General features: G+C 33.9%; 57 protein-coding genes and 5 tRNA genes (2 of these 62 running past the window's edge). 46 read left to right on the top strand and 16 right to left on the bottom strand.

Annotated elements, in window-relative coordinates:
* Both MODO_RS09050 and MODO_RS09055 read right to left on the bottom strand, forming a co-directional pair.
* Positions 1–549: the beginning of an aromatic amino acid transport family protein gene (locus MODO_RS09050; RefSeq protein WP_006260254.1), read on the bottom strand. 651 nt of this gene lie to the left of the window's left edge; the window shows 549 of its 1,200 coding nt (coding positions 1–549); its start codon is at positions 547–549; its stop codon lies off the left edge, out of view.
* A 49-nt stretch (positions 550–598) separates the two neighbouring features.
* A complete protein-coding gene (locus tag MODO_RS09055; protein WP_006260253.1) occupies positions 599–1,804 on the bottom strand; it encodes an aromatic amino acid transport family protein in 1,206 nt (401 codons plus the stop codon).
* Between the two features lie 205 nt (positions 1,805–2,009).
* On the opposite strand from MODO_RS09055, the gene MODO_RS09060 reads away from it, so the two are divergent.
* Positions 2,010–2,426 (top strand): Fur family transcriptional regulator, encoded by a 417-nt coding sequence (locus MODO_RS09060; RefSeq protein WP_006260252.1) that lies wholly within the window; start codon positions 2,010–2,012, stop codon positions 2,424–2,426.
* On the opposite strand, the gene MODO_RS09065 is transcribed toward MODO_RS09060, so the two are convergent.
* From MODO_RS09065 to MODO_RS09080, 4 genes are all read right to left on the bottom strand, one after another.
* On the bottom strand, positions 2,423–3,406 hold the full coding sequence (locus tag MODO_RS09065; protein WP_006260251.1) for a YpdA family putative bacillithiol disulfide reductase: 984 nt from the start codon (positions 3,404–3,406) through the stop codon (positions 2,423–2,425). The two genes, MODO_RS09060 and MODO_RS09065, sit on opposite strands and share 4 nt — an antisense overlap.
* A gap of 125 nt (positions 3,407–3,531) precedes the next feature.
* On the bottom strand, positions 3,532–4,233 hold the full coding sequence (locus MODO_RS09070; RefSeq protein ID WP_006260250.1) for a YceI family protein: 702 nt from the start codon (positions 4,231–4,233) through the stop codon (positions 3,532–3,534).
* A 270-nt stretch (positions 4,234–4,503) separates the two neighbouring features.
* On the bottom strand, positions 4,504–5,016 hold the full coding sequence (azu, locus tag MODO_RS09075) for an azurin (RefSeq protein ID WP_006260248.1): 513 nt from the start codon (positions 5,014–5,016) through the stop codon (positions 4,504–4,506).
* Between the two features lie 121 nt (positions 5,017–5,137).
* Positions 5,138–5,638, bottom strand: coding sequence for a hypothetical protein (locus MODO_RS09080; RefSeq protein ID WP_006260247.1), 501 nt, complete (start codon positions 5,636–5,638; stop codon positions 5,138–5,140).
* 148 nt (positions 5,639–5,786) lie between these two features.
* On the opposite strand from MODO_RS09080, the gene MODO_RS09085 reads away from it, so the two are divergent.
* The 24 genes from MODO_RS09085 to recN all read left to right on the top strand — a co-directional run bounded on the left by MODO_RS09085 (position 5,787) and on the right by recN (position 27,404).
* Complete coding sequence (locus MODO_RS09085; RefSeq protein WP_006260246.1) at positions 5,787–6,362, top strand: DJ-1/PfpI family protein; 576 nt, start codon at positions 5,787–5,789, stop codon at positions 6,360–6,362.
* 89 nt (positions 6,363–6,451) lie between these two features.
* Positions 6,452–7,312, top strand: coding sequence for a carboxylating nicotinate-nucleotide diphosphorylase (nadC, locus tag MODO_RS09090; RefSeq protein ID WP_006260245.1), 861 nt, complete (start codon positions 6,452–6,454; stop codon positions 7,310–7,312).
* A 12-nt stretch (positions 7,313–7,324) separates the two neighbouring features.
* Positions 7,325–8,704: a TFIIB-type zinc finger domain-containing protein gene (locus MODO_RS09095; RefSeq protein ID WP_006260244.1), complete on the top strand. Its 1,380-nt coding sequence runs from the start codon at positions 7,325–7,327 to the stop codon at positions 8,702–8,704.
* Between the two features lie 2 nt (positions 8,705–8,706).
* On the top strand, positions 8,707–9,708 hold the full coding sequence (locus MODO_RS09100; RefSeq protein WP_006260241.1) for an SPFH domain-containing protein: 1,002 nt from the start codon (positions 8,707–8,709) through the stop codon (positions 9,706–9,708).
* 3 nt (positions 9,709–9,711) lie between these two features.
* Positions 9,712–9,951: a hypothetical protein gene (locus tag MODO_RS09105; protein ID WP_006260240.1), complete on the top strand. Its 240-nt coding sequence runs from the start codon at positions 9,712–9,714 to the stop codon at positions 9,949–9,951.
* A 24-nt stretch (positions 9,952–9,975) separates the two neighbouring features.
* Positions 9,976–10,875, top strand: coding sequence for a YihY/virulence factor BrkB family protein (locus MODO_RS09110; RefSeq protein WP_006260239.1), 900 nt, complete (start codon positions 9,976–9,978; stop codon positions 10,873–10,875).
* Between the two features lie 39 nt (positions 10,876–10,914).
* The gene (locus tag MODO_RS09115; protein WP_006260238.1) at positions 10,915–11,343 is read left to right on the top strand and encodes a DUF2147 domain-containing protein; all 429 of its coding nucleotides are present in this window, start codon (positions 10,915–10,917) and stop codon (positions 11,341–11,343) included.
* Positions 11,344–12,009: 666 nt separating this feature from the next.
* The gene (gene priA, locus MODO_RS09120; protein WP_006260237.1) at positions 12,010–14,460 is read left to right on the top strand and encodes a replication restart helicase PriA; all 2,451 of its coding nucleotides are present in this window, start codon (positions 12,010–12,012) and stop codon (positions 14,458–14,460) included.
* 48 nt (positions 14,461–14,508) lie between these two features.
* Positions 14,509–15,045 carry a DMP19 family protein gene (locus MODO_RS09125; protein ID WP_006260236.1) on the top strand — a complete coding sequence of 179 codons (537 nt, stop codon included), beginning with the start codon at positions 14,509–14,511 and terminating at the stop codon, positions 15,043–15,045.
* A gap of 121 nt (positions 15,046–15,166) precedes the next feature.
* On the top strand, positions 15,167–15,715 hold the full coding sequence (locus tag MODO_RS09130) for a helix-turn-helix domain-containing protein (RefSeq protein ID WP_006260235.1): 549 nt from the start codon (positions 15,167–15,169) through the stop codon (positions 15,713–15,715).
* Positions 15,716–15,789: 74 nt separating this feature from the next.
* Positions 15,790–16,131 carry a 30S ribosomal protein S6 gene (rpsF, locus tag MODO_RS09135; RefSeq protein WP_006260234.1) on the top strand — a complete coding sequence of 114 codons (342 nt, stop codon included), beginning with the start codon at positions 15,790–15,792 and terminating at the stop codon, positions 16,129–16,131.
* A gap of 5 nt (positions 16,132–16,136) precedes the next feature.
* Positions 16,137–16,433 carry a 30S ribosomal protein S18 gene (rpsR, locus tag MODO_RS09140; protein WP_006260233.1) on the top strand — a complete coding sequence of 99 codons (297 nt, stop codon included), beginning with the start codon at positions 16,137–16,139 and terminating at the stop codon, positions 16,431–16,433.
* Positions 16,434–16,499: 66 nt separating this feature from the next.
* Positions 16,500–16,943, top strand: a complete 444-nt coding sequence (gene rplI / locus MODO_RS09145; RefSeq protein ID WP_006260232.1) for a 50S ribosomal protein L9 — start codon at positions 16,500–16,502, stop codon at positions 16,941–16,943.
* Between the two features lie 213 nt (positions 16,944–17,156).
* Positions 17,157–17,786: a hypothetical protein gene (locus MODO_RS09150; protein WP_006260231.1), complete on the top strand. Its 630-nt coding sequence runs from the start codon at positions 17,157–17,159 to the stop codon at positions 17,784–17,786.
* 61 nt (positions 17,787–17,847) lie between these two features.
* The gene (locus MODO_RS09155) at positions 17,848–18,321 is read left to right on the top strand and encodes a DUF6495 family protein (RefSeq protein ID WP_006260230.1); all 474 of its coding nucleotides are present in this window, start codon (positions 17,848–17,850) and stop codon (positions 18,319–18,321) included.
* Between the two features lie 12 nt (positions 18,322–18,333).
* Positions 18,334–20,331: an NAD-dependent DNA ligase LigA gene (gene ligA, locus MODO_RS09160; protein ID WP_006260229.1), complete on the top strand. Its 1,998-nt coding sequence runs from the start codon at positions 18,334–18,336 to the stop codon at positions 20,329–20,331.
* A gap of 65 nt (positions 20,332–20,396) precedes the next feature.
* Positions 20,397–20,906, top strand: coding sequence for a DUF6913 domain-containing protein (locus tag MODO_RS09165; protein ID WP_006260228.1), 510 nt, complete (start codon positions 20,397–20,399; stop codon positions 20,904–20,906).
* 14 nt (positions 20,907–20,920) lie between these two features.
* A complete protein-coding gene (dapA, locus tag MODO_RS09170) occupies positions 20,921–21,802 on the top strand; it encodes a 4-hydroxy-tetrahydrodipicolinate synthase (RefSeq protein WP_006260226.1) in 882 nt (293 codons plus the stop codon).
* Positions 21,803–21,814: 12 nt separating this feature from the next.
* Positions 21,815–22,330: a ferritin gene (locus MODO_RS09175; protein ID WP_006260225.1), complete on the top strand. Its 516-nt coding sequence runs from the start codon at positions 21,815–21,817 to the stop codon at positions 22,328–22,330.
* A gap of 162 nt (positions 22,331–22,492) precedes the next feature.
* Positions 22,493–23,299 carry an outer membrane protein assembly factor BamD gene (locus MODO_RS09180; protein ID WP_006260224.1) on the top strand — a complete coding sequence of 269 codons (807 nt, stop codon included), beginning with the start codon at positions 22,493–22,495 and terminating at the stop codon, positions 23,297–23,299.
* Between the two features lie 14 nt (positions 23,300–23,313).
* On the top strand, positions 23,314–23,625 hold the full coding sequence (locus MODO_RS09185; protein WP_006260223.1) for a DNA-directed RNA polymerase subunit omega: 312 nt from the start codon (positions 23,314–23,316) through the stop codon (positions 23,623–23,625).
* Between the two features lie 20 nt (positions 23,626–23,645).
* Complete coding sequence (gene coaBC, locus MODO_RS09190; protein WP_006260222.1) at positions 23,646–24,854, top strand: bifunctional phosphopantothenoylcysteine decarboxylase/phosphopantothenate--cysteine ligase CoaBC; 1,209 nt, start codon at positions 23,646–23,648, stop codon at positions 24,852–24,854.
* Complete coding sequence (gene porD / locus MODO_RS09195; protein WP_006260221.1) at positions 24,847–25,731, top strand: type IX secretion system protein PorD; 885 nt, start codon at positions 24,847–24,849, stop codon at positions 25,729–25,731. The genes coaBC and porD overlap by 8 nt, the downstream gene beginning before the upstream one ends.
* A 17-nt stretch (positions 25,732–25,748) precedes the next feature.
* Positions 25,749–27,404, top strand: a complete 1,656-nt coding sequence (gene recN / locus MODO_RS09200) for a DNA repair protein RecN (protein WP_006260220.1) — start codon at positions 25,749–25,751, stop codon at positions 27,402–27,404.
* A gap of 29 nt (positions 27,405–27,433) precedes the next feature.
* Here the strand turns inward: recN and MODO_RS09205 are convergent, their stop codons facing one another.
* On the bottom strand, positions 27,434–28,276 hold the full coding sequence (locus tag MODO_RS09205) for a DUF4249 domain-containing protein (RefSeq protein WP_006260219.1): 843 nt from the start codon (positions 28,274–28,276) through the stop codon (positions 27,434–27,436).
* A gap of 4 nt (positions 28,277–28,280) precedes the next feature.
* Complete coding sequence (locus MODO_RS09210) at positions 28,281–30,695, bottom strand: TonB-dependent receptor (RefSeq protein ID WP_006260218.1); 2,415 nt, start codon at positions 30,693–30,695, stop codon at positions 28,281–28,283.
* Between the two features lie 156 nt (positions 30,696–30,851).
* Between MODO_RS09210 and MODO_RS09215 the strand changes: the two genes are divergently transcribed.
* Entirely contained in the window at positions 30,852–31,853 is a 1,002-nt protein-coding gene (locus MODO_RS09215) for a sensor histidine kinase (RefSeq protein ID WP_006260217.1), read from the top strand.
* On the top strand, positions 31,829–32,527 hold the full coding sequence (locus MODO_RS09220; RefSeq protein ID WP_006260216.1) for a LytR/AlgR family response regulator transcription factor: 699 nt from the start codon (positions 31,829–31,831) through the stop codon (positions 32,525–32,527). Before MODO_RS09215 ends, MODO_RS09220 begins: the two co-directional genes overlap by 25 nt.
* 62 nt (positions 32,528–32,589) lie before the next feature.
* Here the strand turns inward: MODO_RS09220 and MODO_RS09225 are convergent, their stop codons facing one another.
* The 6 genes from MODO_RS09225 to MODO_RS09250 form a co-directional block, all read right to left on the bottom strand.
* The gene (locus MODO_RS09225) at positions 32,590–34,809 is read right to left on the bottom strand and encodes an NADP-dependent isocitrate dehydrogenase (protein ID WP_006260215.1); all 2,220 of its coding nucleotides are present in this window, start codon (positions 34,807–34,809) and stop codon (positions 32,590–32,592) included.
* Positions 34,810–35,047: 238 nt separating this feature from the next.
* Positions 35,048–37,447: a GumC family protein gene (locus MODO_RS09230; protein ID WP_006260214.1), complete on the bottom strand. Its 2,400-nt coding sequence runs from the start codon at positions 37,445–37,447 to the stop codon at positions 35,048–35,050.
* Positions 37,448–37,451: 4 nt separating this feature from the next.
* The gene (locus tag MODO_RS09235) at positions 37,452–38,237 is read right to left on the bottom strand and encodes a polysaccharide biosynthesis/export family protein (protein WP_006260213.1); all 786 of its coding nucleotides are present in this window, start codon (positions 38,235–38,237) and stop codon (positions 37,452–37,454) included.
* A 234-nt stretch (positions 38,238–38,471) separates the two neighbouring features.
* A complete protein-coding gene (gene lptB / locus MODO_RS09240) occupies positions 38,472–39,212 on the bottom strand; it encodes an LPS export ABC transporter ATP-binding protein (protein ID WP_006260212.1) in 741 nt (246 codons plus the stop codon).
* 17 nt (positions 39,213–39,229) lie between these two features.
* Positions 39,230–40,042 carry a twin-arginine translocase subunit TatC gene (gene tatC, locus MODO_RS09245; RefSeq protein WP_006260211.1) on the bottom strand — a complete coding sequence of 271 codons (813 nt, stop codon included), beginning with the start codon at positions 40,040–40,042 and terminating at the stop codon, positions 39,230–39,232.
* Between the two features lie 32 nt (positions 40,043–40,074).
* Positions 40,075–41,040 (bottom strand): KpsF/GutQ family sugar-phosphate isomerase, encoded by a 966-nt coding sequence (locus MODO_RS09250; protein ID WP_006260210.1) that lies wholly within the window; start codon positions 41,038–41,040, stop codon positions 40,075–40,077.
* Between the two features lie 89 nt (positions 41,041–41,129).
* On the opposite strand from MODO_RS09250, the gene MODO_RS09255 reads away from it, so the two are divergent.
* Complete coding sequence (locus MODO_RS09255) at positions 41,130–43,325, top strand: ATP-dependent DNA helicase RecQ (protein ID WP_006260209.1); 2,196 nt, start codon at positions 41,130–41,132, stop codon at positions 43,323–43,325.
* Positions 43,326–43,402: 77 nt separating this feature from the next.
* Positions 43,403–43,855: a hypothetical protein gene (locus MODO_RS09260; protein WP_006260208.1), complete on the top strand. Its 453-nt coding sequence runs from the start codon at positions 43,403–43,405 to the stop codon at positions 43,853–43,855.
* 550 nt (positions 43,856–44,405) lie between these two features.
* Here MODO_RS09260 and MODO_RS09265 read toward each other — a convergent pair.
* Entirely contained in the window at positions 44,406–44,642 is a 237-nt protein-coding gene (locus tag MODO_RS09265; RefSeq protein ID WP_006260207.1) for a hypothetical protein, read from the bottom strand.
* 262 nt (positions 44,643–44,904) lie between these two features.
* Between MODO_RS09265 and idi the strand changes: the two genes are divergently transcribed.
* The 11 genes from idi to MODO_RS09320 all read left to right on the top strand — a co-directional run bounded on the left by idi (position 44,905) and on the right by MODO_RS09320 (position 50,492).
* The gene (gene idi, locus MODO_RS09270) at positions 44,905–45,432 is read left to right on the top strand and encodes an isopentenyl-diphosphate Delta-isomerase (protein ID WP_006260206.1); all 528 of its coding nucleotides are present in this window, start codon (positions 44,905–44,907) and stop codon (positions 45,430–45,432) included.
* A 4-nt stretch (positions 45,433–45,436) separates the two neighbouring features.
* Positions 45,437–45,850, top strand: coding sequence for a 6-pyruvoyl trahydropterin synthase family protein (locus tag MODO_RS09275; RefSeq protein ID WP_006260205.1), 414 nt, complete (start codon positions 45,437–45,439; stop codon positions 45,848–45,850).
* 107 nt (positions 45,851–45,957) lie between these two features.
* On the top strand, positions 45,958–46,926 hold the full coding sequence (locus tag MODO_RS09280; protein WP_006260204.1) for a type I phosphomannose isomerase catalytic subunit: 969 nt from the start codon (positions 45,958–45,960) through the stop codon (positions 46,924–46,926).
* 65 nt (positions 46,927–46,991) lie between these two features.
* The gene (locus tag MODO_RS09285) at positions 46,992–47,255 is read left to right on the top strand and encodes a hypothetical protein (RefSeq protein ID WP_006260203.1); all 264 of its coding nucleotides are present in this window, start codon (positions 46,992–46,994) and stop codon (positions 47,253–47,255) included.
* 81 nt (positions 47,256–47,336) lie between these two features.
* A tRNA-Thr gene (locus tag MODO_RS09290) sits at positions 47,337–47,410 on the top strand.
* Between the two features lie 41 nt (positions 47,411–47,451).
* Positions 47,452–47,525 (top strand) — tRNA-Thr (locus MODO_RS09295).
* Between the two features lie 42 nt (positions 47,526–47,567).
* Positions 47,568–47,641: transfer RNA gene (locus MODO_RS09300), tRNA-Thr, on the top strand.
* 41 nt (positions 47,642–47,682) lie between these two features.
* Positions 47,683–47,756: transfer RNA gene (locus tag MODO_RS09305), tRNA-Thr, on the top strand.
* 36 nt (positions 47,757–47,792) lie between these two features.
* Positions 47,793–47,866 (top strand) — tRNA-Thr (locus tag MODO_RS09310).
* A 144-nt stretch (positions 47,867–48,010) separates the two neighbouring features.
* Entirely contained in the window at positions 48,011–49,486 is a 1,476-nt protein-coding gene (cls, locus tag MODO_RS09315; RefSeq protein WP_006260202.1) for a cardiolipin synthase, read from the top strand.
* 61 nt (positions 49,487–49,547) lie between these two features.
* The gene (locus MODO_RS09320) at positions 49,548–50,492 is read left to right on the top strand and encodes an alpha/beta hydrolase (RefSeq protein ID WP_006260201.1); all 945 of its coding nucleotides are present in this window, start codon (positions 49,548–49,550) and stop codon (positions 50,490–50,492) included.
* A gap of 94 nt (positions 50,493–50,586) precedes the next feature.
* Here the strand turns inward: MODO_RS09320 and MODO_RS09325 are convergent, their stop codons facing one another.
* Positions 50,587–52,986 (bottom strand): TonB-dependent receptor, encoded by a 2,400-nt coding sequence (locus MODO_RS09325; RefSeq protein WP_006260200.1) that lies wholly within the window; start codon positions 52,984–52,986, stop codon positions 50,587–50,589.
* Positions 52,987–53,157: 171 nt separating this feature from the next.
* Between MODO_RS09325 and MODO_RS09330 the strand changes: the two genes are divergently transcribed.
* The 6 genes from MODO_RS09330 to MODO_RS09355 all read left to right on the top strand — a co-directional run.
* Positions 53,158–53,727: an LOG family protein gene (locus MODO_RS09330; RefSeq protein WP_006260199.1), complete on the top strand. Its 570-nt coding sequence runs from the start codon at positions 53,158–53,160 to the stop codon at positions 53,725–53,727.
* A 5-nt stretch (positions 53,728–53,732) separates the two neighbouring features.
* Entirely contained in the window at positions 53,733–54,311 is a 579-nt protein-coding gene (locus MODO_RS09335; protein WP_006260198.1) for a Crp/Fnr family transcriptional regulator, read from the top strand.
* 68 nt (positions 54,312–54,379) lie between these two features.
* A complete protein-coding gene (locus tag MODO_RS09340) occupies positions 54,380–54,817 on the top strand; it encodes a MoaF-related domain-containing protein (protein ID WP_006260197.1) in 438 nt (145 codons plus the stop codon).
* Positions 54,818–54,905: 88 nt separating this feature from the next.
* Positions 54,906–55,658 carry an NYN domain-containing protein gene (locus MODO_RS09345; RefSeq protein ID WP_006260196.1) on the top strand — a complete coding sequence of 251 codons (753 nt, stop codon included), beginning with the start codon at positions 54,906–54,908 and terminating at the stop codon, positions 55,656–55,658.
* 113 nt (positions 55,659–55,771) lie between these two features.
* Positions 55,772–56,335, top strand: coding sequence for a DUF1572 family protein (locus MODO_RS09350; protein ID WP_006260195.1), 564 nt, complete (start codon positions 55,772–55,774; stop codon positions 56,333–56,335).
* 98 nt (positions 56,336–56,433) lie between these two features.
* Positions 56,434–57,671 carry the 5' portion of a dipeptidyl-peptidase 3 family protein gene (locus MODO_RS09355; RefSeq protein WP_006260194.1) on the top strand. 799 nt of this gene lie beyond the right edge of the window, so only the first 1,238 of its 2,037 coding nucleotides appear in the window; the start codon lies at positions 56,434–56,436; its stop codon lies beyond the right edge, outside the window.

Consider the following 57,671-nt stretch of genomic DNA (forward strand, 5'->3'; position numbering starts at 1 on the left):
TAATACAGGAATACTAGAAGAAGGTAAATGTTGTAAGTGGATCATTTCTACTTTAGGTAATAATAACGCCATTACAATACACAAGAAGATTAGCTTCGTTGTAAATACAATTTTATTACTAAAGTCAACAACACGTGTGCCGAATGCGATGATACTTCCAAATAATGCTGTAAATAGAAAAGCAGAAGTATGAGATGATATTTCTACTTGTAGCCACTTCTCTAAGTTAGTTCTGAATATTTCACCTCCTCCTGTGATATAAGCACTTACTAAGGCATACATTAGTATCAGCATACTTAGCGCTGTAGCAACAGCCCCAGAGTTACCTAGATATTTTACTGTTAAAGTATTTAATCCATCTGTAGGAGGGTTGTATTTATAGACATCCACCAGAAGTATAGCAGTATAATACATAGCAAACCAGATACAGAACAAGATAAAGGCCATAAAGGTAAAGCCTACACTTGCTGATATAATGGGCATTGCTAACATTCCTGCTCCGATTGTCGTTCCTGCGACAATAAGGATACTTCCGATAATTTTTTGCATTTCTATTTGTTTAAATTTATTTAATTCTTCGAATTTATTTTTTGTTTCATTAGTCTAAAATAGGGAGTACTCCCGCTGTCATTAAAACTTGTATTACTAAGATGCTTGTTCCAAAAGCAAAAATCAAGCTAAAAGCTATCTTTTGTAAAAAAGATATGGTCTCTTGTCTTTCTTTTTTGACTTTGATGTACATCAGTACAGGAATAAACAAAGAGGTTATCACTACAGAGATAGCTGCATAGCTTAGTGCTATCACAAAACCTTTAGGATAGTAAAGTGCGAATAATAATGGAGGTATAAAAGTAATTAGGTAAATAATTACACTGTTTTTTCCAAAAGCTTTCTTTTTACTTAAATCCTTTACATAGTCAAATAGGGCTAATGCCACTCCTAAGAAAGAAGTAAGGATAGCTGCAGCAAAGAAAATGTTTAAAGGAATATTCATCCACTTAGACTCAGATACACCATTTACAGCTATGATAACAGCTTCTAGACCTTGTGTTTCTTTTATGATTGTAAAGAAAGTATTAGAGTCTATACTTCCTAAGATAGATAGTTGCCAGATGATATACACAATTAGAGGTAATAGACTACCGTAGATAAACGCTTTTTTAAGTAGCTTAATATCTCCATCTAAGTACTTTACCATACTTGGTACCACAATATGAAAACCAAATGAAGTAAAAATAACAGGAATAGAGGAGAAGAATAGTTTACTCTCTATAGGCATCTGTAAGAGATTGTCTATTCTGACATAGCCAAACATCACAATGATAACAATCAATAGAAAGATTAGTTTGATAATAAATATCCATCTCGTAGCGATATCTACCACTCGAGCACCTAAACCAACTATACCTCCAAATAAAATTGTAAAGATAAAAGCAGTCACTTGTGGACTGATATCAGTCTCTAACCAATTACTTAAGTTCAGTCTTAGGATATCACTTCCTCCTGCGATATAAGCACTTACTAGAGCGTACATCAGGGTTAGCATACTTATTCCAGTGACGATAGAGCCTGCCTTACCTAAGTATTTATAAGTCATCGTGCTCAACCCATCTTCAGGATTATTATCTTTATATGTCTCTACTAATAGAATAGCGGTATAACACATCGTTAACCATATCAAGATCATTACTATCGTAATGCCTGTAAATCCTACTCCAGACGAAATAATCGGCATGGCTAACATTCCACCTCCGATTGCTGTACCCGCTATAATAAGGGAACTACCTATAAGTTTACTATTCACTTTGAGTTTGTGTTTTTAGTTTGATTGTTGTAAAAAAAATAAATATATGTTTTTATTATTTACTACAACACTCAAATATGTTTATTTATATTAAAATATTTTGATTGTTTTTAAGCTAAAGAGTTGTTAAATGGAATCTGATTACGTAAAAACGAGTTGATAAACAAACATTGTTTATCTTTGTTTATACACAAAATGAGAGACTATGAGTACCCTAAATTTAGAGCAAGAATTAAAAGCTAAAAAGATTAATCCTACTGCAATGCGTTTATTGGTTCTAAAATTCTTGAAGCAACAAAAAGGTGCAGTATCACTTGCTGATATAGAGGCAAGCTTTGAACAATCTGATCGAGTGACATTATATAGAACCGTAAAGACTTTTGAAAGCAAAGGATTACTTCATAGTATTACGACTAATAATATTACTCATTATGCGCTATGTGCTCAGGGGTGTGACGAAAAGAATCATCACGATACTCATCTACATTTCGTGTGTAATAATTGTAAAAAGACAATCTGTTTAACACAAGTGTCTATCCCTAAAATAGAAGTACCAGCTGGTTTTCAGCTAGATGATATAGACGTAGTAGCTAAAGGGGTGTGTAAGGAGTGCAAGCCCTAAAATCGACGATATCGATACTTAGAGATGATGTGGGTAAGAATGGTAACAGCGTGAATTCTAGAGTTCTCAATAAACCAAGTGTGCGTGTTTAAACCACCGCATACTACACCTGCTAAATATAAGTTCGTCACATTTGTTTCCATAGTTTCTGTATTGTAAGTAGGAGTCTGATTAGCATCATTAGATATTGTAACTCCTAATTGTTTTAAAAAGGCAAAGTTAGGACGATATCCTGTAAGTGCAAGGACAAAGTCGTTTTTTATTGCTAGTTCTTCGTTATTTGTGTTGATTATAACTGTATTATCAGTTATTTCTTTGATGTTACTGTTGAATAGGGCAGTGATACTTCCTTCTTTAATTCTATTTTCAATATCCGGTTTTACCCAATATTTTACATGAGAACTAATTTCTTTATCTCTTACAACCATAGTGACATTTGCTCCTTTGCGATAGCATTCTAATGCTGCATCTACAGAAGAATTACTTGCACCTACCACCACTACATCCATACCTGCATAATAATGAGGATCTGTGTAGTAATGAGAAACTTTAGGTAAGTGTTCTCCTGGAATGTTTAATGGATTTGGAATATCATAAAAACCAGTCGCTACGATAATGTCCTTAGCTGTATAGTTATCCTTAGAAGTCTTTATATCAAATGATCCTTCTTCATTTTTAGTCGCTTCTAAGACAGTTTCGAATAAGTTTATCGTAAGTTCATTAGTCGTTACCACTCTACGGTAGTATTCTAAAGCTTCACTACGACGAGGTTTGTTTTCTTTACTAATAAAAGGAATCTTGTCTAACTCTAATAATTCAGAAGAAGAAAAGAACTGCATATTAACAGGATAGTGATATAAGGAATTAACTAAACAACCTTTTTCTATGATTAGATAAGAAAGTCCGTTCTTCTTAGCTTCTAGTCCACAGGCTATACCTATAGGGCCACCTCCTATAATTATAATGTCAAAATGCTTCATTGTATCTATTTTCTATTCGCAAAACTCAAAGTTACGGCTTTATTCTTGTTCCTCTTTTAGAAAGCGGGTAAAAAAATAAGAGCTACTCGTTAGAGTAGCCCTTACAGGATATATTGTGAATGAAATTATTCAGTTACTTTATCAGCTACTAAATGAATTCCTATTTCCATATCTTGACTAATAGCCCAGTCAGCAGGGTTAAGAGCAGCACCTGAATCTTTATCAGTAGTACCGAATACTAATCCCCATTCTGTACGGTCAGCTACGAATGCAGCATCCATAACAGCTTTACCATTCTCTACAGTTACTTTAGCAGGGAAAGTGATGTTTACAGTTTTTCCTAAGATAGTTAAGTTTCCACTTACTACTTTATTAGCTCCTTCTATTTTACTAGTGTGTTTAGCAGCGTCGAAATCTTCTACATTAGTGATTTTGAAATCAACAGTCGAATTAGCTTCTACGTTAAAGAAGTCAGCACTTTTTAAGTGACCTTCTAATTTAGCGATATCTTCATCAGCACTTACAGAAGCACGATCAACTTTGATAGAGTTCATATCGATAGTATAAGAACCTGCGTTTAACCCATTTGCATCGATAGCGATATCACCAGCTTTTAAAGTTAAAGTACCATAACGAGGGTTAACTCCTCCTTTGTGACCTACTTTCCAAGTTACATTACTCTCAGTCAAGTTTACTGAATATTTGTCTCCTTGTTCTACAGCTACTTCTTGTTCTGTTGTAGTTGTTGCTTTATCTGCATTTTTGTTTCCACAAGATGCAAGAGTTAACGTAGCGATTACAGCTAACGATAATACAATTTTTTTCATTTTATATGCTAATTTGTTGATACAAATATACATGCTTAAATAAGAATAAACAATCAGTCAGAAAAAAATGACTACTAATTTTGAGCTAAAAAGCTTTAAAAGTGTCATATTTAACATTTTTTGTGCTTTTTATTTGGGTTTATTGATGAAATTAAATGACAATGTTTTCTTTTACAAGAGTAGAGTACAAACTACTTTAGAATAGAGTAATAAAAAATGGGATGTTTTAATTAAACACCCCATTTAAAGATTTGCATTAAAAATATATTACTATTCAGCAATTAATTTACCTTGCATTAAAGCGAAGTGAGCAGGGAATGTACATAAGAAGTCATAAGTACCTGCTTCAGTAATTGTGAATTCAATAGTATCAGATTGTCCACCTCCTAAAGTTTTAGTATGTGCTACTACATTTTCTAAACCACTTGGATGAATATAGTCAGTTTCTGTTGCTTGAGCAGCTTCAGTAGCAAAAGCAGTCATGTCTGTACCTGGTTTTAATAATACCCAGTTATGCCCCATAATTGCTTTATCCATTTTACCAGTATGTTTTAAAGTCAATGTAACTTTCTCTCCTACAGGAACACGAATTTCAGTTTGGTCAAATTTCATTTGATCATCTGCATTTAACGTGATTTGTACACCTGTTACTTCTTCTGGTGCTGCTGTTGTTTCAGCAGGCGTTTCAGTTGGAGTAGTTGTTGTATCTACTTTTTTCTCACCACATGAGAATAACATAGTACTTGTTGCTAAAACAGCTAGAGCTAAGTTTAATTTTTTCATAATTATTTTATATAATATTATTTATTTGTTAAGCGCTTTTAAGCGCTCATTTTGAGTACTATAAAGGTACGATAAATAACATTATTGCTCACTTTTTAATGTTTAAAATTTGTTAAAAAAACTACTGTTCTTTAAAAGAAGCTAAAGTGTTTAAGAAGTTGTCTTTTTGCGCTTCTTTATTCTGCCCTGTTGTCCATGTAATGTATTGATAGTTAGCTTTTTTTCCATCTAATATTACTTGTATCATATACATCATATCTTTATCTTGAGACATCAGTAGTTCATACTTCTTCCCTGGTATTCCGTTTATTCGGACATCTTCTTGTACTATTATCTCATAGTTCTCTCTTTTGTTATAGCTAGCTAGAGATTGTTTAACGTATTCTTCGAAGTTTGCCGTCTTATTTTTGTCTTGATGTACAGTGACTAAATACATCTGTTTAAACGTATTTCCATATTGAATATCAGCATCAGGGTATAATTCTTGCATCGGTGCGAATGTACCAGGTACTTCTATTGTATATAGATCTAAGACTTTGACATCTTGTGTTGGGGCTACTTTTTGGTTACAGCTGATTAGTGTAAAGAATGTAGCAGCTACTAAGGCGATTTTTGTTCTCATAGTCAAAATAAATAGGATTAATTAGATTTTTAAAGTTACTAAAAAGTATTCGGAGCAGATGTTATTTTATGGTTATTTTTTAAGATACAGTTTTTGGACTACTCATAATTGTTTACCTTAGAAGGGTATTAACTTAAATAAAAACAATATGGCAAAATCAGTTTTAATGTTAGCAGGTGACTTCGTAGAAGATTATGAAGTAATGGTTCCTTATCAAGCACTATTATCAATTGGAGTACAAGTAGATGTGGTATGTCCTGGAAAGAAGAAGAATGAAGTGATTGCAACTGCTGTACACGACTTTGTAGGGTATCAAACTTATGCAGAACTAAGAGGACATAATTTTGTAATCAATAAGTCATTTGATGAAGTGAATGTAGCAGATTATAATGGACTGTATATCTGTGGAGGGCGTTCTTCAGAATATATCCGTCTAAATAGTAAGGTAATTGACTTTGTGAAGTACTTCTTTGAAAAGAATTTACCAGTAGCGGCTATCTGTCACGGTATTCAGGTATTAACTCCAGCAGGTGTATTAAATGGAAGAACACTGACTGCTTATCCAGCAGTAGGACCAGATATCACTTTAGCGGGTGGTCATTATAAAGAAGTAGGAGTAGATAAAGCTGTGGTAGACGGTAATTTAGTTACTTCTCCTGCATGGCCTGGACACCCTGATATCCTTAGAGAATTCTATAAAATGTTAGGTGTAGTGATAGGATAAGCTTGTTATTATAACTCATAGTTTGCGATGTTCTATAATAAGATTTGCTAAAACATTTCTTATTTTAGCATCGCAAATTTTTTTTAAATATGATTTCAGAAGCACAATTTCAAGCAGAATTAGATATAATTATTAAGAACGCTATACGTGAAGATGTAGGAGATGGAGACCATAGCTCATTAGCTTGTATTCCTTCTACAGCTACAGGTAAGGCAAAATTACTAGTAAAAGAAGCAGGGTATATAGCAGGAGTAGAGTTCGCACAACAAGTATTGAACTATGTTGACCCTACTCTAGAAGTAGAAGTGTGTATTCAGGATGGAGCGAAAGTAGAAGTAGGAGATATAGTCTTATATATCTCAGGGTCTTCTCAGTCTATTCTAAAGGCTGAGCGACTAATGCTTAATGCCATGCAGCGTATGAGTGCTATCGCTACGAAGACTCGTGTATTCGTAAACTTATTAGAAGGTACGGGTACTAAGATATTAGATACACGTAAGACTACACCAGGTATACGTGCGATAGAGAAGTGGGCAGTAAAGATAGCTGGAGGAGAGAACCACCGTTTTGCTCTTTATGATATGATTATGTTGAAAGATAATCATATTGACTTCGCAGGAGGTATCAAAGAAGCGATTGAAAAGACAAACCAATATTTAAAAGACAATAATAAAGAGCTAAAGATCATCGTAGAAGCTAGAAGCATCGATGAGGTGAAGCAAATCTTAGCTTGTGATAATGTTCACCGTATCTTGTTAGACAATTTTGACTATGCGATGACACGTGAGGCTGTTGCATTGATAGGTGATCAATGTCAAACGGAGTCGTCAGGTAATATCGATGAAAGCACAGTTAGAGAGTATGCATTATGTGGAGTTAACTATGTTTCTTCAGGAGCATTAACACACTCAGTGTACAATATGGACTTAAGCCTTAAAGCAGTATTGTAGTAAAAGAGAAATATGGCAAAAACAATAAAGAAAATAGTATGTCCTCAGTGTGGGAGTAATCAGGTTGATGAGACTAAGAAAGACCACTATATCTGTAGAAGCTGTAATACACAGTTCTTTCTAGATAATGATGATATTACTATTAACCATAATTATAATACGGGTAAACTGAATAATGAACAAGGAGTGCAGATTGCTAAAAAAGCCATTATAGGCTTCTCTGCTGTTATCTTTATCTATTTCGCTTACCAGATCAGTAGATTCATATTTGCAGATTCTACACCAGCCCCTGTTACTACCACAGAGTATAACACCACCCCACCTCCTAAGCGAGATGTGAGATATGTCAATGCTAGTTATTCAGAAACAGCCTTAATGATCGACCCAAAAGGGAAGAATACCATCGTCTTTACAGGGTGGTTTAATGATATCTTTGCTGAGAAAGGTAAGGAAAATGAGGTATACACCATCTTACTAGACGCGACTACAGGAGAAGAAATCAGTAGAACACTTCTAGAAGTAGACCTATCTATAAAAGGAGCAGGTACGCATAGCAGTAAATTAGATTATTATAGAGGGGCTAATGACGAGCTATTCCTTATTGTGAATAGTTACTATTTATTCTTGTATAACCCTTCTCAGAAAGTGTTTGAGAATGTGACAGAATCTTTCTTTGTTAAGTATCCTGAGTTTGCAGGAGGAGTAGCAGCGATAGAATCTAGAACTTTTGATCAATGTCTGACAGTTACGAATAATAAAGGAAAACAATATGCCTTATTTGCAGATATAGGTGTTGTATTACCTATAGATAAAATCTCTAATATATACGATAAGAAATTAACGGATCCAGTTAAGACTACATCCTATAAATTTACGCGTATAGGTTTTGATTTTCCAGAAGAAGAAATACAGTTGATACAATACGAACATTGGACTCAAAAAGGTTTTCCACAATACAATGTAAGTTTTAACTGGAGCAAAGATTACGGTAGATCGGGTATATTCACAGAGAAGTCTCCTTATAAGAAAGTTTTAGTGATGCCGTATACTAAATCTAGAGCGAAGATAGTTTCTATTAAAGACCTTACTCCTAATCATACTTATGTAGATGGAGCACGTGTACTAGTAGGAGACGCAGAGTCTGTTATCATTGCTATCAAGATGTCTGTATTGGAGAACGAGACTATAACACTGCAGAAGATAAGTGGGGTAGATGGTAGTGTGTTATGGACTAAGAAAACGGACTGGAAAGAGATCCGTAGTATTGATGTAGAAGGAGATTATATATTAGTAAGGTTAGACAGTACTAATATTGCTATAATAAATAAGGATGGAGAGATCAAGATGACTTCAGACTTTTATGAACTAAAGACAGTAGGAAAAGAGATATAACTATGGGATTATTCAATATTTTTAAGAAACAGCTAGCTTCTGTTATAGAATGGAAGGATCAACCACAAGATGTCGTATGGTATCAATTTCCGTCGCCAACAGATGAGATCAAGAATGCATCTAAGTTAATCGTAGCACCGAGTCAAGGATGCGTATTAGTATACGATGGAAAAGTACAAGATATACTCCTAGAAGAAGGAACCTTTAGTCTGAGTACAGCTAATCATCCTTTTATTACGACATTGATTAATATTCGTCAGAATTTTGAAAGTGAGCATAAGTTAAAAGTGTTCTTCTTTAGACAATCTCAGATTATTAATCAGTCTTGGGGTACTCCTAGTGCGATTAAGTATGTAGATAAGCATTATGATATTCCGATAGAACTAGGAGTGAATGGGACATTCTCGTTTAAGATACAGGATATTAACTTTCTTTATAGAGAGGTTATTAGCAATGCGAATGTATATACAGCGATGGACTTAAAAGATATCCTTATTCAACGCATTCCTCAGGCTATCACTACTTATCTATCAGGAGCCTCATTTGGCTATACGGAGATAGATGCGCAGCTAGAAGTAATCTCTACCGAAATCAAGAATAAACTAAATGAAGAGTTTGCTGCTTTAGGACTTGCATTGACAGACTTTAAAGTACTAGGAACAGTATTCGATACCAAGACCCAACAGCGTATTGCCACTGTGTCTAATATAACTTCTGATGTAAAAGCAGCAGAAGCAGCAGGAATGACGTATGCAGAGTTAGAGAAGTTGAAAGCTCTGAGAGATGCTGCTCGTAATGAAGGTGGACTAGCAGGGGCAGGAGTGCAGATGGGAGCAGGACTAGAGTTAGGTAAGCAGCTGGGTATCGCTTCTAATCAAGTGCTGGAGCAGTCTGGAGATGATGGGCTTCAAGTTTTAAAGAAATTAAATTTATTATTACAAGAAGGAATCATTACACAAGAAGATTACGATCAAAAAAAGAAAGAAATATTATCAAAACTATAGCGTATGAAGTATATTATCGGTTTTATAGTTTGTATCTTAGTATTAATAACAGCATTATATGTTATTTTAGGTTTTTGGGGAATAGCCATGTTTGATTCAGAACATCTAGTCAATACCTATAAGACCATCGGAATAGTAATAGTAGTAGCCTTATTTTTGATTATGGCAGTGAGCTTTTTCTTTAAGCGTGATCATAAAGGTTATGATACGACTAAGGGAAATATAGCACATCCTAAAAAATAGCTTGATAAAAAGAAAAGAGATTAAATGTCGCAGGAAATAGAAGAAAGATTAGACAGAATACCTGTCATACGTACGATAGTCCGGACTTTAAAATGTATTCGTTTTAAGGTGTTAGAAGGGTATTCTCTTTATGATTTAATAGAATTATATGTCTTAGGGATTATAAAAGGAGCATTCTCCTATAGGGCAGGATCTATCGCCTTCAGTTTCTTTATGGCGTTATTTCCGTTTGCACTTTTTATACTGAACTTGATTCCCTATATCCCGATAGACAATTTTCAGGTAGACTTTATGCAGTTTATCGAGAGTTCTGTCCCTCCGAATACCTTTGGTGCGATAGAGTCTATTCTGAGCGATATTATGAATAACAGTTATCGCTCGTTACTATCATCCGGATTCTTGCTATCTATATTCTTAATGACTAATGGAGTCTTTGCGATTATAGGAGGATTTGAGTCTTCGTATCACATTATTGTTTCTCGCAATCTGATTAGACAGTATCTTGTCGCATTAGTCTTATCTGTATGTCTAGCGATACTAGTCATTTTCTCTGTTGCATTCTTTGTGACACTAGAGGTGGTGATGTATAAGTTTAACCTAGATTCTATGTTGATACAGTGGTCTAGAAGCATATTCTTATTGTTAGTAGTACTGATGACTACCTCTATCTTATACAAGTTCGGAGCCAAGCAGACCAAGCAAGTATCCTTCATCTCTATAGGGTCTGTATTTACGACTATTCTTTACATACTTACTTCTTATCTCTTTGGGGTATATGTATTGAGATTTGCTCGCTATAATGAGTTATATGGCTCTATTGGGACGTTGTTAGTAGTGATGTTCTATTTGTGGATTAACTGTATGATTCTATTGTTAGGTTTTGAATTAAATTTAGCTATAAATAAATTAAAGTCAAAAAAATAGCTATATTTGGGTTATAACCTTAAAATTAAACGCTGAACTATGAGAAATTTTTTAACGACAATTGTGTTGGTGTTAGCTGTGTCTTTATCAGCACATGCACAGAGTATAGTAGGTAAGTGGAAAACGATAGACGATAGTACAGGAAAAGAGAAGTCTATTGTTGAAATTTACGAGAAAGACGGTAAATATTACGGACAGGTAAAGAAACTTTTAAACCCATCTAAACCTAACCCAAAATGTGATAACTGTGAAGGAGATGAGAAGGGAAAACCTATCGAAGGGCTTGTTATCATTAAAGACTTACAGAAAAAAGGAAATGAATATACAGGTGGTAAAATCACTGATCCTGAAAGTGGTAAACAGTATAAATGTACTGTGAAACTAAATGGGAAGGATAAGCTAGATGTGCGTGGATATATCGGATTATCTCTGATAGGAAGAACACAGACGTGGAAAAAAGCAGATTAAAGATAAGTGAAGTATTTATAATAGTTATTTTATAATACAGAGATAGATTATCTAAAATAATTTTAAAAGATATAAAGGTCATTAGCACGCGCTAATGACCTTTTCTTTTGGGTAGAAGTCTTGTGTGGTATATAATCGGAGAGAGAAGAGGGAGTGAAGCCTGTAATTATGGCTACCTAATAGTTATCAAGCAAATCATTATTCATAGGTTCTATTTCTTCAACACCCCTACAACACTTCTTCAACATTGCTTCAAGAAACAAGCCTTCTAGTAGAGCAATCTTGGGGTATTGTTGAAGAAGTGTTGAAGGAAATGCTATAACTGCTTATATACACTGCTGTTAGGAGCTGTTGGGCAATTAGGATAGAAATGTTTGTTTTTGATTTATGTTATTGATTAGTAGTGTTTTGTGTCGTTTTTAGGGAGTGAAAAAAGTGATGCTTTTTTTATGTGGTATTTAGGTGTTATACATCACAGATTAGAAACCTTCAACAACGCGAGTAGAGGTGTATCGCGTGCATCTACTAGAAGTAATGAGATGTTATATATTACAGAATATATATAACCTTGCGATAAATAAGAGCGAATATAGTACTGATGGGATGAGATAAAAATAAAGCGATTATCTTTGTAATTATTGATTTCTAAAAAATAGTACTATTAGTATGAATTACTTTGTTGAGGTTATTGTTCCATTAGCTTTAGACCCTACGTTTACTTATGCTGTAAGTGAGGCAGAATACGAGTTTATCCAAGTAGGGATGCGCGTAGCTGTTCCTTTTGGTCGTTCTAAAGTATATACGGCTGTGGTAATCGAAAAACACAATAGAGTACCTCAGTACTATGAGGCAAAAGAAATCAATGAGATTATAGATCTGACTCCTGTTGTCACTGAGAAACAGATCAGCTTATGGAAGTGGATAGCAGACTACTATATGTGTACGATAGGGGATGTGTATAAGAGTGCTATGCCATCACAGTTACTTTTAGAAAGTGAGACACTTATACAGTATAATCCGGATAGTACTATTAAAGCAGAAGAATTAGATGATGCAGAATATTTAATATATGAGGCACTTCAAGTACAGTCTATTCTTAAAGTAGAAGAGATTATAGCAGTACTGAACCGAAAGAAGGTCTTCCCTGTGATTAACTCTCTTCTAGAAAAGAAGATGATATTCTTACAAGAAGAGATGGTGGAGAAGTATAAGCCGAAACAGATTAGATATGTCAAACTAGCGGAGCAATACTTGGCTGAGAATGGTTTGGCAGATTTGATGGAAGTAGTCTCTCGTGCTGAAAAGCAAAGAGAGATGATCTTAAAATATTTTCAATTGCAGGCTGTGCACAAAAAGCCGATTACAGTCAAACAGTTAGTAGAAGAATCAGAATCTACATCTGCAGTAGTTAAGGCACTTATTAATAAAGGCATATTTGAAGATTACTATTTAAACCAAGATCGTGTGATCTTCGGGGATGCAGTACAAGATATTATCGAGTTAAGTGATGAGCAGAGTAAAGCTCTTTGGGAGATCGGGCAGTCATTAGAAACGAAGGATGTCGTCTTACTACACGGTGTAACTGCGTCTGGTAAAACAGAAGTATATATCAAACTTATAGAGAAATACTTGGCAAATGAAGGACAGGTATTATTTCTATTGCCAGAGATAGGGCTTACAACACAATTAGTGATGAGGTTGACTAGCTATTTTGGAAACGAAGTAGCAGTGTATAACTCAAAGTATTCTCACAATGAACGATTAGAAGTCTGGGATCAGGTATTGAATAAGTCTGAAAAAGCAAAAGTGGTTATCGGTACAAGGTTATCTGTCTTCTTGCCTTTTCAGGATTTACAGTTGATAGTAGTAGATGAAGAACAAGAAGGAAACTATAAGCAACACGATCCAGCTCCTCGATATCACGGAAGGGATGCAGCTATCGTATTGGCAAAACAGCACAATGCTAAAGTAGTCTTAGGATCTGCAACACCGAGCTTAGAAACGTATTACAATGCTACACAAGGCAAGTATGGTTTAGTGGAATTAAAGAAGCGCTATACCAATGTAGTCTTGCCAGAGATTGTTTTAGTAGATGTAAAAGATAAATATAAACGAAAACAGATGACAGGGCATTTCTCAGATCAGTTGATCGATGAGATAAATATGGCGTTGTCGTTAGAAGAACAGGTTATTCTGTTTCAGAACCGAAGAGGTTTCTCTCCTGTCGTAGAGTGTATGACTTGTGGAGCTGTACCAGAATGTCCTCATTGTGATGTGAGTTTGACATATCACAAGTATAAAAATGAGTTGAGGTGTCACTATTGTGGTTTTACGCTACCGATGCCCAAACAGTGTTTTAGATGTCACAGTGTGGATCTGAATACAAAAGGATTTGGTACAGAGCAAGTAGAGGAAGAATTAAAAGAGTTGTTTCCGAATAAGCGTATTGCGCGTATGGATCAAGATACAACTAGAGGAAAGTATGGCTTTGAGAAATTAGTAGAGTCCTTTCAAGCGAGACAAATCGATATTCTAGTAGGAACGCAGATGTTGGCGAAGGGATTTGATTTTGACAATGTGAATTTGGTCGGAATAATGAATGCGGACAACAGTTTGTATCATCCTGACTTTAGAGCGCATGAGCGGGCATATCAGATGATGACACAGGTAGCAGGTAGGGCAGGGAGAAAGGATAAAAAGGGTAAAGTGATTATTCAGACATTTAATCCGTATCACAATATCATACAGCAAGTGACTCATTATGATTATATGGGAATGTATAAAGAGCAGATGTATGAGCGATATAACTTTAAGTATCCTCCTTTCTATAGATTAGTTAAGCTGACACTAAGACATAAAGAGTTCGAGAAGTTAAAAGAGGCTTCATTTTGGTTGTATAACAACCTGAAGGAGCAACTAGGTGTACCTGTTTTAGGACCAGAAGAGCCTGCGATTAATAGGATACGCAATCAATATATACGAGTGATTTTAATTAAAATTCCTCAGAATGTACCTCTGATAAAGACAAAAGAGAATGTTCGAAAAATATTGAAAAGTTTTGAAGCGATAGGACAGTATCGCTCTGTGAAAGTAGTCGCTAATGTAGATTTCTATTAGCGATTTTTTTAGAAGGTAAAAGAAGTGTTATAAAAAAGAAATAATAGTATGGAATTAAAAATTGTAGTATCACAAGATTCATTTAATAGTCAAGAGGCTTATGATATCGTTTATTCAAATATCACGTTTATTAACTTGGTAAGAGAAGAAGGAGGATTAATGGAAGAGACAGTTCACCCAGATGCAATCCTAAGTTATTATCTTGATTATTATTTAGCTCAATATAAGAATGGAAACTTCTCTCAGATTGTTTGGAATACTCAGGCTGATTATGAGTTTTTTGCTATTATAGCTGATGGGCTAGAGAAAATAGGAGCTACACAAAACTTAGCTCTTTTAAAGAAGCAACTTGAAGTTTTAAATAATATTGACGAAACTGTATTAGAGGCATTCTGTGAGTCGGATTACTTTGGTACGAATCCTACAAGAGATCTGTTGAAGAATGATGATTTCTATAATCTAGAAGAGGATATCGTAGAGTTAAATGCGAAGTGGTTGAGAAATCACCCTGATCTAGATGTATTATCTATAGAAGGAATGTATCAGAGAGCAGAGGCATTATTAGACAAGAAAATAGAAAGATAAATAAGAGGGAGTGAAAAAGCTTAGATTTACTGAAGTGTCTTAGATATGTCATAGTTATGTCATAAGGAATATTATACATCTGATGTAGTTTTGAATTGTTTAAAATATAATAAAGAAAGCTATGAATGTATTAAGTCAAAAATTGAAAGAACTAAGAGTGATAAAGGGGTTTTCTCAAGAAGAGTTAAGTGAAAGGTCAGGTATTAGTATTAGGACAATTCAACGAATCGAAAAAGGAGATAGTGAACCACGAGGAACGACTTTACAATTGTTATGTGGTGCTTTAGGGCAAGATATTAAAGATATTATTTCTGTTGAGAAGATAGAACTAATTGTAAGTAGAAAGTATTATTTGTCAATATTAGTAGGGCTTATTATTCCTTTGGGAAATGTTTTAGGTCCTTTTATAGTTTGTATTAGCAATAATAGAGAGGAGTTTAAGAAAGAAGGGAAGCATATTATTTATAATCAAATAGTTTATGCGTTGTTGTCGGCTTTTATCATTATTATCTGGACAATAGGGAAAATTAATCATGTAGCAGGAATCAACTATGTTTTAATGTTTTTTCTTTGTTTGTCATTTGCTAATTATGGGGTTAGTGTTTATGCTTTATATAAAATGAATAAAGAAACAAAGAGAATGTTTTATTATCCGTTTTTTAAAAAATAAGAAATTAGTTTTGGATAGTATGTATAAAGTTGTATTTTTGCACCCAATTTTGTAACAAATAAAATTTAGTATTTATGAATCATTATGAAACTGTTTTCATCTTGAATCCCGTTTTATCTGAAACTCAGATAAAGGAAACAGTAGTGAAATTCGAAGAATTTCTTACTTCTAGAGGAGCTGAGATGGTAGCTAAAGAGGACTGGGGCTTAAAAAAATTAGCTTATGAAATCCAACACAAGAAAAGTGGTTTTTATCACTTATTCCAATTCACAGCACCTGCTGATATCATCATCAACTTAGAGACTGAATTCAGACGTGACGAAAGAGTTATGCGTTTCTTAACTGTAGCTTTAGACAAACACGCTGTATCTTGGGCTGAGAGAAGAAGAGAGAAATTAAAATCTAAAAAAGCTTAATTGTTATGTCAAGTATAGAGCAATCTGCAAAAGGAAAAAAAGACGGAGATATCAGATATTTAACGCCTTTAAACATTGAAACAAACAAAACTAAAAAGTATTGTCGTTTCAAAAAATCAGGAATCAAATACATCGACTATAAAGATGCTGATTTCTTATTAAAATTCGTTAACGAGCAAGGTAAAATTTTACCACGTCGTTTAACAGGAACTTCTTTAAAATACCAAAGAAAAGTATCTGTAGCGATCAAAAGAGCACGTCACTTAGCTTTAATGCCATACGTAGCTGATTTATTAAAATAATAACAAATCATAAAGTTGTTGGTTTTCATTCGTGAAACCTAACTTCTTATAAAAAGGACATCAACAATGGAAATTATCTTAAAACAAGACGTTCAAAAGTTAGGATTTAAAGATGACGTAGTAACTGTTAAACCAGGATACGGACGTAACTATTTAATCCCTCAAGGGATGGCTGTATTAGCTACTCCATCTGCTAAAAAAGTATTAGCTGAGAACTTAAAACAAAGAGCGCACAAAGAAGCTAAATTAGTAGCTGATGCTAAAGTTATCGCTGAGGCGTTAAAAGCTTTAGAAATCAAGATTGCTGTTAAAGCTGGTGGTGAAAAATTATTCGGATCTGTAACTAATGCAGATATCGCTGAGGTTTTCGCTAAAAATGGTCAAGAAGTTGACAGAAAATACATCACTTCAGGAGTTATCAAACGTTTAGGTAAATATACTGCTAACGTTCGTTTACACCGTGATGTAATCGTTGAAGTTGATTACGAAGTAATCGCTGAGCAAGAATAGTCTTAAAAGATTATATATAGAAAAGGCCTTCCATTTGGAAGGCCTTTTTTTTTGCTATATAATTTAGCTAAATTATGTAAGGGAGGTTGGTTGATTACTAGTGTTTTTTTGTATCTTGGAAGTGTATAAAACTAAGCTGTGAAAAATAGCTTAATACTTCATTTATAGGAAGTAAGTAGTCGATTTAGTAGTGTTTAAAAACAAAAAGTAGTTATGAATAGATTAGTGAGAGTTTTAGGTATAGTTGTTATTGGGGTGTCTTTATTTGCTTGTAAGGATGACAAAGATACTTCTGGTGCAGAAGGAGAGGTGATAGAAACAGTGGTGACAGATGAAAGTACTAATAAAAATAAGGTAGAAGAAGAAGATACAACTACACCATGGCAGAACTTATACGAGCAAGAACCTGCTATTCTAAAGAGTACTGAAAAGATATTTAAGATCGACAATAAGAAAGCTGTTACGCTAATGGATGAGTCGAATAAGATATCTGTGAGTAAAGATGGGCTTGAGACAGTATTAGCTGCGTTAAAGACTACTGCGGCTAAAGACTATTTAGGTGAAGACTTCAATAAGGCTGTAATAGCTAATGGTGGTACGGGAGTAGTGGTGAGAGTAGATGTGTCTCCGAATGCAAAGAATGATGGTTCTAATAAAAGAGGAAATTACTATCAATTCACTATTTATGAAAATTATGAAGATAGAATAGTGACGGTGGGTACATTCATTTTTGATGTAAGAACGTTGTCATTTTATGAAATGGATATTGTGGAGGCAGATTATGTGCCATTAAAGTATGCAGTGTCTATGAAGAAGTCTTTAGCAGAGATAGTACAGAATTAATTTATCACATTATACGAATTGAAATGAAGGTATTATCTTTGTTTCAAATGCAATTTATATTATGAAATACAGTAGGCTTACGAAAGAGCAGTTTGAAGAATTACACCCAGAGTTTATTAACTTCTTAGCTGCACAGCAGATAGATAAGAATGAATGGGATAAGATAAAAGAAGAAAAGCCAGAAGTAGCAGAACAAGAGTTAGATATTTTCTCAGATTTAATTTGGGAAGGAGTACTGACGAATGCTAAATATTTAGAACATTATTCTAAGAGCCATATATTTTTGTTTGGTTTCGACGATAAAGAAATCAAGACTATCGTAATTAAGAGTAAACAATCAGATATAGATCTTTTAAGTAAAGAAGGACTGCAATGGTTATCAGATGCAGTGTTTACAGAAGATGTGGAAGTGAGACATGGAGGAAAAAGCTTTGGAGAGAATCGCAATGAAGAAATCTTTAGTTTAATCCAACAAGGAGCTATTCTGAGTGATGGTCATTTATATGGTCAATTTAAAGAAATGTTGAAACTGTAATCGTTTTAAAAAATGGATATTAAAGCACAATTAGATTTACTTCGCAAAGAATTAAATGAACATAATTATAATTATTATGTGTTGGATAATCCAACGATTTCAGATTTCGATTTTGATCAGAAATTAAAAGAATTAGAGAAGTTAGAATTAGCTCACCCAGAATATTTTGATATAAATTCTCCAACACAAAGAGTAGGAGGTACGGTGACTAAGAACTTTGATACTATAGTACACCGTTATAGAATGTATTCTTTAGATAACTCTTATTCTAAGGAAGATTTATTAGACTGGGAACAACGTGTACAGAAAGTATTAGGTGATGTGCCAGTAGAGTTTACATGTGAATTAAAGTATGATGGTGCATCTATTACGATTACGTATGAAGATGGAGTGCTGGTAAGAGCAGTGACACGAGGTGATGGAGTGCAAGGGGATGATGTGACTAATAATATTAGAACAATTAGATCAGTTCCTATTCGATTAAACGGAGATTATCCTCAGAGTTTTGATATTCGTGGAGAGATTGTATTGCCATTGGCAGGGTTTGAAAAGATGAATCAAGATTTGATAGAAATCGGAGAGACGCCTTATTCTAATCCAAGAAATACAGCTTCTGGTAGTTTGAAATTACAAGATAGTGCCGAGGTTGCAAAACGTCCTTTAGATTGTCTACTTTATAATATAGTAGGAAGTGATCTAGGGGTAACAACACAATATGAAAGTTTAGACAAAGCTAGAGCATGGGGATTTAAAGTTCCTACTATCTCTAAGTTAGCTAAGAATATTGATGAAGTATTAGAGTTTATAAATTATTGGGATATTCATAGACATGAGCTACCTTATGAGACAGATGGAGTGGTGGTTAAGGTCAATTCATTGCATTATCAAGATGAATTAGGGTATACTTCTAAAGCACCGAGATGGGCTATAGCATATAAATTTAAAGCTGAACAAGCAGAGACTGTATTAAACTCTATATCATATCAAGTAGGTAGAACAGGTGCTATAACTCCTGTAGCAAACTTGGAACCTGTACAGTTGGCAGGAACGATAGTAAAACGTGCTTCTTTACACAATGCAGATCAGATAGCGAAGTTAGATATTCGTGTAAATGACTCTGTATATGTGGAAAAAGGAGGAGAGATTATCCCGAAAATAGTAGGTGTGAATTTAGAGGCTAGACCAGCTGACTCTGAACGTACAGTATACATTAAGGAATGCCCTGAATGTGGTACTAAGTTAAAGAGAAGTGTCGGGGAGGCACAACACTATTGTTCAAATGTGTATGGATGTCCACCTCAAATAGCGGGTAGGATACAGCACTTTATCTCTCGTAAGGCGATGGATATAGAGGGGCTGGGAGAAGAAACTGTAGTACTGTTGTACAAAAATGAATTAGTAGAGAATTACGCTGACTTATACGAGTTAAAGAAAGAAGATGTTCTAGGTTTAGAACGCATGGGAGAGAAGTCTGCAGATAATCTGATAAAAGGTATAGAAGCTTCTAAACAGGTTCCTTTTGAACGTGTATTATACGCATTAGGGATCCGTTATGTAGGAGAGACTGTGGCTAAAAAGTTAGCAAATCATTATAAGACAATAGATGCTCTGGCAGAAGCTCCGTTAATGGAGTTGATAACAGTAGATGAAATTGGAGAAAGAATAGCACAAAGTGTAATAGACTTCTTTAGTAGTGATATTAATAAAGAAATAATTGCTAGACTAAAGGGATATGGTGTGCAATTTGTGTTAGAAGAAAAGGAATCTACGGTAGTGTCAGATGTTCTTCTAGGACAGACATTAGTGGTATCTGGGGTGTTTGAACAAATGTCTCGCGATGAGATTAAACAAGCTATCGAAGATCATGGAGGAAAAGTAGGAAGTTCTATTACCTCTAAGACTAATTATGTCGTGGCAGGAGATAAAATGGGACCATCTAAGCTAGAAAAAGCAAATAAACTAGGTATTAAAATATTAACAGAAGCGGAGTTTATTGCGTTAATTCAATAATTCGATGTTAAATGTAGTATTACCTAATTAGCTATTTGTTTATCTTTACAAAAACAGTAACTTATATGTGGTTTAATACTTTAAAGAAAAGATCACTTCAAAAAGTAGTAGAAAAGTCAACATTAAAAGCAGTACCGGTCGATTTTAAATATGATTTTAAAGAAATCGGTATTGTAGTAGATAAAGCAGAAGCTAAGGTTATTCCAGATTTAATTAAAAGTTTAGAAAGAAAAGGAATACCTAGTACAAAAATACATTTCTTGGTTTATGCAAAAGATAGCAAGAAGAATAATGAGGAGCACCTGTTTGGGATGAGTGAGTTCACATTAACAGGAGGTATAGAGAATAAAGAAGTCCTTGAGTTTATTGAAAAGAAATGTGATTTGTTGATTAGTTATTATACAAATCAGGCTTTGCCTTTATTATGGGTGACATCAAAGTCTAATGCTATTTTTAAAGTGGGAGTTTCCTCAGAAAATACACAATTGAATCATTTTAGTTTAGCTTTAGAGCGATTAGATGTAGAGAATTTTGTAGACAATTTATTTAAATATATTAACGTTTTTAAAAATTAATAATTAGAAGAACTATGCAATCACTTATTGGTACGGGAGTGGCATTAGTAACGCCATTTAACAGCGATTTTTCTGTAGATGTAGAAGCATTACAGAATTTGGTAGAATTTACAATAGCAGGAGGGGTAGAGTATCTAGTAGTATTAGGAACTACTGGGGAGTCAGCAACTCTTAGTAAGGAAGAAAAACAGTTAGTCAAACGTACCGTAATAAAGGCTAATAAGAAAAGATTGCCATTAGTATTAGGAGTAGGAGGAAATAATACACATGCTGTATTAGATGAATTAACACAGGAGAACTTAGAAGGGTTTGATGCTATATTATCAGTATCACCTTATTATAATAAACCTACACAAGAAGGAATTTATCAGCACTTCAAAATGATTGCTGAGAATAGTCCATTACCTATTATTTTATACAATGTACCTGGTAGAACAGGAAGTAATATGGCAGTAGGGACTGTAGTTCGTTTAGCGAATGAGTTTAAGAATATCATTGGTATAAAAGAGGCAGCGGGAAGTATGGTACAAGGGATGGAGTTAATCCGTCAAAGTACTCGCAAAGACTTTTTAGTAATATCAGGAGATGATGCGATCGCATTGCCTTTGGTGTTAGCAGGAGGAGCTGGAGTTATTTCAGTAATAGGACAAGGTGTTCCTCAAAAGTTTACAGATATGATTCGCCTAGGATTAAAAGGAGATATCAAAGAGGCATTTAAATTACAATATGAATTAATGCCTATTATCGATATGATCTTTGAACAAGGAAACCCTGCTGGAATCAAAGAGATATTAAAGTTAGAAGGAGTGATGCAAAATACGCTTCGTTTGCCATTGGTTAATGTAGATACAGACTTAGCTTCAAGAATCGAAAAAGAAATTAAAATACTGAATTAAAAAAAGAAAGTTATGTTATCAGAAAAATTAGAAAAAGCACTTAATGAGCAGATTAAAATAGAGGGGGATTCTTCTCAGATTTATTTAGAGATGGCTTCTTGGGCAGAGATTCAAGGATTCGAAGGGATTGCTACTTTTATGTTCGCACAATCAGATGAAGAACGTCAACATATGCTTAAATTAGTTAAATATGTAAACCAAAGAGGAGGACAAGCTGTTATCCCTGCTGTGACAAAGCCAGAGTTGGATCACACATCATTTAAAGCGTTGTTTAAGCAATTGTTTGATCATGAGGTGTTTGTTTCAAAAAGCATTAATGAATTAGTACATATAGCTTTAGAAGAGAGAGATTATGCAACTCATAATTTCTTACAGTGGTATGTGTCAGAACAAATAGAAGAAGAAGCTACAGCACGTACAATTCTTGATAAGATAAACCTTATTGGAGATGATAAAGGAGGTTTATATTTATTCGATAATGATATTAAAAACTTTAACCAACAAGCGAATAATAACCCAGCAGTTTAATCGTTTAAGGAATAATGATTTATATGAAAAGATGTCATTTTAGACATCTTTTCTTTTTAATATAAAAAGCTTTTTGTATAATGCAATTATTAATTTAAATTTGCATTTGCTTTTACAGGACTATCTTGGAAATGCTTTTGTCAAAAACAACGAAAAACATTTATGAAAAAATATATCGGTTTATCTATTCTTATGCTTTCAATAGCGAGCTGTGGACCAATGCAAAAGGCTTTGAAATCAGAGGATTATGAATATAAAAAAGAAGTAGCAAATCAGTTTTTTGAGAAAGGGAAATATAGAAATGCTATTCGTCTTTATGAACAATTAGAGACTGTTTATAGAGCGAATCCTAAAGCAGAAGATATGTTTTTTAACTTCGCTGAGGCGACTTATTTGACAAAAGACTATGAATTATCAGGGTTTCGTTTTAAAAACTTTGCGGCTACATATCCAAGAAGTGATAAGCGTGAAGAAGCTCTTTTAAAAGAGATTAAGTCTGGTGTCGCATTATCACCTGTGTACTCTTTAGATCAAAGAGTGACTTATGATGTAATAGATAAATTACAAAAGTTTATTGATCAATATCCTGGTTCTAATTTTGTATTTGAAGCTAATTCAATTATGCAAGAGATGAATGAGAAGATCGAGAGAAAGACTTATGAGAATGCAAAGCAGTTAAATACGATTGGAGATTGGACTAGAAATTACAATGCTGCTATCGTAGCATTAGATAACTTTATCTATGATTATCCAGGTACGAAATATAAGGAAGATGCCTTGTTCTATAAGTTTGATTCAGCTTATAAATTAGCAATGAACAGTGTGCATTATAAAATGGAAGAACGTCTGAATACAGCAAAGTCAATGTACGACGTATTAGTTCGTTTTAATGCAGAAACAAAATACAAAAAGCAAGCAGATGGTATGCTTGAAAATATACAAGAAGAATTAGCAAAATTTTCAAAATAACTTAAGCGAAAGAGATGGATTTAAAGAAAACAAATGCTCCAGTAAACACAATTACTTATAACAAAAGTAAGATTGAAGAGCCTACAGGAAATATTTATGAGGCTATTACTATAATTGCTAAGAGAGCAAACCAAATCAACACAGAAATCAAGAATGAGTTGGTTGACAAGTTGGAAGAGTTCGCTACTTACAATGATAGTTTAGATGAAGTATTTGAAAATAAAGAACAAATAGAAGTATCTAAATTTTATGAAAAATTGCCTAAAGCTCAAGCATTAGCTGTAGAAGAGTGGTTAGAAGGTAAAGTTTCATACAAAGAACAATAGAACATAAATAATACTTAGTGATGTCAAGTTTAGGCGGTAAAAAAATAATACTAGGTGTAACTGGTGGAATTGCCGCGTATAAGACGGCACACTTAGTACGTTTACTTATAAAAGCAGGTGCCGAGGTCCAAGTGATCATGACACCTGCTTCTCATCAATTTGTAACTCCTTATACTTTATCTACTTTATCAAAGAATCCAGCATATACAAATTTCTTCAATGATGCTGGTGAAGGAGGGACATGGAATAATCATGTTGATTTAGCACTCTGGGCTGACCTAATGGTTATAGCTCCTGCGACTGCCAATACATTAGCGAAGATGGCTAATGGATATTGCGATAATCTCTTAATGGCAATCTATCTATCTGCTAAGTGCCCTGTTATGGTAGCACCTGCGATGGACTTAGATATGTATGTGCACCCTACTACAGACCGTAATTTAGCCTTGTTAGAAGGTTATGGTAATCTTATCATTCCTGCTGAGGAAGGTGAATTAGCAAGTGGTTTAGTTGGGAAAGGTCGTATGGCTGAACCTGAGACAATCTTGCAGGCTGTAAAAGATGTGTTGTTAAATAATTTGCCCCTAAAAGGAAGAAAATTATTAATAACTGCGGGGCCTACATACGAACCTATAGATCCTGTGCGTTTTATAGGTAATCATTCTTCTGGAAAAATGGGGTATGATATCGCTCTAGAGGCTGCTAAGCAAGGTGCTGATGTAGTATTAGTATCAGGTCCTAGCAATCAGAAAATAGCGCATGAACGAGTAAAGGTTATCTCGGTTATGTCTGCTATGGAGATGTATGAGGCGTGTCATCAGTATTATGCTGATGTGGATGCTGTGGTTGCCGCTGCTGCAGTAGCAGATTATCGACCTAAAGAAGTAGCTACTGAAAAGATTAAAAAGAACAGTGAAGAGTTTATAATAGAAATGGATAAGAATCCTGATATATTAGCTTCACTAGGTGCTATAAAGAAAGAACAGTTTCTGATAGGTTTTGCACTAGAAACTCAAAATGAGATAGAACACGCAAAAGCTAAAATCAAGAAGAAGAATTTAGATTTAATTGTTTTAAATTCTTTAAAAGATGAAGGGGCAGGTTTTGGAAAACCAACGAATAAGGTTACCTTTATAGATAAAGATTTTAATATAGAACCTAAGGAATTAAAATCTAAAGAAGAAGTAGCTCAGGATATTATATATAAGATAATTAAACATTATGAATAAACTTATTTGGCTTTTTGGTTCGCTTTTTATAGTTCTAAACAGTTATGCTCAGGAGCTTAATGCAATAGTAACGGTTAACCATAGCCAAGTAGGAAATAGTAATCAAGCTTATTTCAAATCACTAGAGAAATCACTTAAAGATTTTATAAACAATACCAGTTGGACATCTAAGAAGTTTTCTCCAGTGGAGAGGATAGATTGTATGTTCTTTCTGAATGTAACTACTTACGGTAATAATACAGTATCTGGAACCCTTCAGGTCAAATCATCTAGACCTGTTTATGGATCTGGATATTCTACACAAGTATTATTGTTCAACGATAAGGATATTGTTTTTAATTATATTGAGTTTGAATCTCTTTATTACAATCCCAATTCATACGACTCTAATTTGACTTCTTTGATAGGATTTTATGCGAATCTAATTATAGGATTGGACGCAGAAACGTTTAGTAAAGGTGGAGGGAGTACTTATTTGCAAACAGCAAATGGTATAGCTTCTATTGCTCAGCAAGGAAATTATAGAGGATGGAAGCAAGGGGATGGTAGTAATACAAGATATTCTTTTATTAGTGATTTAGCTTCGGGAGTTGGAGAGGCTTATAAAGATGCTTTATATAAATATCACCGTTTAGGATTAGATCGTATGAGTGATAATGTAGCGGATGGAAGAGATGGTATTCTGCAAGCTTTAACAGCTTTAGAAGGTTTTAATTCTACTCGACCAAATTCTTTTCTGACACGTGTTTTCTTTGATTCTAAAACAGATGAGTTGATAGGTGTTTATGGTGGAGTGACAGATAAAAATAAGAAACGTGTAGTGGAATTATTGAATAAATTAGCTCCATTAAATGGATTAAAATGGAATAGTCTTTAGTTCTAAAATTAAGTTATATGCTTATATCATTAACAATCAAAAACTTTGCACTTATTGATACATTAGAAATAGATTTTTCTGATGGCTTTTCTATTATTACAGGTGAAACAGGAGCTGGTAAGTCTATTGTGTTAGGTGCATTAGGTTTGTTACAAGGAAAACGTGCTGATTTATCTTCTCTAAAGGATAAAGAAGTGAAGTGTGTTATAGAAGGTCATTTTAGTATTGGTAAATATGGATTGAAGGATTTATTCAATGAGTTAGAATTAGAATATGAAGATGTGACGATTATAAGAAGGGAGATTTCTCCTTCTGGTAAATCTAGAGCCTTTGTAAATGATAGCCCTGTTAATTTATCTGATTTGCAACAATTAACAGAACACTTAATAGATATACATTCCCAACATCAAACAATGGAATTGTCTGATGAAAATTACCAAATGCAAATTGTTGATGCAGTTGCAAGTAATAGCAATATTTTAGAGGAGTATAAAGGACATTTAGTATTATACAAGAAAGCCCAAACACAATTAAGAAGTTTACAACAACAACAGGCTGATTTAATCAAAGAACAAGATTATAATGCTTTTCTTTTAGAAGAGTTGATTCAAGGTAACCTTGATGGATTAGATCAACAAGAATTAGAGCAAGAGTACGAAAAACTGAATAATGTTGAGTTTGTAAGAGAAAGCTTTGGACAATCAATTAATCTTTTGGCAGACGATGAAGTAGGGGCGGTTTATAGATTGAAGGAGGTAAAGCAATTATTACAGAAAACGAGTACCATTTCTAAAGATTATGAAGAGTTATATACTCGTATTAGTAGTGTAGAAATAGAGCTGAAAGATCTGTCTGATGAGATAGAACGCCAATTAGATAATGTGTCTGCAGATTCTGAACAATTAGATTTAATTAATGATCGCTTACAATTACTATATAATCTACAGAGAAAACATCAAGTAGCTACTGTAGAAGAATTATTAGCTATTAGAAGTGAACTGGAAGAGAAAGTAGATCTAGCTAGTGGAATAGACGATAAAATAAGCTCATTAGAAAGAGAAATTGATAAGTTAAGTGTTGTTTTACACGAAGTAGGAGATAAGCTCTCAGAATCGAGAATAAAGGCTGTTCCTGTTTTAGTCAAACAACTATTAGAGATATTGTCATTAGTAGGAATACCTAATGCCAACTTCAAGTTTGACTTCACTGTATCCAAGAATTTTTTAGCTAATGGGAAAGATGAGTTACAACTGTTGTTTTCTGCTAATAAAGGAATGGATTTCGGTGTGCTAAAGAAAGTTGCTTCAGGAGGAGAATTGTCTAGAATTATGTTAGCGATAAAAGCAATATTAGCTAGGTATTCTAATTTGCCTACTATTATCTTTGATGAGATAGATACTGGGGTTTCTGGAGAAGTAGCTGATAAGATGGGAGTGATTATGAAAGATATGAGTACTCATATGCAGGTGTTTGCTATTACGCATTTACCTCAGATAGCAGCAAAAGGGAAGCAACATTATAAAGTGTACAAAACATCTGATGACGAAACGACTACTTCACAATTGACATTATTAGATTATGAGAGTAGAGTGAAAGAGATAGCACAGATGTTATCAGGGAAAGATATTAGTGATTCTGCTTTAGTTCATGCTAAAGAGTTATTATCAAAATAGAAAAAGCCATCACATGATGGCTTTTTTATTTACGGTTTAGGTTGTTCAAAAATAGTGTGATATATAGTTTGCTTCTCAGTTACTCTAAAGTATCCTAGTGCTTCTTTATCAGGTGTAGTAAGGTTTTTGACATTCCCCTTTATTTTAGAAATAGGTGTCTGAAAAGGACCTCCTCCATTGTTTAAAGCATCAGTTATAAGCCACATATAATCATAATAGTTTCTAGAGATTTGATGTAGATCTATTTGTATCTTGTCACCAGGTTCATAATCTTTGTCTGTTGATATGTCTTCTATTAGTTTACCTTTAGAGAACTCGTTAGAACGAACACTTAAGGCAGGTCTTTTATTTTCCCAAAGTAAATTAGTGTAATAATAATTTAATTTATTATCACCTTTATCTGTATCTTGAAAGTAAATTCTAATCGTATAATAGTAATCATTAAAGAACTTTTCTCTTCTTTGTTCTAACCTTTCTATTTTAGGAGTTTCAACTAACCTTTCGGTTGCTTCATAAATATCATTATCATACTCTATGTGTAATTTATATTTATTTTTCACAAAGTCTTTTTTAATAGAAGTAGAGATATATCTTCCAGTCTTATTGAGTTCTTTGAACTGATGTTTAGTTCCTTTTTCGTCTTCTACCCATACTGTTGCATTATGGACTTTAGGTGCTTGTGGATTATAAAAATCTGTAGTCAAAGATAGATTGATACTTAGGGTATCTTGTTTGTTCTCTGCATCAAAATCGAGATTACCTTCAACAACTAATCTTGGAGGTGCTGTTGGTAAGTCTATATCTATTACATGCTCACAAGAAGTAAGGTATAATAGAATAGAGAGTATACTTATATATTTGAGAATATTCATTTGATTAGAATTTAAAGTTATAGGTTACACTTGGAACCATTCCGAAAATAGACATTTTAACAGCTTCATTCTGTCCTCTGTGATCTTTGTGTTCACGGAATGATATAGAAGCGGCATTGGCTCTTCCATAAAGATTATATATGCCGAATACCCATTCACTTTGCCACTTTCTACTTGTGTTTTTTGTAGGGGTATAAGTTGCTGATACGTCTAAGTGATGATAAGCAGGTAGGCTGTAAGCACCTCTTTTCCCAAAATTAGGAACACTCTGACCTAAATAGTCATATCTTCCTTCTGGGTAAGATGTTGGTCGTCCTGATTGTAAGGTAAAGCTAGCGCTAAGATCCCACTTCTTGTTTAATTGGTACATAGCCGTAACAGAAAAGTCATGTGTTTTATCATAAGCAGTTCTATACCATTGACCATTATTTATTCCTGGCTCATCTGGTGTTCTACCAGGTGTTCTCTGCTCTGATTTTGCTAAGGTGTAGGATACCCATCCTGTAAGTCTACCTAGATTCTTACGCACCAATAGCTCTAGTCCGTATGCTCTAGATTCACCACTAAGTATTACGCGTTCTAAAGCATCATTACCTATCAGTTGTGCACCATCTATATAATCTACTCTGTTATCTCCTTTTTTATAGTAAACCTCTGTTTCTAAACTATATTTTCCTTCTTTAAAGTTTCTGAAGTATCCTAATGCAACTTGATCAACGAGTTCTGGCTTGATATATTTACTACTTGGTGTCCAGATATCTAATGGAGTTGGTGCTGCCGTATTAGACATTAAATGAAGATACTGAGCCATTCTATTATAACTAGCTTTAATAGATTGATCATCATTAATAATATAAGCAATGCCGAAGCGTGGTTCAAAATTATTGTAGTTTTGAATACTCTTACCTCTATTATAAGATTCAGTCCCTATGATATCTGCCATCTTGTATAAACCTAGTTCAGAGTCATATCTTACAGGTTGATTGTTTTGATATAGATTGATATTTTCTTTTCCTAGATTAGTAAATGTAGAAAACCTAGCCCCATAGTTTAAATTGAAATGTTGACCAATACTCTGTTCTGCTTCTAAATAAACACCTCCTTCAAAAGCGTATTTAGAATCTATCTTCTTATAGATAATAGATGAGTCTGGTTTTGTTGGCTTAATTACTCCTGGAGAAAAATCATAGTAAAGACCACTTACTCCATATTTTAATTGAAGATTACTATGGATGTCATGAGTTAGATCATATTTTAATGAGTAACTTTTAATATCAGAATCCCATTTAAAGCCAGTTATTTCCATATCTAGACCATATACATAGTCACTGTATGAAGTGGTAAGTTTACTACTTAGATTATCTGAGAATAAATGATGCCATTGAAGATTTAAAATTGAGTTTCCAAAGGTGTTCTTTAATAACTGACTAAAACTAAATACATCTCGTCCGAAATAACCAGATAAGGTTAGTTTATTGTTTTCGTTTAAATCAAAGTTTAATTTAGTGTTTAAATCATAAAAATAAGCAGAGTTCTTATTGTCTGTTAACTTTAGGAATAAATGTGCATACGAGGCTCTTCCTGCTACTAAGAAGGAAGATTTTCCTTTCTGCATAGGGCCTTCTGCCATTAATCTACTAGAGATAACTCCTATACCTCCTGTGCCATGAAACTCCTCAGTATTACCATTTTTTTGGAATACTTCTAATACAGAAGAAGCTCGTCCTCCAAATCTAGCTGGTATTCCTCCTTTGTATAGCTTGATGTCTTGAAGTGCGTCTGAATTAAACACTGAGAAGAAACCAAATAGGTGAGAAGAGCTAAAAACATTTGCATCATCTAAAAGTACTAAGTTCTGTCCTGCACTTCCGCCTCGCACATTAAATCCTGACGCTCCTTCACCCGCATTTGTTACACCAGGGAGTTGTAAGATAGACTTTAAAACATCTGTTTCGCCTAGTACAACAGGCATTTTTTTAACTTCCTCTATAGATAATTTATTGACACTCATCTCTGGTGTTCTAATGTCTGCTTTTGTAGAGTTCTTTACTATGACTACTTCGTCTAATTGTGCAGTGTCAGGTTTTAGGATGATTTTTACTGTATTATCTTTAGTTGTGTCTATATTAGCATGATGATTAGTGTAACCTAAGTATGATACTAGAATATTATACTGTCCTGATGGAATAGAGATACTAAACTCTCCTAACTCATTAGTGGTAGTAGCTAGATCTAATTCTTTTATATAGACAGTAGCTCCTATAAGGGGAGAGTTTTTATCTAGTACCTTTCCTTTTAATATTGTTTGTACTTGTTCATTTATGACATTAGCCATCGTATGCTGTACATGAAAAGGAATTGTAGATACGTAGAAACTCAGTCCCAATAAATAATTGGTAAACTTTTTGTGATTAATCATTCGTTTATCTTATTATGTTTCAATGCAAAAATAGATAAGTAATTATTGCTATTTGTTTAATTAAACGCTGATGAAGTAGCTATTATTTTAATGGCTTTCAAATAAATAGTAATGAAAGGATAATGATATTATTAATGATTCTTTACATTTGTTTGTATGAAGTCACTATGGAAATTTTATTCTAATTTTTGGTTGAGGAATGTGTCGGTTATCATTCTACTTCTTAGTGTATTTACATTCGTCGCTTCTGTAGATAAGAGTGATCGCTCATTATCTGAGATTTGGGAAGAGTTAGTGCCTTCTTTCTTTATAGTATATGGTTGTATTTTAATTAGTAATATTTTGCTGATTAAGAGATATATGATTACCAAACGATACAATATTTTTTTACCATTATTTACTATCTATTGGATTGTTGTTCTAATTGGTACTGGGTTGTTAAATATGCTTATAGATGGATTTGATTCTTGGTTAAGTGAAATTCTCAATACTATATTTTTAATGTTTTTAGGCTCTGGAACTTATTTTATTCATTTATGGGTGTTTAATGATATTACAGTTCGTGAAAAGCGTTTGGTAAATACTGTAGCTGAGTTAGACTTCCTCAAGATGCAGTTAAACCCACATTTCCTTTTAAACGCAATGAATAATTTATATGGGGAGGCTTTAACGAATCCAAGGGAAACGCCTGAGCGGATTTTGCAATTATCACATTTATTGAGATATCAATTAGAAGCAACCAAAAGAGAATTTGTTTCTTTAGATCAAGAAATAGAATTTTTAAAAGAATATTTTAATTACTATAAGTTTAGGACAAACGATTTAGTCGTAGATATAAAATATGAAGGGGATATTGAGAAGTTTCAAGTGCCTCCACTTTTGTATTTTAGTTTGGTTGAAAATGCGATAAAATTTGCTTTACAAACTGAATTTCCTTTTATAAAATTAAGAGGATATGCTAGAGATAATCATTTGCTGTTCGAATTAGAAAACAGTTGTTTGCCTGACGAAATGTTGCAAAAAGGAACAGGTGTTGGGCTTTTAAATCTAGAAAGAAGACTAGAAGTCTCCCAGTTGAGATATAAATTTACAAAGAACAAATCAAAGTATTATTATAAAACCACTTTAGAATTATGGGAATTACCTACCAGTGTTTAATAGTAGATGATGAGAAACCTGCACATCAGGTGCTTTTAAGTCATATTAAGCAATGCGATGATTTAGAATGTATAGGGCATGCTTATAGTGGAAAAGAAGCTTTAACTTTTTTACAAAGTAATGAAGTAGATATATTATTCTTAGATATTAATATGCCTTTAGTATCAGGATTAGAGTTGCTAGAAATGTTACCTATTAAGCCTACTACGATTGTGACTACAGCGTATTCAGAATTTGCATTAGAATCTTATCAGAATGATGCAGTCGACTATTTATTAAAACCAATAGCTTTTAGTAAGTTCCTTAAAGCAGTTGTAAAAGCAAAGGTATTCTGTAAGGATAGAAAAGAAAATAATCGCAAGAGCGAACTTCAAAAAGTATTAATAAAAGAAGATGGCTTTGATTATTTTATAGAAATGTCAGATATCATGTATGTTGAAAGTGCAGGTAATTATATCAAGATATTTACTAAAAGTAGGCGTAAGAGTTACTTTGTATATGGGTCGCTAGTAGGGTTTAAAACAGAATTAATAGGAGATAACTTTGTTCAGGTACATCGTTCTTTTATTATTAATAAAGAGTGTATAAAAGAGCGATTTATGAGTAAAGTCATTTTAATGAATGGCGATGAAGTGCCTATTGGGCGTAAGTATCAAATTTTATTAGATCAATAAAAGAGAGTATAAAAAAAGGTCATCAGTTAACTGATGACCTTTTTTAGTATATCGATGCTATATTAGATAGTGTCAATAATTTGGTTTAAAGTAGCACTTGGACGCATAGCTTTAGCTGTGTCAGCTACATTTGATTGGTAATAACCACCGATGTTTTGAGCTTTACCTTGAGAAGCGATTAACTCTTCGTTGATTTTAGCTTCAGCTTCAGTCATTGCTTTTGCGATAGGAGCAAATTTAGCTTGTAACTCAGCATCTTTAGATTGGTTAGCTAATGCTTCTGCCCAATACATTGCTAAGTAGAAGTGAGAACCACGATTATCGATAGATCCAACTCTACGAGCAGGTGATTTATCATTGTCTAAGAACTTAGCAGTAGCTTCGTCTAATGTCTCAGCTAATACCATCGCTTTAGGGTTGTTTTGAGTTTGGCTTAAGTGTTCGAATGAAGCACCTAGAGCTAAGAACTCTCCTAAAGAATCCCAACGTAAATATCCTTCTTCAATGAATTGTTCGATATGTTTAGGTGCAGAACCTCCTGCTCCAGTTTCGAATAATCCACCACCATTCATTAATGGAACGATAGATAACATCTTAGCTGAAGTACCTACTTCTAAGATTGGGAATAAATCTGTTAAGTAATCACGTAATACATTTCCTGTTACAGAGATTGTATCTAGACCTTGACGGATTCTTTCTACAGATACTTTAGTAGCTTCTACTGGGTTTAAGATTCTGATATCTAATCCAGTAGTATCGTGATCTTTTAAGTATGTATTTACTTTAGCGATGATTTCTCTATCATGAGCTCTATTCTCATCTAACCAGAAGATAGCAGGAGTATCAGATAAACGAGAACGGTTAACAGCTAGTTTAACCCAGTCTTGGATAGGAGCGTCTTTAGTTTGACACATTCTGAATATATCTCCAGCTTCTACATTTTGTTCGAAGAAGATATTTCCTTTATCATCAGATACGCGGATTACTCCATTTGTATCAGCTTGGAATGTTTTGTCATGAGAACCATATTCTTCCGCTTTTTGAGCCATAAGACCTACGTTAGGAACAGATCCCATAGTAGTAGGGTTATAAGCACCATTAGCTTTACAGTCTTCGATTACAGTTTGGTATACACCAGCGTAACAACGGTCTGGAATGATAGCTAAAGTATCTTGTGATTTTCCTTCAGCATTCCACATTTGTCCTGAAGTACGGATCATAGCTGGCATAGAAGCATCTACGATAACGTCAGAAGGAACGTGTAAGTTAGTGATACCTTTATCAGAGTTCACCATTGCGATAGCAGGACCATTAGCAATAGCAGCATCAATAGCAGCTTTTACTTCAGCTTCTTGAGCATGTCCAGCTAATTTAGCGTATAAATCACCTAATCCATTATTTGGGATAATACCTAATTCTGCAAATAAAGTAGCATATTTAGCATATACTTCTTTGAAGTAAACTTCTACTACAGCACCGAAGATGATAGGGTCAGAAACCTTCATCATTGTCGCTTTTAAGTGAGTAGAGAATAAGATACCTTTTGCCTTAGCTTCTTCTTTACATTCAGAAACGAACGCTTTTAATTTATTTACGTTTAGTACAGATGAGTCAATGATTTCACCTTTTAATAAAGGAGCGTAATCTTTTAATAATTTAATAGCACCATCAGTACCTACAAATTCGATTTTATATTTACAGTTATCAGCTATAGTTACTGATTTTTCACTACCATAAAAATCACCTTCAGACATAGAAGCTACTCTTGTTTTAGAATCAGCTGACCATGCTCCCATTGAGTGTGGGTGTTTTTTAGCATAGTTTTTAACTGCTTTAGGAGCTCTACGATCTGAATTTCCTTCACGTAACACAGGGTTTACAGCAGAACCTAAGATTTTAGCATATCTAGCTTTAATCTCTTTTTCTTCTTCAGTCTTAGCATCTGCAGTATAGTTAGGCACAGCATAACCATGAACTTGCAATTCTTTAATAGCAGCATTTAACTGAGGAATAGAAGCAGAGATGTTTGGAAGTTTAATGATATTAGCTTCTGGAGTCTTCGCTAATTCTCCTAATTCTGCTAATGCATCACCGATTCTTTGCTCTTCTTTTAAGAACTCAGAGAAAGTTGCAAGAATACGTCCTGCTAAAGATATATCTCTTGTTTCAACATCTATACTTGCTGTTTTAGCAAATGCTTGTACAATAGGTAAGAACGAATACGTAGCTAACATTGGAGCCTCGTCTGTAAACGTGTAAAGGATTTTAGATTTTTGTGTCATTTTTTATTTACTTTAAATGAAAACAATATTATCGTTAAATATATTTTGTTTAAAACTTGAAATTTATATAGCAAATATACTAAATATGTATGTTATTGTTTAGGCTTAATACTCTTTTTAGAGTTGAATTACGAATTTGATAATTCAGACTTTTTATATTTCTGTTTTAGTACATTTTGATATAATATTTTATCATATTAATGAAAAAGGTCACCCTATAAAAGAGTGACCTTTGTTCTTATTTTAGATTTATTAGTTTTTTCCACCAAGGGCGTTTGTCTACTTCTAGATCTTGGCCATATCCATAACCATATCCGTATCCATAACCATATCCTTTGTTTGTCTCAGTATCATTTAAGATAATTGACATATTCGGAAGTTTACCTTCTTTGTGTAAGTCATTAGGTAATTTAAGCATACGTTTGTCTAGGTAGTTTGCTCTCGCTACGTAGATGAACGTATCAGCATATTTCGCGATTAACAAGGTATCTGTAACTAAACTAACTGGGGCTGTATCTACGATGATATAGTCATATTGTTTTTTAAGAGTCTCAAACATATCTCCTATTCTATCTCCCATTAATAGTTCTGCTGGGTTAGGTGGAATAGTACCTGCTGGTAAAGCATACATATTTTCATAACCATCTATTTTTACAACATACTGGTTGATATCGTCCTCTTTTCTTAATAAGTAGTCAGATACGCCTTTAGTAGGAAGCATGATATAATCATCTAATCTAGGGTTACGAATATCTAATCCGATAAGAAGAGTTCGTTTACCTGATAATGCAATTGTAGCTGCAATATTTACAGATGTAAATGTTTTACCTTCTTTAGGGAATGTAGAAGTTAAGAATATCATCTTAGCATTACCTTCCTGTACATCACTTAGCATAAACTCAAGGTTCGTTCTAACGATACGAAGAGCTTCAGCAGTACTCGTTCTACTCGCAATATTAACGATTTTGGAATTATCGTTAGAGTGTGGTATATCACCTAAGAATGGAACTTGAGTATTTTCTTCAATGTCTAATCTAGTCTTAACCTTAGTATCTAATAAGCTACGTAAGTAGATTAAAGCAAATGGTATTAATCCTCCCATGATAAGAGCGGCTAATAAGATAATTGCTTTTTTAGGAGCTACTGGTTTATCACTACTCTTAGCTACATCGATTATTTTAGCATTTTGTTCTGTTGCTGCTAAAGCGATTGCAGTTTCCTCTCTTTTTTGGAATAAGTATAAATAGATAGCCTCTTTTACCTTTTGCTGTCTATCGATGATTCTGAACTCTCTTTCTTGTTTTGGTACAAGAGATAGTTTAGATTTTAATTCAGATTCTTTAGACGCTAACTCTCTACGTGTAATTTTTAGATTGCTCTCGGCTCTTAGAAGGCTTTCTAATACAGAAGCTTTCATAGAGTTGATTTGATCGTCTAATTTAACGATAGCCGGGTTAAGCTTAGTTGTACTAGTACTTAACTTATTTCTTTCTAATACTAATTTATTATATTGATCAATTAAGCTGTTAGAGCTAACATCTGTCGATACTATATTACCAGGAAGTAATTCGTTTGGTTTGCTGCTTTTTAAGAACTCTATTAGAGAAGAGATAACTTTTAATTCGGTTTCATTACTAATGATTTGTTTTTCATAAACATTAGCATTCTCTAAGTGAATTTTTAATTCTGTAGGAATATCAGTAATGCTATTTCTAGCTTTATATCCCTCTACGTTCTTTTCTACATCACCTAGTTCATCAGTAATCAGGACTAGACGAGAGTCGATGAACTCTGAAGTTTTCTCTGAGATAAAACGTTTATCAGCTATAGCACCATCATTGTACAAAGTAATCAATGTGTTTAAATAATCTTTTGCTTTCGCTGGCGTAGCGTTTAACAATGATAATTCAAGCACAGTAGAGAACTTATCAGTAGGAGCTATTTTTACCTCTTTTACGTAATAATCAACGACTTTTTGGATAGGTTTTACTTGTACTAGTATTTCATTTACAGTTTCTTCACCACCTTCTTTTTTAAGAGCATCTAGTGTTCCTGTTTTTTTAGGAACATTCTTAGTTACGATAAGTTTACCTAATATAGTAGAAATAGGTTCATCATATTTAAAAGTACCTAATTCTTCTTCCTCATCATTTAATAACAAGAAAGACGATTCAGTTCTATCTTTAACAATAAATGAATACTCGATATCATCAAAGTCAAAAACACGCTCTACAAAGTTGATAGAAACAGGACTATTACCATATAAATCCTTTTTTACAAATCTATCGTTATTGATTAAAGCTATATTTAATTGTAATCTTCTAACTGTTCTTTCTGCAAGACTTCTTGATTGTAGTACTTGTGTCTCGTTTTCTACATTACTTTTACCACCAGAGAACATCCCTAAGTCAGCGAATGCTGCCATTTCAGACGCTATTCCACCACCTCTTTTTTCATCTTTTACAATGATAGAAGTATTGATAGAATATATCTTCTGGCTATAACGTAAATAAACGAAAGCTAAAGCTACAGTAATAAAAACACTTAATACAAACCATCTCCAGTGAACTAAATATTTCTCTAGTTCTTCTCGTATGTTTATATTAGAGTTTTCTTGATTGTCAAATTTGTTTTCCATTTTTCTATTTTGTAGCAAGTGCTATTACAGTTACTAAAAGTGATAATGCAGATAATCCTAAACTTAAGTTAGGTCCTACTACAGAAGAGTTTACTCTTGTTTTGTTAGGCTCTACATATACAATATCGTTTTGATTTAAATAATAGTATGGAGATACCATAAAGTCCGCTTTAGTCATGTCTACACGGATAGGAACTCTTCTTCCATCTATTTCTCTTATCAGTAATATATTGTCTCTTTTTCCATATACTGTTAGGTCACCAGATAATGCTATTGCTTCAGCTAATGTAAGTCTCTCACTATTGATAGTGTGTACACCTGGCTTATTTACCTCCCCTTGTACTGTCACTTTGTAGTTCATGATTCTCATGTTGACAATAGGGTTATTGATATATTGGCTTATTTGTTTTGACAGTATTTCTACAGCTTCTTTTTTGCTTTTACCACCTACTTTAATAGTTCCTAATACAGGGAATTCTATATTCCCATCACTATCTACTAAGTATAAGTGTTGAGTCATAGTACCACTACCAGCAGGATTGTTAGGGTTTGTAGTCATTGTATTAGCTAAGTTAAACGGAGCAGCTGCTTCAGGATCTTCAGCAGATACAATGATCATTAGCAAATCATCTGCTCTTAAACGAGTCTCAAATTTATTATCATTAGACTCTTTTAGTAATACATCCTCAACGTTTTGGTAGTATACAACACTCTCTCTAGATGCACACGAACCTAGCAATAGCATAGTGCAGAAGAAAAGTGATAGTTTTAGCGCAATTATATTTTTCATTGTTATTTTTTTGCAAATATATAGTTTCTAAATAGTCAAAAAAAAGAGTTTTACTATTTAAAGTGTCAAATATAGTTTTTTCTGAGTAGAGACAAAATGTTACTTTCATAAAAAGTATAGTGTTTTTAGGATAATTCACGTTTTTTCTAATTATAAAAAACACAATAATCTCAGAAATTAAAAGAACTATAAATAATAACTGTTAAATATGTAAAAGTGGCTTTTGATTCTTATTTAGAACGTTAGTTTCTTTTTACGTAGCTCGAAGTTCTGACCTAAGTAGACTTTTCGTACCATTTCGTCTTCTGCTAGCTCTTCTGGAACACCTGCTTTTAAGATACCTCCTTCGAACATAAGATACGTTTTGTCTGTAATAGCAAGAGTCTCTTGAACGTTGTGATCTGTAATAAGGATACCAATGTTTTTGTTTTTTAAGTTCGCAACGATTTTTTGGATATCTTCTACTGCCACAGGGTCAACTCCCGCGAAGGGTTCATCTAGAAGAATAAACTTAGGATCAGTAGCTAATGCTCTAGCGATTTCTGTACGTCTTCTTTCTCCTCCAGATAGTACATCTCCTCGGTTAGTACGTACATGGTTTAAGTTGAACTCTTCTATTAGAGATTCCATTTTCGCCTCTTGTTCTTTTTTAGAGAGTTTCGTTAGTTGTAGTACACTTAGGATGTTGTCCTCTATACTTAGTTTTCTAAAGATAGAAGCCTCTTGTGCTAAGTACCCGATACCATGTTGTGCACGTTTATACATCGGGAAGTCTGTTATATCCGTATTATCTAAATATATATTTCCACTGTTAGGTTTTACTAATCCTACGATCATATAGAATGATGTAGTTTTACCAGCACCATTTGGCCCTAGTAGTCCTACGATCTCTCCTTGATTAACCTCTACTGATATACCTTTAACAACTTTGCGTTTTTTGTACATCTTAATTAAATTATCAGCTCTTAATTTCATGATTTTAAAATATGAGATTAGTCAATTTGTTTTGTTTTACTTGCTTCTATCTTCTTATTCTTTTTGTGTACGAAGAGAGAGATATAAATACTCACTTCGTATAGAATAAGTAATGGAATAGATACTATAATCTGGCTTACTACATCTGGTGGAGTTATTACAGCTGCGATGATTAATATTAATACGATAGCGTACTTTCTATAGTCTCTTAAGAACTGTGGTGTAACTAAGTCTAACACAGATAGGAAGTAAATAATAATCGGTAATTCGAATACTAAACCACATGCTATAGATGTCGTTTTTACAAGACCTATATAAGAGTTGATATCTATCTGGTTTTTAACGATATCACTTACCTGTAAATTCGCAAGGAAATTAATAGATAGTGGAGTGATAACGTAGTATCCAAATACTACTCCCATAAAGAATAATAAAGAAGATACAACGATAAATAGTTTAGCGTATTTCTTTTCTTTTGTATAAAGTGCTGGGCTGATGAATTTCCATATTTCCCAAAGAATGAAAGGAACTGCAATAATAAAACCTGCAGAAATACAAGTCCAAATTAATACAGAGAATTGTCCATCCATCGTTCTATTCTGAATCTCGAAGGGTAAGTCTTGTAAACAAAAACTTCTATCGAAATCAAAACGTTGTGCTATTTTACAAAAGAATTGATAGGTAACGAAATCACTTCTTTTTGGTGCGAAGATGATTTTGTCAAAAATAAAATCACTAAAAATAAAAGCGACTGCCCCTCCTCCTAGTATAAATGCTGAAGATCTAACTAATAACCATCTTAGTTCTTCTAAGTGGTCTAGGAAAGACATTTCCTTTTTTGATTTATCTGAGTTTGCCATATTTATACGATCCCTTCTTTTAATATATCATGTAGGTGGATTACGCCTACGTATTTGTTGTTTTGTGTCACTAGTAATTGCGTGATAGAGTTGTCCTCTAATATAGACAGTGCCTTAGATACGTGCTCAGAACTCTCTATTGATTTAGGGTTGATAGACATAATGTCTTTTGCCTTATAATCGTTTAGATTACTACTTTTTTGTAGCATACGGCGCAAGTCTCCATCTGTTATGATTCCTATGATTTGCTCATTATCTACTACTGCAGTTACTCCTAAGCGTTTCTCTGATATCTCTACGATTACTTCTTGGATAGAAGAGTCTGGAGATACCGCAGGTTTGTTTTCGCTTTTTAGTATGTTTTGCACCAAAAGTAACAATTTTTTACCTAATGCTCCACCTGGATGGTACATTGCGAAGTCTTCTGCAGTGAAGTTTCTCAATTCTATAAGACAAGCTGCTAAGGCATCTCCTAAAACTAGCTGAGCAGTGGTACTGTTCATAGGCGCTAGATTATTCTGTTCTGCCTCATGGTCTATTTTAGATAATAGGATATAGTCAGCACTTTTTGCTAAAAACGAGTTCTCATTAGCTGTGATAGCAATAAGCGTATTGTTGTGTCTTTTAAGGATAGGTGCTAATACTTTTATTTCTGGGCTATTACCACTATTAGAGATACAGATGATACAGTCTCCTGGTTGGATTAGACCTAGATCTCCATGCATTGCCTCTGCAGCATGCATATGGATAGATGGCGTTCCAGTAGAATTGAATGTTGCTACTATTTTTGCTCCAATTAGTGAACTTTTGCCTATTCCTGTCACAATTATTCGCCCCTTGCAGTTGAAAATCGCTTTAACAGTTTTTTCAAAATCGTCCGTTAGATAATCGATTAGTTTTTTAATGCTTTCACTCTCAGAAAGTAAAGTATTCTTGGCGGTGTTTAATATGTTAATTGATGTATTCAAAATGAGCGAATGTTAAATATTATGATTGAACTAAAGAAATTTTGTACCTTTAGGTACTGCAAATTTATGTAAAATACCATACAAAAATAATGAAATCAACTGAAATTGACTTGCACAAAGAGTTAAAGAGATTTTTTGGATTTTCTCAATTCAAAGGTCTTCAGGAAGATGTGGTCAAAAGTATTATTTCTGGACACAATACTTTTGTGATTATGCCGACTGGAGGAGGGAAGTCTCTTTGTTATCAATTACCTGCATTGGTGTTAGAGGGAACTGCTATTGTTGTTTCACCGTTAATTGCTTTGATGAAGAATCAAGTAGATGCTATTAGAAGTTTATCTTCAGAGCATGGTGTGGCTCATGTGCTTAATTCATCTCTTACGAAGACTGAGATAGCTCAGGTAAAGGAAGACATTAAAAGTGGGATTACAAAGTTGCTATACGTAGCACCTGAATCTTTAACTAAGGAAGAGTATGTTAGCTTTTTACAAGGGGAAAAATTATCTTTTGTAGCTATTGACGAGGCCCATTGTATTTCTGAATGGGGACATGACTTTAGACCAGAGTATAGAAATCTGCGCAACATTATTAGAAGTCTTGGTGATATACCTATTATAGGACTGACTGCAACAGCCACTCCTAAAGTACAAGAGGATATCTTAAAAAACTTAGAAATTCCAAACGCGAATACCTTCAAAGCATCGTTTAATAGACCTAACTTATTCTATGAGATACGTCCTAAAACGAAAAATGTAGAGACGGATATTATTCGCTTTATTAAACAACACCAAGGAAAGTCAGGAGTGATCTACTGTCTAAGTAGAAAGAAAGTAGAAGAAATCGCAAATGTACTTCAGGTAAATGGGATCAGTGCTGTGCCTTATCACGCAGGACTAGATGCCAAGACCCGTGCTAAACATCAAGATATGTTCTTAATGGAGGATGTAGATGTAGTAGTAGCTACTATCGCATTCGGTATGGGGATAGATAAGCCAGATGTACGCTATGTAATACACCATGATATTCCTAAATCATTAGAAAGTTATTATCAAGAGACGGGTAGAGCTGGACGTGATGGAGGTGAAGGACACTGTCTAGCCTATTACTCATATAAAGATATAGAGAAGCTTGAGAAGTTTATGGCTGGTAAGCCTGTCGCTGAGCAAGAGATAGGGTATGCATTATTACAAGAAGTAGTAGCGTATGCTGAAACATCGATGTCTAGAAGAAAATTTATCCTGCATTATTTCGGAGAAGAATTTGACGAAGTCAATGGCGAAGGGGCTGATATGGATGATAATATCCGTAATCCTAAGACTAAAGTAGAAGCTAAAGATAGTGTAGTTCAATTATTGAAAGTAATTAGAGACACGAAACAATCTTATAAGACGAAAGAAATAGTATTCACTCTACTTGGGAAAATCAATGCATTGTTAAAAGTAAATAAGACAGATACATTAGACTTTTTCGGTTGTGGTAAGGATCACGATGAGAAGTACTGGATAGCTCTTATTAGACAAGTATTAGTAGCAGACTTATTGCGCAAAGATATTGAAGCTTATGGAGTGTTAAAACTGACAGAAGCTGGGCTACAGTTTATAGATAATCCTAAGTCATTTATGATGACTGAAGATCACGAATATTCTGATGCTGAAAATGATTTGGATGTGATCGCTAGTAAAGCTAGTCTAGTGATAGACGAGGCTCTGATCGGTATCCTAAAAGATCTGCGTAAGAAAGTAGCGAAGAAATATGGTGTACCTCCATTCGTAGTATTCCAAGACCCTTCATTAGAGGAGATGGGGCTTAAGTATCCAGTTACTCTAGAGGAGATGTCTAATATTATAGGAGTAAGTGAAGGTAAGGCTAAGAAATATGGTAAGGAGTTCGTAGATGTGATTAGTAAGTATGTAGAAGATAATGATATCATCAGACCTGATGATTTAGTTGTTAAATCTACAGGTGCTAATTCCGCATTAAAACTTTATATTATTCAGAATGTAGATAGAAAGTTATCTTTATCGGATATAGCGAGTGCTAAAGGATTAGATATGGATGGTCTGCTAAAAGAGATGGAGCAGATCGTATATTCTGGTACGAAGTTGAATATATCATATTGGATAGATGATGTCTTAGACGAAGATCAGCAAGAAGAAATCTATGATTACTTTATGGAATCAGAGACAGATAATATTAAGGCTGCGATGACTGAGTTTGACGGAGATTATGATACTGAAGAGTTGCGATTAATGCGTATTCAGTTTATTAGTAAAGAAGCGAACTAGTTCATAGTAGAAATAGAACAATTAAAATCTTCAGTAGGTGACTACTGAGGGTTTTTTTATATACTCTTTTTAAAAATATGGAAAAAATATTTAAATCGTGTTTTAGACGATCTTCGTTAGTCAAGATTAGTATCGTTACTATGGTGCTTTTAATGATAAATATTTTATTTGTAATCTTAATATTAAAAGCAAAGAAAGGCGATATCGGGGTGAGTAATATCGAGAGTGCTATAGCAAGTGGAGTAGTGACGGCTTCTATATTAGTCTACTATGTAGTTAAAATATATCCTTATCTCAACAAAATAACGATTGATGGAGAAAAGATATATTATAAGAAAGTATTGGGACAGGAGAGAGTTATAGATATAGCTGCAGAAGATGTGCAGATACATATAGATACATTATATATGCGGTGGACTAACCAAGATGGCTATATAGAAGTGAATAGTGGAAAGAAAAAAATCAAGATTATAGAAAGTTATTATAAAAACTATGTAGTGCTAAAAGAAACTTTGGTCGCTTTAGCTTAACAAAAGATATATAGATAAAAGGTGTTCTTATAGAGCACCTTTTTTTGTGGATATTAGACACTTTGTTTAGGTAGGTATTTAGTAATCATACAGTTTAGATAGAAGGAGAATAGGTGATGAGTAAATGGAGGATTGTTCGACAAAGTCACCTCTAGCTCCACCAATCTCGAGTAATTGTCCATGAATTGTCGAGCGAATTGCTTATAACACCTGTATTATAAGGGGATATGCTATAGAGGGTGTTTGTGTTTATAAAGGATATTTTTTGTTTAACTTGTTGTTTGTTAGTGTTTTGTGTTGTTTTAAGGGCTAAAAAAAAGTACATCTTTTTTTTTTATAAGACAGATCTTTGCTCTTATTGAGGAGATAGAATAGAAAAAAAGACCTTTCAGAACATGAAAAAGTACTTATAAAAGTGAAATATAGATTCGAATATTAAAAAAAATAGTGTCCTTTTTCTTAATAGTTAAAAGATGTACTGAGTTGTAAAAAAGAAAGAGGTAACCTATGTAATAAGTTACCTCTTGATATATGTATTCACAGATGCGGTCTATTCGTATAGCTCTCCTCGATGTGGTTTTAGGATATCTCTTAGTTGTCTCATTTGCTCATCATTGACTACCATATACGCGATAGTATGCTCTGGTGCTAGTACTGTATAGTCTATGATAAAGATAGGTAGTTGTTCTATAGCGACATACTCTTTAAGATGTATTACGTGATGTTCGGCTGTTTTTTCTCCAGCAGGCCCTTTAAAATCCCAAATAAGTTTGATTTGTCTTTCCATTTTCTAATTGTCATTTGTACAAAAGTAGTCAAAAAATAAGTAGAAATAGTTGAAGAATCAGTAGAAGTAGCTAGAAGGAAAAGCACTGCATATGAATAGTATTGAAAGGTAAAACGAGGGAGTAGATAACAAAAGAGGCAGTGTAGTCGTTTATAAATGAATATTATAGTATAAAGACAGGTTTATAACGATGCTATCTGATAAAGAGATTAGTTTAACCGTATCTTTTTTGTATTTTTGAGGTTGATATAAATTATTAGGTATGAAAGAAGAGTTAGTGGTATTAGTAAATGAACAAGATGAACAAGTAGGAGTAATGGAAAAGATAGAAGCTCATGAAAAAGCTTTGTTACATCGTGCATTTTCTGTTTTTATTTTGAATAAAAATAATGAAGTAATGTTACAACAACGTGCTTTAGAAAAGTATCACTCGCCTTTATTGTGGACTAATACTTGTTGTAGTCATCAACGTGTAGGCGAAACAAATATAGAGGCTGGTAGACGTAGATTAATGGAAGAAATGGGGTTCGAAGTGCCCCTAAAAGATGTTTTTAGTTTTATCTATAAAGCCCCATTTGACAATGGTCTGACAGAGCATGAGTTTGATCATGTGATGATTGGATATTACGATGATGAACCAAATATCAACCTAGAAGAAGTAGAGGCATGGAAATGGATGTCTATAGAAGGGATAAAGGAAGATATGGAGGCTAATCCTAATATATATACAGCTTGGTTTAAAATCATTTTTTCTAAGTTTTATCATTTTATAGAAGCTCAAAAAAAATAATAGTATGAGGTTAACTGTTAGTAGAAAAGCTCACTTTAATGCAGCACATCGCTTGCATAGAAAAGAATGGTCAGAAGAGAAGAACCAACTTGTTTTTGGTAAATGTAATAATCCTAACTACCATGGACACAATTATGAATTAATTGTTCAGGTAACAGGAGAGCTAGATCCAGAGACAGGATTTGTGATGGATTTAAAAGAACTATCAGATTTAATAAAATCGGAGATAGAAGAGAACTTTGATCATAAAAACTTGAATTTAGATGTACCAGAGTTTTTAGAGTTGATCCCTACGGCAGAAAATATCGCAGTAGTGATATGGCAAAAATTAAGACCTTTTATTAATAATGATAAAGAGTTAGAAGTGATATTGTATGAAACTGCTAGAAACTTTGTTTCTTTTAAAGGAGATTATTAATTATAGGGTATGCTAATGGGAAAAGTTGTAACTTGCACCCTCGTTTTTTATAGCGATTGGGAAAGATAGATAAGCAATAGCTTATTTTTAATAGAAGTGATTAATATATGGGTTTTAAACAATATCCGATACTATTTCAACCGATTCTGAAAGACAGAATTTGGGGAGGAACGAAGTTAAAATCAATACTTGGTAAAGATATTGATTCAAATGAGGTAGGAGAGAGCTGGGAGATTTCTGGTGTATCTTCTGATGTAAGCGTTGTCGCAAATGGGGTATATGAAGGATTAAGTTTAAATGATTTAATTCAGAAGTTTCCTGAAGAAATCTTAGGTGATTATATTATAAACCGTTTTGATAAGAAGTTTCCTCTTTTGTTTAAGTTTCTAGACGCAAAAGAAGATTTATCTATACAGTTACATCCGAATGATGATTTAGCTCAGAAGCGCCATGGGTCTTTTGGAAAGACTGAGATGTGGTATGTGATGCAAACGGATGAAAATGCAAGAATAGTAGTAGACTTTAAAGATGGAGTGACTCAAGAGGACTATCTACATCATTTAGAGGCTAAGACATTGCCTTCTATATTAAAAGAGATACCTGTAAAGAAAGGAGATGTATTCTTCATCGAGACAGGTACTATCCATGCTATTGGGGCTGGTGTATTATTAGCTGAGATTCAGCAGACTTCAGATATTACTTATAGAGTATATGACTGGGATAGACTAGATGCTTCGGGTAATTCTAGAGAACTCCATATCGATATGGCACTAGATGCTATCAACTATGATAAGAAAGAAGTAGAGTTGACTTATACTAAAGATGCGAATGTATCTAACGAAATAGTAGCGTGTCCATTCTTCTCAGTGAATTATATACCTCTAAAAGGAAGTTATCACAAAGAGAAGGATGCTTCTAGATTCTATCTATATGTGTGTACAGAAGGAGAAGGAGAGATCACATTAGGTGACGAAGTGTATTCTATACGATGTGGACAAACTGTGCTAATACCAGCAGCAGTAACACAAATAAGTTTAAGTGGTGAGGCTACAATCTTAGAGATATTTGTTTCTTAAAAGAGTAGTATACCCCATTTTTATATTGTAGATTTGCGTAAAATTAATACTAAATAAAGGAAATTATGGCAAGCGTAAGAAACCTAAAAAAAGATATTCACTATGTATTAGGTGATATCATCCAAGCAATTTATATTCAAGAAATGACAACTGGAGGACCAACTGCAGAGACTAACGCATTACTTGAAGAAGCGTTTGTTTCTTTCGATGAATTAATCGGAGCAGTGAATGCAAAAAACGTTGAGAATAAAAAAGCACATTTTAAAGGAGTTTATAAAAAACTAGAAGATGTTGCAGGTCAATTAGTTGAAAAAATCAACGCAATGTAATCGAAAAAAAGATTTAAAAAAGATACATTTTGTGTTGCAAGATTGAAAAACCATGCTATCTTTGCACTCGCAAAATGAGTCGCCGGTGTAGCTCAGCTGGCTAGAGCAGCTGATTTGTAATCAGCAGGTCGTGGGTTCGAGTCCCTCCATCGGCTCAGATGTTTTTTGAAAAATTGATATTGTAATACTTTGAGTCGCCGGTGTAGCTCAGCTGGCTAGAGCAGCTGATTTGTAATCAGCAGGTCGTGGGTTCGAGTCCCTCCATCGGCTCAAAAGTTTTAAAAGAGATTAGTATTACAATAATATTGAGTCGCCGGTGTAGCTCAGCTGGCTAGAGCAGCTGATTTGTAATCAGCAGGTCGTGGGTTCGAGTCCCTCCATCGGCTCAATAATTTTTTGAAGATTAAATATTGCAATACATTGAGTCGCCGGTGTAGCTCAGCTGGCTAGAGCAGCTGATTTGTAATCAGCAGGTCGTGGGTTCGAGTCCCTCCATCGGCTCAAATGTTTTAATATTGTATTGCAGGCATTCATTTTGCCGGTGTAGCTCAGCTGGCTAGAGCAGCTGATTTGTAATCAGCAGGTCGTGGGTTCGAGTCCCTCCATCGGCTCAAAAGTCTCCCCTTAAAGGGAGACTTTTTTGTTTTCAAATACTTTGTGTACTAAATGCTCTTCTAACTGCTTTTTATTTTTTACTTTTAGATAACCTAAATCTAACTTATATAGAAAGGTTATTATTAAAAATACGCTGAAGTATGTTTTTGAGAGTTCAAGCAGATTGGTTTATCTATTTGGAGATAGTATATTTTATTATAGCTATTGCTGTGGCTGTACGCATTATCTATGATACAGACTCTATCTCGAAGACATTAGCTTATCTGTTGTTAGTTTTCTTTGTGCCTATCTTTGGTATTTTATTTTATTTTTCTTTTGGGATCAATTATCGACGAAGAAAGATGTATTCTAAGAAGCTTAAGGTAAATGATGAGTATAGCACTAAATTAACAAAACGTCTAAATGACATTCACCTAGATCAGAGACAACAAGGAAACCCTATTGTACAAAGGAATCGTTCTTTCATTAAGATGTTGTCTAGTGCGACTATGGGAGAAGGTCCATTATTAGTGGATAATAAAGCCGAAATATTAGAGAATGGAGAAGAGTTCTTTCCAAGACTAATAGAAGACTTAAAAGCAGCTAAAAGTACGATTCATATCGAGTATTATATTTATGAGAATAATGATATCGGTAAGGAGATAGAAAGTATCCTGATCAATAAAGTAAAGGAGGGGGTTAAGGTACGTTTTATCTATGATGACTTTGGGTGTAAAAGCATTCGAAAGAATATTGTCCGCAATCTTCGTGCGAATGGAGTCGAAGCCTATCCCTTTAATAAGATTATTCTATTAGCTTTTGCTAACCGTATGAATTATCGAAATCACCGCAAAATAGTGGTGATAGATGGAACGATAGCTTATACAGGGGGGATAAATATCTCTGATCGCTACGATAACCGTAAGAAAGATTCTAATCAGTATTTTTGGAGGGATACGCATATTAGAATAAAAGGTTCGGGAGCTTATGGGTTACAATATATCTTTTTGGCAGATTGGAATTTCTGTAGTAAGCAAGACTTAGCCTTTGATGAGAAGTATTTTCCTATTCATGATAATGATGAGATAGGAGTGCCGTTACAGGTTATTTCGTCTGGACCTGACTCAGATGTACCTTCTATTCTATATAGTGTCTTAAAAGCGATACAAACTGCTGAAAAAGAGATCTGCATCACTACGCCATATTATATACCTGACGAATCATTACAACTAGCTATCAAAATGGCTGCATTAAGTGGTAAGCGCGTTAGAATGATACTGCCTGGAATTACAGATTCTAATATCGTGAAATGGGCTTCGGAGTCCTATTTTCAAGAGTTATTAGAGTTTGGTGTAGAGATTTATTTATATAAGAAAGGATTTATCCACGCGAAGACCTTTGTTACAGATGCAGGAGTGAGTTCTATAGGTACATGTAATTTAGATCATCGTAGCTTTGACTTGAATTTCGAGGTGAATGTTGTGGTTTATGATGAAGCGTTTGCACGTAAAATGAAAAAAATGTTTGATAGAGATTGTAGAGATTCTATTAAACTAGAGTTACACAGGTGGAATAAGAGATCTTGGAAACAACGTCTTAAAAACAGTTTTATTCGTTTGTTCTCTCCTTTATTATAGCATGTGTAGACATCAAATAAAGTGAGTAATGAAGGATAAGTAAACTTTAAATAAGGATACTATGAATTTACATTTGACATTTGATAAATATATAACACATCAACATCCCTTTGAGAATGATTATGAAGGGAAAGTAATCACCACATTAATAGAATCAAGAGGAAATAAGAAAGAGCATAAGCAGACTATTCTGTATATACACGGATTTTGTGATTACTTCTTTCAGATACACTTGATGGATTATTTTAATGAGCATGGAGTAAACTTCTATGCAATAGATTTGCGTAAGTATGGTCGTTCGTTATTGCCTCATCAGCATCCGAATTATTGTAAGTCGATGCGAGAGTACTTTCCTGATATTGATTATGGAATAGAGTATATTCTAAAGGAAAATAGAGATACCCAACTATTTTTATTAGGGCATAGTACTGGGGGACTATTAGCAACGTATTATGCTATGTTTGGGTTGTTAAAAGAAAGGTTATCAGGACTAATATTAAATTCTCCTTTCTTTGATTTTAATGTACCTTTCTATGTAAAGCCTTTTATGGGGAGTGTTGCTAGGAGTAAAGTGAGTAAGGATATCTTTGCTAATGCAGAGCAGATGCCTGAGTTATATGGTAAGACATTGCATAAAGATCATGAAGGAGAATGGGAGTACAAGAAAGAGTGGAAACCAATAAATCCTTTTGCTGTATACTATAGTTGGATATTAGCAGTGCAACATACACAGGAGTTAATTCAGGAGGTAGTATTGCATGAAGACTTTCCTATTCTACTAATGTATAGCGATAAGTCTGGAAGTACTTCAAAATGGACTGCTATTTCTATGACATCAGATATCGTCTTGAATGTAAAAGATATTGAGAAGATAGGTAGTAAGATAGGACATCGTGTAGAGAAAGCTGTAATAGAGGATGGAATGCATGACTTATTTCTCTCGAAAAAAGAAGTTAGAAATAAAGCAATGTTTAGTGTATTACAGTTCTTAGAGAAGCACAGATAGATATTAAAAGTAAAAAGCTGTTACCATTTAAGGTAACAGCTTTTTTAGCAATAATTGAAAAAAGTTGTTGTTGATTGGTTGGTAGGGGAGCTTTTTAGAATAATCCTCCAGCACCTCCACTTTCTTTTGTATTCGAATCTCTGTTCTTTCTTTGTAATGCACGTCCTTTTCCTCCTCCGAACATATAGTTTACTCCGATGTAAACTGATCTACTTTCCCATGTAAATTGTCCATTAGAAGCATAAGGGTACTGAGAACTGTATTTGAACTTCATAGTATTGAAGATATCATTGAATCTTGCACTGATACTTAATTTGTTTTCAAGTAAAGAGTATCTAGCTCCAGCATCTATTTTATACATCTCTTTAGAGTCCATTGTGATACCATCTACGGGACCTCTATAGAATCCGAATAAGTTAAATCTTAAGTTTTTAGTCGCTTTGAAGTTACTGTTTAAACGAGCATTGAATGCACTAGCAGTAATATCGCGTTCGATAAAATCCATTTGATTTGTCGTACTGTTTAACTGAGATACAAAACCAGTCTGTTTAATACTAGAGAAATCAATACCAGGTTGCATATCCCACCATGGAGTTAATTTGATATTAGCAGAAAGTTCAAATCCATAAGCATCATTAGACTTATAGTTATCAAAAGTCATTAATAAAGCATTTGGGTTATCATTGTCTGGGTCATCGTAGATAACGTGGTTGATTTCTTTATTGATCTTTCTATAGTACACTCCAGCAGTCACACTACTTTTGTTATTAAACATTCTTGTGTAATTTAATTCTACAGAGTTCGTAAACTGTGGTTTTAATTCAGGATTACCTACCATTGTCATTAATGGAGTAGAGAATTGTCTAACAGGGTTAGTCTGAGAAATACTAGGTCTATCTACACGTCTACTATAACTTAAGTTGAACATATCATTATCTGTCATAGAATACCCTAAGTATACAGACGGATATAAGGTAACGTAATCATCTTTAAAAGTAGTTGTTCCTCCTAATTTAGATTCTACTTTATAGCTTTCTAATCTTGTTCCTACTTGGTAGTTAAACTTACCATAAGTTTGACCAAAAGTTACATAAGCAGAGAAGATATCTTGGTTGTATTCATTGTTAATCTTTTTATTCTTCTCAGGAATCAAAGGATTATTAGAATCAAAGTTGTTATCCGCTCTAGAGATTCTAGCTTCAGCTCCTACTTCTAGTTTAGTATGATCGTTTAAAGGATTCACATAATCAATGTTGATTGTTGTTAAATCACTTTTATCATTGTTTCTATCTTGATAAACTTGGTTAGGATTTTTACCTATAATCGTATTGTAATCTCCGTCATTCGTAGATTTGTTACGACTAAAGTTTCCTTCGATATCTAAAGTATGACCTTTTTTCTCAAATAGATGTTTATAAGCTAAGTTATACGCACTATATCTATTATCTCCATCATAAACAGTTTTTTGGAAGATATCTTCGAATAAGTTCTTAGGATATGTAGTCGCGTTATCCATATCTGTTGTTCTATCATTTGTACTTTGGTTAGTATAGAATGACAATGTATTGTTATCGTTGATATAATAATCCATACCTACTTTATAGAAGTAGTTCTTGTTCTTATTATTCATACGAATCTCTGTAGGAGACATAATATCCGTACGTAGCATATCTCCGTCATTTTTATATTTTCCATACGAGTAGCTACCATTAGCGAAGAAGTTTAACTTACCTTGTCTATAGTTAGCATTGATAGAGTTAGTATTCTTAACAGTATGAGCAAATGTAACTCCTGTGTCTACAGAACCATTAAAGCCGTCCATTGTATTTTTGTGTAACACGATATTGATAATACCTGACATTCCTTCAGGATTATACTTAGCACTTGGGTTAGTGATTAACTCAATGCTCTTAATAGAAGTAGAAGGAATTTGTTTTAATACCTGTTCAGAAGACATATTAGTAGGACGCCCATCGATAAGGATACGTACATTCTCATTTCCTCTTAGAGATATCTTACCATCTTTATCTACATTTACAGAAGGAATATTATTCATAATCTCACCAGCAGTAGCACCAGCAGTAGTTAAGTCTTTACCTACATTGATTACTTTTCTATCTATCTTTTGTTCTATTGTAGATGATTCAGCGATAATATTAACTCCTTCTAAAGTTGTCGCCTCAGGAGATAAGTTAATCGTACCGAAGTTATAAGTAGCCTCAGTTAACTCAAATTCTTTAGTATATGTTTGGTAACCGATAAACTGTACTTCTAAAGTATATTTTTTTTGAGGAACAGTTAATTCGAATTTTCCATTGTCATCAGACATAGCACCTGTTACAATAGTCTCTCCATCTTTAATAGAGACAGTTGCATAAGGAACGGATTGATTAATTGATTTGTCAAAAATCGCTCCTGTGATTTTTCCTTTTTGTTGCGCATAAATAGAGCAAACCATGGTAAGGAAAAGGATAACACTTAATTTGAATTTCATAATAGTTCTTTCGTTAAGTTTATTTCTAATAATTGATTAAGGTTTATATAATAGTCATACTTTTGAGTAAATTGTTACAACAAAAAATGTTTGATTTTATATAAAATTTTTATTTTTATTTGTAATTTATTGATATTCAGTTTTTTATTTTGCTATTTAAAATTATTATAAATGAGATATACAGTGTTTTGTGGTTCTAGTTCAGGTACTAAGGATATTTATTATGAACAAGCTTTTACATTAGGAGAACAATTAGCTAAACATCATATCGGGCTTGTATACGGAGGCGCTAAAGTGGGATTAATGGGAGCAGTAGCTGATGGTGTTCTTAAAGGAAATGGTGAAGTTATCGGTGTATTACCTAGTTTTTTGGCAGATGTAGAGTTAGGCCATAAGGGATTAACAGAGTTAATTATGGTTGAAACTATGCATGAACGCAAAGCTAAAATGGACGAATTATCTGATGGTGTAATCACAATGCCTGGTGGATATGGTACCTTAGAAGAATTCTTTGAAATGCTAACATGGGCTCAATTAGGATTACACAAAAAGCCTGTAGCCTTATTAAACATAGATGGATTCTATAATCCTCTATTAGAAATGATAGATACGATGGTAGTTATGGGGTTCTTAAAAGAGATTAATAAAGATATGATTGTGGTAGCTGATGAGGTAGAAGAGCTTTTAGAAAAGATGAAAGCTTATGAAGCGCCTAAAGAAGGTAAATGGATTCAAAAATAAATAATATGAATAAAGCCTCATTAATAGATAATTTTGAACGCAAAGGCGTTACATTAACACAACAAGAGAAGGAATTAATACTTTCTTCTTTTCAGACTGTTTATGTAAAGAAGAAAGACTATCTATTAACAGCAGGTGCTGTATGTGACTTCGAAGCCTTTGTAGTACAAGGATGTTTTAAAGAATACTGTTTGGACGAAAAAGGAGAAGAACACATCATACATTTTTCTATAGAAGATTGGTGGTTAGCAGATTTAGAAAGTTATAATTATGAACGACCATCTAAGATATTTATACAAGCATTAGAAGATAGTGAAGTATTACTCATAAAGAAAGAACGCAAAGAAGCGCTCTATGATGAAATACCTGTCTTAGAAAAGATCTATAGAAGAATGACTCAACAAGAGTGTATCGCTCTTCAGCGACGTATTGTAAATAAGTTGTCAATGGATGCTACTGCAGAGTATGAAGACTTTTGTAAGCGTTATCCGTCCTTGGTACAGCGTCTAACTAATATTCAGATAGCTTCTTATCTAGGTATTTCCCAAGAGTTTTTGAGTAAAATACGCAGTAAGAAAAAATAATAATTATTGAACTAGTTCAATGTTTTTGATCTTAGAGCAATTTAATTTTGCTTTAAAATTATAGAATAATGAACAACAAAATAATAATAGCTTCATTGGCAATAGCCTTGTCAGCAGGAGCATGTCAGTCAAAAACAGAGAAAGAATCTACTCCATCAGAAATAGCAGAAAGTACTAGTGCTAGCCACACTAGTACCTTAATTGGGCATAAAGCAGAAATACAGTTCCCAGAGATGAAAGCTACTATTGAGTATACGAGTACAGATACCTTACACTGGAGTACAGTAGGGGAGAATGGAGCAGTAAATGAAGGCGATGAGAAAATGAACTACAAAGCACTTGGCGAGGACTTACACTTTCTGAACTGGATAGAACAAGATGGCTTTACAGTTAGTCAAATCATCAATACGAAGACAGGAGAAGTAACTGCTTTTTGGTCTTATAACGGAGCTGATCACAAACGTGAAAGTCAGTTTGTAACAGGAACTTTTAGAGTAATTGATTAAAGAAATCAATTATTAACAGATGTTTTGGACATCAATGCCCTTTACGTAGTTCTATTTTTTGTATTTTAGAGCTTTCGAAAAGGAAAATATGATGGAAAAACAAAATAACAACATTGCAATCTTAGTGGATGGGGACAATGCTCAAGCTAAGTTGTTGGATAAGATTTTAGAAGAAGTTTCTAAATATGGGAAGGTGACTGTCCGTCGTATTTATGGAGATTGGACAACACCGCAAATGAATAGCTGGAAGGAATTACTAAATGACTTGTCATTTTCGCCTATACAGAAGTTTAATTATACTAGTGGAAAGAACTCTACAGATAGTTCTCTAATCATAGATGCTATGGATATTCTGCATGCTAAGATGGTAGATGGATTCTGTATCGTATCTAGTGATAGTGACTATACTGGTTTAGCTAAGCGTATCAGAGAAGAAGGTATCTTTGTGATGGGAGTAGGAGAGAAGAAGACTCCGAATGCTTTCGTTCAGTCATGTGAGATATTTACTTATTGTGAGACCTTAATGCCTAAAGCAACTACAGCAGTTAAAGAAGCGAATGGTAATGCTAAAAAGGTAGAGACCACAGATGATGACGATACTAAATCATTGACTAAAAAAGAGTATAGACTGATAGATAAAGCGTTCGATATGTCTGTAGATGAAGAGGTAGAAGCTTATATCGCTACAGTAGGAGGTAACCTTCGTAAGCTTAATCCAAGTTTTGATGCGAGAGACTATGGTTTTAGAAACTTGACAGAGCTTTTCAAACATCTAAAGACATACGATGTAATTAACAATAATGTTAAGGGGTTAAATCATCCCTTAGTAAAGAAAAAATAACCTTCGGGTTATTTTTTTTGCTCATAAACGAATGGTATGGTCTATAAACTTTAAATTGCAAATGGTCAAATATTGACTATAACAAAAAATACTAACTCAATACAATTTATATTATGACTATACAAGAATTAGAGGGTATTCGCAAGCAATTCGAGTACTATAGAATGATCGTAGATAAAACGGTTTTAGTTCTATCCCAAGATGAATTAAATCAAAAGGTCAATGTAGAGAGTAACTCTATAGCGATGTTAATGCGTCATATTACGGGTAATCTGCTTTCTCGTTTTACTAACTTTTTTACTGAAGATGGAGAGAAGCCATGGAGAAACAGAGATGATGAGTTCACAGATGGGATTTATGACAGACATGAACTTATAACGAATTGGGACAAGGCATGGAATGTTCTCTTCAGTACCATAGATAGTATTAATGAAGAGAACATTAATACAGTAGTAAAAATCAGAAACCAAGACCATACGGTAGCAGAAGCTTTATATCGACAGTTAGCACATTACCCTTACCATATAGGGCAGATCGTATTTATCGGAAAGATGATACGCAATGAAGAGTGGAAGTCTTTAACCATTCCTAAAAATAAATCAAAAGAATACAATCAAGATAAATTTGAAAATCCTAATTCAGAGACTCATTTTGTAGATGATTATCTAAAGAAGTAAGAGATAATTTTTTAGATTCCTAATTTTGAATGAGAATTAGTAGAGTCGTTCAGTGCAATATTTTATATATTTGTCAAAAGACGGTAAAAAACTACAATATGAAATTAAATACAATGGCCTGTATCGTATTGGCTTCCGCTATGTTATTATCATGTGGAGACAAGAAAGAGACAGAAAAAGGAGCAAGCGAAGTGACTACAACAGAAAAGTTTGATTACAGTGTGGATCAGTTTGGAGATATCGAAGTATTGAGATATCAAGTACCTGGATGGGACGATCTAACATTAAAAGAAAAAGAATTAGTGTATTATCTAAGTCAGGCAGGGTATGCTGGACGTGATATTATCTGGGATCAGAATTATAAACACAATTTGACTATTCGTAAAGCATTAGAGAATATTTACGAAAACTATAAAGGAGACAAAGAGTCAGAGGATTGGAAAGAATTCGTGACGTATGTGAAGAGAGTATGGTTCTCTAATGGTATTCACCACCATTATTCTAACGAAAAGATAAAACCTGGATTCTCTCAAGCTTATTTCTCTATTTTATTAAAAGAGACTAACACTACATTAGATCAGAATGTAGCGAATGTACTATTTAATAATGTAGATAGTAAAAAAGTAAATCTTGATTTAGCGAAAGGTCTTGTAAAAGGATCTGCAGTCAACTTCTATGGAGAAGGGATTACAGAAGATGAGATAGAGGCATTCTATAATGCGATGAAGAGTCCAGACCCACACCGTCCATTATCTACAGGACTAAACTCTAAAGTAGTAAAAGAGAATGGTAAGTTAGTAGAGAAAGTATGGAAGAGTGGTGGAATGTATGGAGCAGCTATTGATCAAATCATCTTTTGGTTAGAAAAAGCTGTTACAGTTGCAGAGAACCAAGAGCAAGCAGATGCGCTTAAGTTATTAATCAAATATTACCAAACTGGAGATCTTCAACTTTGGGATGATTATAACGTTGCATGGGTGAAAGCTACTAAAGGAAACATTGATTACAACAGTGGATTTATCGAAGTATATGCAGACCCATTAGGACATAAAGGATCTTACGAAAGCGTTGTTCAAATCAACGACTTTGATATGTCTAAGAAGATGGCTGTTCTTTCTAAAGAAGCTCAGTGGTTCGAGGATAACTCTCCATTAATGGCAGAGCATAAAAAGAAAAATGTAACAGGAGTATCGTATAAGACAGTGATCGTAGCGTCTGAGTCTGGTGATGCATCGCCAAGTACACCTATCGGAGTGAATTTACCGAATGCGGACTGGATTAGAGCAGAGCACGGTTCTAAGTCTATCTCTTTAGGTAATATTATCGATGCATATAA

Origin of the sequence: Myroides odoratimimus, from assembly GCF_001485415.1 — a bacterium.
Lineage (GTDB): Bacteria > Bacteroidota > Bacteroidia > Flavobacteriales > Flavobacteriaceae > Flavobacterium > Flavobacterium odoratimimum.

Bases quoted from the DNA above. Each gene is read 5' to 3' on its own strand.
- MODO_RS09275 (WP_006260205.1), top strand. From the start codon at position 45,437: ATGAGGTTAACTGTTAGTAGAAAAGCTCACTTTAATGCAGCACATCGC.
- MODO_RS09205 (WP_006260219.1), bottom strand. From the start codon at position 28,276: ATGAATATTCTCAAATATATAAGTATACTCTCTATTCTATTATACCTT.
- MODO_RS09100 (WP_006260241.1), top strand. From the start codon at position 8,707: ATGGGATTATTCAATATTTTTAAGAAACAGCTAGCTTCTGTTATAGAA.
- MODO_RS09115 (WP_006260238.1), top strand. From the start codon at position 10,915: ATGAGAAATTTTTTAACGACAATTGTGTTGGTGTTAGCTGTGTCTTTA.
- recN (WP_006260220.1), top strand. From the start codon at position 25,749: ATGCTTATATCATTAACAATCAAAAACTTTGCACTTATTGATACATTA.
- nadC (WP_006260245.1), top strand. From the start codon at position 6,452: ATGATTTCAGAAGCACAATTTCAAGCAGAATTAGATATAATTATTAAG.
- MODO_RS09320 (WP_006260201.1), top strand. From the start codon at position 49,548: ATGAATTTACATTTGACATTTGATAAATATATAACACATCAACATCCC.
- MODO_RS09230 (WP_006260214.1), bottom strand. From the start codon at position 37,447: ATGGAAAACAAATTTGACAATCAAGAAAACTCTAATATAAACATACGA.
- cls (WP_006260202.1), top strand. From the start codon at position 48,011: ATGTTTTTGAGAGTTCAAGCAGATTGGTTTATCTATTTGGAGATAGTA.
- MODO_RS09345 (WP_006260196.1), top strand. From the start codon at position 54,906: ATGATGGAAAAACAAAATAACAACATTGCAATCTTAGTGGATGGGGAC.
- lptB (WP_006260212.1), bottom strand. From the start codon at position 39,212: ATGAAATTAAGAGCTGATAATTTAATTAAGATGTACAAAAAACGCAAA.
- MODO_RS09340 (WP_006260197.1), top strand. From the start codon at position 54,380: ATGAACAACAAAATAATAATAGCTTCATTGGCAATAGCCTTGTCAGCA.
- tatC (WP_006260211.1), bottom strand. From the start codon at position 40,042: ATGTCTTTCCTAGACCACTTAGAAGAACTAAGATGGTTATTAGTTAGA.
- MODO_RS09175 (WP_006260225.1), top strand. From the start codon at position 21,815: ATGTTATCAGAAAAATTAGAAAAAGCACTTAATGAGCAGATTAAAATA.
- MODO_RS09165 (WP_006260228.1), top strand. From the start codon at position 20,397: ATGTGGTTTAATACTTTAAAGAAAAGATCACTTCAAAAAGTAGTAGAA.
- MODO_RS09210 (WP_006260218.1), bottom strand. From the start codon at position 30,695: ATGATTAATCACAAAAAGTTTACCAATTATTTATTGGGACTGAGTTTC.
- MODO_RS09330 (WP_006260199.1), top strand. From the start codon at position 53,158: ATGAGATATACAGTGTTTTGTGGTTCTAGTTCAGGTACTAAGGATATT.
- MODO_RS09105 (WP_006260240.1), top strand. From the start codon at position 9,712: ATGAAGTATATTATCGGTTTTATAGTTTGTATCTTAGTATTAATAACA.
- ligA (WP_006260229.1), top strand. From the start codon at position 18,334: ATGGATATTAAAGCACAATTAGATTTACTTCGCAAAGAATTAAATGAA.
- MODO_RS09085 (WP_006260246.1), top strand. From the start codon at position 5,787: ATGGCAAAATCAGTTTTAATGTTAGCAGGTGACTTCGTAGAAGATTAT.
- coaBC (WP_006260222.1), top strand. From the start codon at position 23,646: ATGTCAAGTTTAGGCGGTAAAAAAATAATACTAGGTGTAACTGGTGGA.
- rpsF (WP_006260234.1), top strand. From the start codon at position 15,790: ATGAATCATTATGAAACTGTTTTCATCTTGAATCCCGTTTTATCTGAA.
- MODO_RS09225 (WP_006260215.1), bottom strand. From the start codon at position 34,809: ATGACACAAAAATCTAAAATCCTTTACACGTTTACAGACGAGGCTCCA.
- idi (WP_006260206.1), top strand. From the start codon at position 44,905: ATGAAAGAAGAGTTAGTGGTATTAGTAAATGAACAAGATGAACAAGTA.
- MODO_RS09065 (WP_006260251.1), bottom strand. From the start codon at position 3,406: ATGAAGCATTTTGACATTATAATTATAGGAGGTGGCCCTATAGGTATA.
- MODO_RS09260 (WP_006260208.1), top strand. From the start codon at position 43,403: ATGGAAAAAATATTTAAATCGTGTTTTAGACGATCTTCGTTAGTCAAG.
- MODO_RS09350 (WP_006260195.1), top strand. From the start codon at position 55,772: ATGACTATACAAGAATTAGAGGGTATTCGCAAGCAATTCGAGTACTAT.
- MODO_RS09130 (WP_006260235.1), top strand. From the start codon at position 15,167: ATGAATGTATTAAGTCAAAAATTGAAAGAACTAAGAGTGATAAAGGGG.
- MODO_RS09060 (WP_006260252.1), top strand. From the start codon at position 2,010: ATGAGTACCCTAAATTTAGAGCAAGAATTAAAAGCTAAAAAGATTAAT.
- MODO_RS09080 (WP_006260247.1), bottom strand. From the start codon at position 5,638: ATGAGAACAAAAATCGCCTTAGTAGCTGCTACATTCTTTACACTAATC.
- MODO_RS09235 (WP_006260213.1), bottom strand. From the start codon at position 38,237: ATGAAAAATATAATTGCGCTAAAACTATCACTTTTCTTCTGCACTATG.
- MODO_RS09070 (WP_006260250.1), bottom strand. From the start codon at position 4,233: ATGAAAAAAATTGTATTATCGTTAGCTGTAATCGCTACGTTAACTCTT.
- MODO_RS09220 (WP_006260216.1), top strand. From the start codon at position 31,829: ATGGGAATTACCTACCAGTGTTTAATAGTAGATGATGAGAAACCTGCA.
- MODO_RS09255 (WP_006260209.1), top strand. From the start codon at position 41,130: ATGAAATCAACTGAAATTGACTTGCACAAAGAGTTAAAGAGATTTTTT.
- dapA (WP_006260226.1), top strand. From the start codon at position 20,921: ATGCAATCACTTATTGGTACGGGAGTGGCATTAGTAACGCCATTTAAC.
- azu (WP_006260248.1), bottom strand. From the start codon at position 5,016: ATGAAAAAATTAAACTTAGCTCTAGCTGTTTTAGCAACAAGTACTATG.
- MODO_RS09335 (WP_006260198.1), top strand. From the start codon at position 53,733: ATGAATAAAGCCTCATTAATAGATAATTTTGAACGCAAAGGCGTTACA.
- porD (WP_006260221.1), top strand. From the start codon at position 24,847: ATGAATAAACTTATTTGGCTTTTTGGTTCGCTTTTTATAGTTCTAAAC.
- MODO_RS09215 (WP_006260217.1), top strand. From the start codon at position 30,852: ATGAAGTCACTATGGAAATTTTATTCTAATTTTTGGTTGAGGAATGTG.
- MODO_RS09285 (WP_006260203.1), top strand. From the start codon at position 46,992: ATGGCAAGCGTAAGAAACCTAAAAAAAGATATTCACTATGTATTAGGT.
- MODO_RS09125 (WP_006260236.1), top strand. From the start codon at position 14,509: ATGGAATTAAAAATTGTAGTATCACAAGATTCATTTAATAGTCAAGAG.
- priA (WP_006260237.1), top strand. From the start codon at position 12,010: ATGAATTACTTTGTTGAGGTTATTGTTCCATTAGCTTTAGACCCTACG.
- MODO_RS09095 (WP_006260244.1), top strand. From the start codon at position 7,325: ATGGCAAAAACAATAAAGAAAATAGTATGTCCTCAGTGTGGGAGTAAT.
- rpsR (WP_006260233.1), top strand. From the start codon at position 16,137: ATGTCAAGTATAGAGCAATCTGCAAAAGGAAAAAAAGACGGAGATATC.
- MODO_RS09265 (WP_006260207.1), bottom strand. From the start codon at position 44,642: ATGGAAAGACAAATCAAACTTATTTGGGATTTTAAAGGGCCTGCTGGA.
- MODO_RS09185 (WP_006260223.1), top strand. From the start codon at position 23,314: ATGGATTTAAAGAAAACAAATGCTCCAGTAAACACAATTACTTATAAC.
- rplI (WP_006260232.1), top strand. From the start codon at position 16,500: ATGGAAATTATCTTAAAACAAGACGTTCAAAAGTTAGGATTTAAAGAT.
- MODO_RS09325 (WP_006260200.1), bottom strand. From the start codon at position 52,986: ATGAAATTCAAATTAAGTGTTATCCTTTTCCTTACCATGGTTTGCTCT.
- MODO_RS09150 (WP_006260231.1), top strand. From the start codon at position 17,157: ATGAATAGATTAGTGAGAGTTTTAGGTATAGTTGTTATTGGGGTGTCT.
- MODO_RS09110 (WP_006260239.1), top strand. From the start codon at position 9,976: ATGTCGCAGGAAATAGAAGAAAGATTAGACAGAATACCTGTCATACGT.
- MODO_RS09280 (WP_006260204.1), top strand. From the start codon at position 45,958: ATGGGTTTTAAACAATATCCGATACTATTTCAACCGATTCTGAAAGAC.
- MODO_RS09155 (WP_006260230.1), top strand. From the start codon at position 17,848: ATGAAATACAGTAGGCTTACGAAAGAGCAGTTTGAAGAATTACACCCA.
- MODO_RS09180 (WP_006260224.1), top strand. From the start codon at position 22,493: ATGAAAAAATATATCGGTTTATCTATTCTTATGCTTTCAATAGCGAGC.